We start from the raw sequence: 56,426 nt of genomic DNA, 5'->3' as shown, positions 1-56,426 counted from the left end.
GACCTGCTGGCGGGCGCCAGCTGGGGTTTCGAGATCGAACGCATCGAGAACGCGGTGCCCCTGGGCTTCGGCGCCAACCACAACCAGGCGTTCGATCGCTGCACTACGCCCTGGTTCCTGGTGCTCAATCCCGACATCCGCTTCGACCGCGACGTGCTGGCGCCGCTGATCGCGCAGGCGGCGCCCGACAGCGGCCTGCTCACCCCGCGCATCCTGGAGCCCGGCAAGAGCGAGCCGGAGCAGCACCGCGCGATCATCACGCCGCTGGAAATCCTGCGGCGCAAGCGGCCGGACTATGTGCGCCCGCTGGTGCCGGACTGGATTCCCGGCCTCTTCATGCTGTTTCGCAGCGAGGCCTACCGGCAGGTCGGCGGCTTCGACGAGCGTTTTTTCATGTACGGCGAAGACTTCGACATCTGCGCGCGCACGCGGCTTGCCGGCTGGAAGCTGCAGGTGGCCGAGGACCTGATGGCGCTGCACGATGCCCAGCGCGCCAGCCGAACGAGCCTGCGGCATCTGTACTGGCATGTGACGAGCCTGCTCAAGGTCTGGCTGTCGCGGCCCTTCTGGCGCTATCGGCGGATGCATCCGCCTCGTCCCTGAGCGGATGCCGGCTAGCGAGCCAGGCGCCGCAGGCTTCGCAGCCCGGGCAGCCGCGTCACGGCGGCGATGAGCCTCACCAGGGCGGGCGAATCGTGCTCGAGCAGGAAGGCGATCACGCGCATCTTGAGCTTGACCCGGCGGCTCACATAGGGATTGGAAAGCACGATCCCCACGTATTCCGTGAAACGGGCGCGCATCTCCTCCTGATGCTCGTGCCGCAGCTTGATGGCCTGGATCGCTTCGTCCACGAACACCTGGCCGAACCTCGGCACCAGATAGTCGCGCAGGTAGAAGCGGTTTCGCCGCGGCTCGTCGGGGAACATGGCCAGCAGCTTCTTGAAATATCTGAAACGGCTTCTGACCATGCGGATGCTGAAGGAGGTGCTCTCCGTGTGGATGCACCACACCGTCACGGCCCGATCGACAAAATGGTTGCTGTAGCCCTGGCGAAAGATCCGCAGGAACAGATCGTCGTCTTCATAGCCCATGAACTGCGGATCGAAGCCGCCCACGGCCTCGAAGGCCTCGCGGCTCACCAGCGCCGCCGAGGGCAGCACGAACATGTCTTCGCGCAGCAGCTCGAAGATATCGCGCTTCGGATGCGTCGAATGCTCCTTGACCACGCCGGTGCGGATGGTCTTGCCGTCGGCGTGCGCCTCGTAGACGTCGGCATAGACGAAGCCGAACAGCCGATCGCCGGCCGGGATGGCCGACACCAGCGTCTCGATGTGGTTGGGCAGGTAGAAATCGTCCTGATCCAGGAAGCAGAGATAGTCCGAAGTGGAAGCCGCGACGCCGGCATTGCGCGCCGAGCCCTGCCCGCCGTTTTCCTTGTCGACGATACGGAAGGGATAGCGCAGCGCCAGCGCATCCAGCGCGGCGCGCTCTTCGGGGCGCGAGCCGTCGTTGACGACGATCACCTCGGCGGCCGACACGGTCTGCTCGAACACGCTCTTCACCGAACGCTCGATGAAATCGGCGCCGTTGTAGAAGGGGATGACGACCGCGACGCTTGGCCATCGCGTGGGCTGATCGATCGGCGTGTCAGGCGAAGCATTCATGGGGTGCATTGTCTACACGGATTCAAACAGGTCGCGCACCACGCCGCGCACGCCGCGGCCGAACTTCTCGTAGCGGCCGGTCATGGCTTCGCGCAGCACCGGCAGGCAACGCGCGATGCGCGACGCCGGCAACGCCGCCCGAAAGCGCTGGTGGGTCACCTTGCCGCGCACCTTCTCGATGGTTTCGGGCGCCACGCGGTCGCCGAATTCGAGCAGCCTCGCCAGCAGGATCTCGGCCTTGATGGCGCGTTCGACGTGAATGCGCCCCCTGGAAGCCAGTGCCTTGCGGACCTTGCCGGCGAACGAATCGCGGCGCGCGCCGATCTGGTTGGCTTCGTGCTGGCGGTACTCGATCCAGGGCTGCTCGAGCATGTCGACCTGCCCGGTGGCCGCGGCGATGATGCCCAGCCATTCGTCGTGCACCCATTCGGACGGCAAGGGCATCGCCTGAGCGAGCAGGGAACGGCGGAAGACGGTGGTTGCGCCGGTCACCAGATTGCGGCGAAGGAAGACATCGAAGGCCCGCCCGCCATGGATGCGCTCGGCTTCGAAGGGCTGCACCTCCAGCGCGTGGAAGAGCGTCTGGCCCAGGTCTTCGCGGTTGGCGCCCACCAGGCGCGCATCCGTGTGCAGCAGGAGCAGCCCGGGCCGGGCCTCGAATTCCGACACCATGCGCGCGAGCCTTCCCGGCAGCCACACATCGTCCTGGTCGGAGAGCGCGATCAGTTCACCGGTGCAGGCTGCGATGGCCTGCTCGAAATTCTTCGTGACGCGCAAGGCTACGGCGTTCTGCAGCACGCGCATCGGCACCTCGAGCCCCGGGTGCTCGCGCTGGCACTCCTCGACGGCCGCGCGCACCACGGCGACGGAATCGTCACGAGATGCATCATCGGAGAGCACGATCTCGGCCGGCGGCGGGACCTGCAGGCAGATGCTGCGCACCTGCTCGCGCAGGAAACGTGCACCGTTGTGGGTGCACAGCGCGACGGAGACCCGGAGCGCGGGCGCGGCGATCTCGATCGCGTTCACGGCCGGGCCTCCGGGGTGTGGATGCGAAGCGGGGTGTCGAGCGGGGCAACGCGCGGCGGCCAGGCCAGGCCGAAGGTCTCGTTGTCGAGCGTGAGATTGGGGTTGTAGGCGGGGTCCGCCGCCAGCATGTCGCCCCAGCGCTGCCGCATGTAGGCCGCCTCTTTGTCCAGCCGCTCGCGCGCCTCGGCCTCGACGTCGGCGCCGCGCGTGGCCGACTCGTGGTGCAGCAGTTCGGCGTACGGCGTCCAGACGTTGCGATAGCCGGCCTGGCGCAGGCGCAGGCAAAAGTCGACGTCGTTGAAAGCCACGCCCAGGTTGACGTCGAGGCCGCCAAGCTGCTCGTAGAGGCTCTTGCGTACCACCAGGCAGGCGGCCGTCACGGCCGAGAAGGACTGGATCAGCCGGGCGCGGCCGCCGTGCCCGGGCTGCCAGTCCTCCAAGTGCTTGTGGGCATGGCCCGCGATGCCGCCGACCCCGAGCAACACGCCGGCATGCTGCACCGATTGATCAGGGAACAGCAGTTTCGCGCCTACCGCGCCGACACCGGGCTGCAGCGCCAGGGAAACCATCTCGCCCAGCCACTCGGGCGAGACGACCTCGATGTCGTTGTTGACCAGGGCCACGAGTTCGCCCCGCGCGCGGGCGACGGCGAGGTTGTTCAGCGCCGAATAGTTGAAAGGCCGATCGTCGCGGATCACGGTGAAGCCCGGTTGTGCGTCCAGGCTTGCGAAGTAGGCCAGCGCCTCGGGGTCATCCGACCCGTTGTCCACCAGCAGGATCTCGTAGTGCGGGTAGGCGGTCTTGTCGACGATGCTCTCGACGCATTGCCGCACCAGCGTCGCGGCATTGCGGGTCGGAATGATCAGCGACACCAGGGGCGGCGACTCAGGCAGCGCATAACGCACGCAGTAGCCCTCTGGGACTGCTTCCGCGGCGGCCCTCACGCCCACGCGCTGGAAATGCTCGTTCAACGCCCGCTCGGCAGCGAGCTTTGCATAGGGCTTGGCATCGGATGACTGCGCTGTGCTCTGTTCGTGCGCGCGCCAGTGGTAGAGCACGCGCGGCACGTGCCGTATCTGCGCGCTCTCCACGCGCTCCATGCATCGCAGCGCCAGGTCATAGTCCTGCGAGCCTTCGAAGCCTTCGCGAAATCCGCCTACCTCCTCGACCAGCCGTTTCTGGTAGGCACCGAGATGGGACAGCAGGTTGTGCGAACGGAAGAGGTCCAGGTTCCAGTCAGGCTTGAAATAGGGGCTACTGCGTCGCCCGGCAGCGTCGATCACGTCCTCATCCGAGTAGATCATGCGCGCATCGGGATGCTCGACGATCTCGCGCGCCATGCAATACAAGGCATGCGGCGACAGCAGGTCGTCGTGGTCGAGCAGGACGATCCATTCGCCCGAGCACAGCGCCAGCGCGGTGTTGGACGCGGCCGAGATGTGGCCGTTGCGCGTGCGGAATTCCACCTTGATCCTCGGATCGCTGCGTGCATACCGCTGGAGCAGGGAACGGACCTCTTCGCTGGTGGAGGCATCGTCGGCAATGCAGAGCTCCCAGGCCGGGTAGATCTGCGCGCGCACCGATTCGATCGCCTGGCGAAGCCAGGCCGGATGGCCGTTGTAGCTCGGCATGAGCACCGACACCAGTGGCCGCGAGGGCCAATCGGCGATCGCGCTCGACAGGGCCGCGCGCATGCCGCGCCCCGGCGTGTCGTAGGCCGCGATCCATTCGGTGTAGCTGCCACCCGGCCTGGGGCCCCGCAGGGCATGCAGGACGTGCACGGCGCGCCGCGCGCGCTCGACGAATCGCCGCAGGGGGGCGGTCACGCGCCAGCTGGTCGACTGCCGCATGGCATTCGCCTGCGCCAGGAGGGCCTTGTTCTGCGATTCGAGAGTGCTGATGCGGCGGCGGAACTGGGCGCCGTCCGGGCGGCCATCGGGCTGCGGCCGCACGTGCGGCGATGACGCTGCCGGCAGCGTCGGCTTACTGTGCATCGAGTGAGATCAAGAGAATTGCGGGCATGGGTGCCGGGGGTGGTGGCCGATCATCGGGTGTTCCCTGTAGCGGGACCGGTAAAATTATCCCCTTCTTCACATCCCGTCCAAAAAATGCGCTTGCTTTCTGTTGTGCTCTCGGGAGGCGCAGGCTCCCGTCTGTGGCCCGCATCGCGACAAGCCTTCCCGAAGCCCTTCATGAAGCTCGGCGACTCGACCCTGCTCCAGCAGGCCATCGAAAGAGGGCAGGCCTGCGGCACGGGCGATCTGATGGTGGTGACCAACAAGGACCACCAGTTCCTGACCAAGGATGTACTGCGCCAGATGAGCGATCCGCCCACGGCCACCTTCCTGCTCGAACCCAAGGGCCGCAATACGGCGCCCGCCATCGCTCTGGCGGCCTTGCAGTGCGAGCGCCAGTTCAGCGGCGACACCGTGATGCTGGTGCTCTCGGCCGATCATCTGGTGCCAGACGTTGAAGCTTTCGTCGCCAGCGCGAGCGAGGCGTTCCGGCTGGCCCAGGAAGGTGCGCTGGTGCTGTTCGGCATTTCGCCGACCGCGCCGGAGACCGGCTTCGGCTATGTGGAAGTCGAGCGCGTCTCGCGCGACAGCCAGCCGGTCAAGCGCTTCGTCGAGAAGCCGGACCTCGCCACCGCGCAGGAATACCTGGCGACCGCCCGCTACTACTGGAACAGCGGCATGTTCTGCTTCACCGCGGCCGCGATCGTCTCGGCGATGGAGCTGCATGCGCCGGAAGTGCTGAAGGCGGCGCGCCATGCGCTGGACACGGCGCAGACCAAGGGCGAGGCGATCAGCTTCGACCTGCACGCCTTCGGCCTGCAGCCCGACATCAGCATCGACTACGCGGTGATGGAACACGCCGACAACGTGCGCGTGGTGCCGGCCCGGTTCGCCTGGAGCGACGTGGGCTCCTGGCCCGCCGTCGCCAAGGCGCAGCCGGCGGATGCCAGCGGCAACACTTTTCCCGACGATCACGTGGTGGCCGTGGACACCACGGGCACCCACATCCAGGTCGAGAGCCATGGTCCCAAGATCGTGGCGGCCCTGGGCCTGCGCGACCTGGTGATCGTCGACACGCCCGATGCGCTGCTGGTGGCCCACAAGGACAGCGCGCAGCAGGTCAAGAAGGTGGTCGACATCCTCAAGGCGCGCAAGCACGAAACCGTGAATCTGCCCGCCGTCGTCCACCGCCCCTGGGGCACCTACGCCTCGCTCAAGGAAGAAGACGGCTACAAGGTCAAGCGCATCACGGTGAAACCGGGCGAGGCGCTTTCGCTGCAGTACCACCACCAGCGCGCGGAGCACTGGGTGGTCGTCCAGGGCACGGCGATCGTCCAGATCGGCGATGTGGAGCACAAGACCTTGCCCGGCGAGTACCGCTACATCCCGCTCAAGGAGAAGCATCGTTTGACGAATATCGGACAGGATGAACTGGTTCTCATCGAAGTCCAGTGCGGTAGCTACCTCGGCGAAGACGACATCGTGCGCCTGGTGGACACCTACGGACGCGTATGAGCCAGGCGCACTCCAACCTTCATCGCAACGCTTGGGCCGATTGGTGGGAAGGCACCCGCCGCACCGACATCTGGTGGACGCTGGCCTGGTTCGACATCGTGCTGCGCTACCGGCGCTCGATGCTGGGGCCCTTGTGGCTGACCCTCAGCATGGGCGCCATGATCGGCGGCATGGGCCCGCTGTACAGCTCGCTGTTCGGCACCGAGCTGTCGAAGTTCTTCCCGCATCTGGCGCTTGGCATCATCTTCTGGAGCTTTTTCTCCAGCATGGTGACCGATGCCTGCAATGCCTTCATCGGATCGAGCAACTATCTCAAACAGGGCTACTTCCCGATCAGCCTCTTCGTCTGGCGGAGCATGGCGCGCAACCTCATCCAGTTTTCCCACCATATCGTGCTCTACGTGCCGGTGGCCCTGTGGGCCGGTATCTCGCTGTCGTGGTCTGCGCTGCTCTTCGTGCCTGCCTTCTTCCTGACGCTGATCAACGCCCAGGCGCTCGGCATGGTGCTCGGCCTCGTCTGCACGCGCTTTCGCGACGTGACCCAGATCGTCACCAGCGTGATGCAGATGCTGATGTTCCTGACGCCCGTTTTCTGGCTGCCCGAAAGCCTGCCTGGTCGTGCCCAGTACATCCTGTGGAACCCGTTCGCGCAAATGCTCGACTTGCTGCGTGCGCCACTGATGGGCGGCATCTCGGGCGCCCACAACTGGTGGGGGATTCTCTTGTGGACGGCGCTGAGCTTGATCGCTTCGAGCCTGCTCTTCGCGAAGTACCGCCGCCGCGTCGTCTACTGGCTGTAAGGAACCATGGCTTTCATTTCCCTCAAGAACGTCTCGGTCAACTTCCCGATCTACGGGGCCGGAGCGGCCTCGCTGAAGAAGACGCTCGCGGCATCCGTGACCGGCGGCCGCTTCGGCAAGGAAACCGGCGTCAACGTGGTGCAGGCGCTGAGCAACATCAACCTCGAGTTGAAGAGCGGCGACCGCCTCGGCCTCGTCGGCCACAACGGTGCGGGCAAGTCGACACTGCTGCGCGCGCTCGCCGGCGTCTACGAGCCGTCTTCGGGCGAGTTCATCCGCCAGGGCACCGTCTCCAGCCTGATCGACCCGGCATTGGGCATCGAGCACGATGCGACGGGCATCGAGAACATCATGCTGCGTGGGCTCGTGATGGGCATGAGCAAGAAACAGATCGATGCGCTCACGCCCGAGATCTGCGAATTCAGCGGACTGGGCGAATACGTCAACATGCCGGTGCGCACCTATTCCACCGGGATGCTGATGCGGCTGGCCTTCTCGATCTCGACCAGCGTCCAGGCCGACATCCTGCTGATGGACGAGTGGCTGTCCGTCGGCGACGCGGAGTTCACCGAGAAGGCCGAGCAGCGGATGAAGGACGTGGTGTCCAAGTCCGGCATCCTGGTGCTGGCCTCGCATTCGCCCGACCTGATCGCCAAGGAATGCAACCGGGTGATCCACCTGGAGCACGGGCGGATCGTGGAGGTCGCGAAGACCGAAGAGATCAGCGCGCAGCGCGCCGCAGCGCTTTGATCTCCTCGAGGCGGGCGGCGATTCTTCGGCCTGCAGCATCCAGCGACAGGTTGGCTTCGGCGCTTGCCTTGCCTCGCGCGCCGACCTCGCGCGCCCATTGCTGGTTTTCGTAGACGCGGCGCATGAGCTGCGCCGCATGCTCGACGGAGGGTTCGGCCCATTCGAGCTTGGCGTCGTAGGGCGGAATCGGCTTGCCGAGCTTCACCAGCTTGTAGGGCACGAGCAGGCTGTTGCTCTCGTCCATGAAATCCACATTGCCGGAGAAGTTGGTGGCGATCACCGGCTTGCCCATGAGCATCGCCTCGGCCATCGTCAGGCCCAGGCCTTCGCTGCGGTGGAGCGACACGTAGGCATCGCAGGCGTCCATGAGGGAAAGCACCTCGTCGGGGCTGTAGACTTGGTCGATGACCGTGATGTTGGCGCCGGCGGCGGCGTCGCGCAGTTCCTGCAGCTGCACCGGATGGCGCTCGCCGAAGGAGGTCTTCAGGACCAGGCGCACGTTCTCGTCGGCGCCGAACGCCGTGCTGAAGGCGCGGATCAGGCCGAGCGGGTTCTTGCGCTCCATCACGCTCATCATGTGGAAGGTGAACAGGAAGGTGAACGGCTCCTTGCTCAGCCCGAAGTAGGACTTGCTCCGCCGCTCATAGGGCGCCAGCTTGACGCCCGGGAACAGCGTGCGGACCGGAATGGCGAGGCGATCTCGCAGCCCGCGGGCCACGAACTCAGTGGCGGCCCAGACCTCGTCGACCTTCTCGGCATGCCCCACCCATGAATCGGGGATGGAATCGAACTCCCAATACCAGTAGCCGATGCGGTAGCTGCGGGGGCTGCGTTCGAACAGGTGCGTGCGCTGGTAGGCCTCGTCGAAGAAGGGCTCGGGCTGGGTGTGGACGATAGTGACGTCGTAGTACTCCATGCCGCGGAAGTCGACATGGTGAGGGTCGTCCTTGGCATCGGTCCACACATCGCGCAACGATGCAGACACCCCGACGCGCCCCATGGCCTCGACCATGGACTCGGCCGAGACGCGCAGACCCGACGCATAGCAGAAGTGGCCGATCATGTTGACGCCCGGCTGCGCGAGCTCGCGAGCGACCGATGCCGCATCGAGCCGCCCGCACCAGGCGCGGGCCGCATCGGACAAGCCTGCAGCCGGAGACGACAGCCAGGCCAGCAACGCGCGCGCATGCTCTTCATCGGCCAGCGCGTCGGGATGCGCGGCGCGCCACGTGCTGCGCGCCCAGTAGCCGTTTCGAATCTGCAAGGCCGGCCTTTCCCAGTCCGGCCAGGTCGACGGATCCACCCAGCGGCCCGAGGCGCCGTACTCGGCGGCGAACCAGGCGCAGAAAGCTTCGCGGCCGAAGACGGTGAGACCGTCGGGATGCAGTTCCTGCCATGCTGGCGTGAACGCGTAGGCCAGCATGAGCTCACGCGCGGGGTTCTGGGCCGCCTGCAGGAAGAGCCACCAGAGCGCCTCCTGCGGCAAGCCGGATTCGCTCCCACCGTATTGCATGAGCCATCGAAAGAGGTCGGGCATGCCGGCCGGCGTCAAGCCATGCGGCGACAAGGGCCACAGCACCTTGTTCGAGAGAAGCGCCTGCCGTGCGGGATCGGCGACGCCGGCAGCCAGCGCGTCGAGCACCAGCTGCAAGGCCGAATCGCCCAGGCGCAACTCGGCAGCGCCTTCGTTCTGCAACCATTGCGCGAACCCGCCGTGGTGCCCGCTTTCGAGCGCCAGTGGAAAGCGGGTCCGAAGATCGGCGCGCTTGCGCCACAGGTCGATCAGGAACCGCGTGGCCGACCCGCGGTCCGCCACGCCTTGAGGCGAAACGGCGGACCACAGAATGCCGCTTGGCGGCAGGCCGGCGGCCTCGCTCACGGCGGCATCGTCGAACAGGTCGAGCGGCGCAACGGCCGGCACCGGCATTCCGCGCTCGCGCAGCACGAGCCGATTTCGCTCGGCTTCGACCAAGGCCGTGAACAGGGTCGCACGCGCCTGCGCCGCCGCGCGCTGGCGCAGGAACTCCAGCCGCTCGCGCATGAGCCAGGGCGTGGCAAGCCACCAGGCGCCTTTGGCGACTCGCCTCGCATAACCTCTCAGCAGGTATTCAGACATGGCGCTGGAGAAAATCCTGATACGCATTCTTGAGGCCGAGGCCGAGCGGGGTGCGGGCTTTCCACCCAAGCGCGGAGAGCCGGCCCACATCCAGCAGCTTGCGCGGCGTGCCGTCGGGCTTGCTGGCATCGAGTTGGAGTTCGCCCTCGTAGCCCACGGTCGCCTTCATGAGTTCGGCGACCTCGCGGATGGTCACGTCTTCGCCCACGCCGATGTTGATCAAGGGCGTCACTTCCGGGGAAGTGAGCGCTGCGAAGCGTTCGTCGGGAAGGTCAAGTAGAAACAGGATGGCCTCGCCGAGGTCGGACGAGTACATGAACTCCCTGCGCGGCGTGCCGGAGCCCCAGACGACCACCGCGGGATCGGCTTTGATCTTGGCTTCGTGAAACCGGCGAATCAGTGCCGGCAGCACATGCGAATGCTCGGGGTGGTAGTTGTCGCCGGGGCCGTACATGTTGGTCGGCATGGCGGCGAGATAGCGCGTGCCGTACTGCCGATTGAAGGCCCAGCACGATTCCACACCCGCGATCTTGGCCAGCGCATAGGAGCGGTTGGTGGCCTCCAGCGGACCGGTCAGCAGGTACTCCTCCTTGATCGGCTGAGGGCATTCCCGCGGATAGATGCACGAGGAGCCAAGGAAGAGCATGCGATCGATGCCGGCCTCGTGGGCCGCATCGAAAACGTTGAGCTGGATGCGCAGGTTGTTGTGCAGGAAGTCGACCGGGAAATTGGAGTTCGCGAGGATTCCGCCCACCTTGGCCGCGCACATGACGACGTGGTCTGGACGGTGCTGCAGAAAAAACTCACGCGTGGCATCGCGATCCTCGAGGTCTAGCTCGTCGTGGGTGCGCGTGAGAACCTGATAGCCCGGCTGCCCCTTCAATGCCTGCAGCGTTGCCGAACCGACGAGGCCGCGATGGCCTGCGACGAATACTTTCTTTGTTTTCATCTGGAACCTCAATTGCTTCGCAGTCAATACGATAAAAAGTTGTGCGACACACGCTCAGCGCCCCATGATCTGGCGGGCGAGCCTGATCATCGGATGCCAGATAAACCGAGTCGCCTTGAAAACTGCGTAGCGCTGGGCGAGGCGACGCAACCCGGTAGGGGCAAGGGCCTGGGGCTGGACTGGCGCCGCAACGGGCGCAAGAGTCGGATGAGGCTGTGTCGAAGTCTCTGCGCCCCAAGAAGCATGCTGGTACTTGCCAACGTAAAGTGCCTCGCTGGGCGTAAGGATGAAGCGCACGAGGTCTTCCTCAGCCTTCTCCCAAGAAGCACGACCCGCCAAGGCGCCTGCTCTGGCCTGAGCCCCCAACTTCGCCACATCGGAAAAATCGAGCGGCTGCGGATTGTGGTTGTCATAGAGCAATCCATTGACGCCGGGCACGATGTACTCGTTCATGGTTCCTTGATTGGGCGCAACAACGCACTGCCCGCGGCACATTGCCTCAAGAAAAGACTGCCCAATCCCTTCCTCCAATCGAGGTGCAAAGTAGACGTTCGCGCGTTCCATCAGCGCGTTCAGGTCGGCCTTGTTCTCGAACCATGTAGAGGTCGTGATGTTGTGTCTGGCGATGTCATCAGCCGAAGGCAGTTCAGGTGGTTGCGTACCCGGGTCAGTTGCGAGATGGATATGGAAGCTGTCGAATTTCGTGTTTTCGATGAGCTTTCGGATCACTCGCCAAGGGAGTTGCAGTTCACGACGCAGCCAGAAGAAGCCATGCAGACCCTGCGGGGGCGGCGGCAACAGTCTCGTGGCCGGCTGATAGTAGCGAGCGAAGTGGCTCACGATGCCGAAGCCTGTCGTCATGCAGTGCACGGCGCTCGAGAAATTCAATACCTTGGATCCCTGGAACGGCTCCCAGAACGCAGACAAATTGAAGATGGGGCCTTGCCAGATGCCGAATTGATCAAGCATCGGGACATACACGACATTCGGATGCGATTCCCGAAAGTGCTGACGGTCTGGCAAACAGAAGGACTGAAACATAATCACAACGTCATGTGACCGGACGTCCGTCCATGCGACCGGCGTGCCGCCCCGCCACGCATCATCCCAGAAGAAGTCGACACTGTGACCGTGTCGGCTCAGGATCTCAGGCAAGAAAGCCGTTGATTTGGTTGTTCGATGAAACGAATGATCCAGGTATGCAATTCTTGCCACAGCGTTATCTTTTCAGCATCGATGAGTACAGGCGTTGAACGACCGTGTATGCGCCCGGATATTTTCCCAACGCCGCCTTCACGGCCTCTTTGGCGGACGCGCTGACCGGCGGAATGCGCGCTTCAACCAGGGGAAGTGTGATGGGCTGGTTGTCGGCGGGATGCTGAAGCTTCTCGATGGAAGCCCAACCGAGCGCATGAAGGAAATCGGGGTTCGCCGAGTGCCTTGCAAATACATCTCGCAAGAACTCGGTGCGGTTCGCCGGATGATCGGGCAGGTTTGCCACACCGGCAAACAGGAAGAAGCAATGATAGAGCCCGGAGATGTCGGTTGGCGTCAGAAATGGAAAGCGTTCGCCGACCACCCTCATGCACTCCATGCTGTGCTGGCGTACGTCACCGGAGGTGCCGCCGAGCGAATAGTTGACCGACACTTCCCTCGTGTAAGTAAAGGTCACGCCAGCCTCGAGGCACGTCATGATCCATTTGAAGTCAGCGACGATCTTGTACGAATCATCGTAGGCGCCTGAGCTTTTGTAGGCGGCCCGAGTCGCATAGATGCCATTGTGACAGTCGTTGGCACACATGAAGTAGCAGCCTGGGTGCACGAATGCTGGATACCACTCCTGAACCACCTCGCCTCCTTGCACCACATTTGCAGCCGTCAACAAGATCGCTGATCCATCGCAATCTCCCATCCGGTGGACAGCGATTTCAGCGGCGTCCGGTTGGAGCCAATCGTCCGAATTGAGAACGCAGATCAGTTGACCTCTTGCGAGCGGTATGGCCTTGTTCACTGCGTCATAAAGGCCCTTGTCAGGTTCCGAAGCGTAGTAGTCGATCCTGTCCGCGTACTGTCGAATCAGGTCGAGGGTCCCATCCGTAGAGGCACCGTCGAGCACCACATGCTCTACATTCGGATAGGTCTGGTTCTGGACGCTTTCGATCGTGCGTGACAAGGTCGCCGTGTTGTTGCGGACCACGGTGACATATGTCACCAGAGGCATGGAGGCGGTGCCCGTCTTGAAGCGTCCTTCCGTTCGCAAACCGCCTTCTTCCAGTCTCGAACTCTTGGCAGGCAGAGCGTCGATCCAGTAAGGCCAGTCGGCGCCATATGCTTGAGGACGTTGGCTCTCGTGCAGCGGGAAGCGTGGACCATGGCTGCCGTTCTGATAGTCGAGGACGTTGGCTTCGACAATGCCATCGGGGCGACCGTACTTCGCAGCCAGAGTGCCCGGAGCCAGCTTGCGTGGTCGGCGATTTGCAGGCCGCTCGGAATGGCGAGCATAGGCAGAGCAAAGCGTCTCACCAACGATCTCTGCACAACGTTCCCAGCTGAACAGCCGGGCCCTCTCGACGCCTGCATGCGAAAGGTCCCTCCGAAATTCCTCCGACGCGGAGATCTTCCGTATCGCGTCCACCACGCCCTGCACGTCATCGGCATCCAGCAGCAGCCCCGCTTCGCCGACGACTTCGGGAAGCGACGAGTTGTCAGCGCACACAACGGGCGTACCGCAAGCCATCGCTTCCAGAGGCGGCAGGCCGAAGCCTTCGTACCGCGACAAATAGACGAAGCACAATGCATCGCTGTAGAGCGCCGACAGATCCTCGTCCTCGACGAAGCCGGTGAGAACGATGCGATGTCGCCACCGCCCAGCCGCCGCCAGAGCACTCTGCAACTGCTCCAGCTTCCAGCCGGACATACCAGAGAGCACGAGGTGCATCGGGCTCGATTCAGTCTGCTCCAGGTACAACACGAAGGCGTTGACTACCTGGTCGAGGTTCTTGCGTATCTCAAGAGTGGCCAGGCTTAGAACGAATGGAACCTGCGGAGGAATTCCATACTTTGCGCGCACCCTGCTCTTCATGCTTGCGTCGTCGCAGGGCCCGAAGGAAGGACCGGCTGCAAGAGGAATGACCGTGATCTGCCTCGGGCTCAGATCCGGCCTGCTGGCCAGCAGATCCTTTTTCGTGAATTCCGAGATAGAGAAGATGACGGTGTGCTCATCCAGACTGTCAACAATGTTGCGAACCTCCGCCGCAGCCTCGGGCGAGAAGAAGTCGGGTCGATTGATGCCGATGAGGTCGTAGACGATATGGGCGTGCAGCAGTCGCGGATCGAGCAGCCACTTCCGGGGCGCAACGCCGAATGGCGACAACAGAATGTCGGCATCCTGGGAGGGCTCCGCGTCGGACGAAGCGTGCTGCTGCGCAGGCAAGCGCTTTTCGAGAACGTATTCGGCCGCGCGCGCTTCATCCCCCGGGCGGTAGAAAAGCCTGGGCCTGAATCTGTGTGAACGAGCAAGCAAGGGAAACAACTCGTCACAGACGCGATACACGCCGGTTTTGACACCCTGCGCCAGCACATACATATCCAGCGCTAAGCGCGGGTTCAGCTCACTCATCATCAAATTCAAGTTGGTTTCAACGACAACAGTAGCAGGACAAGGACGTACGCCTACGTCAGCAAAGATCGGAGTCGCTGGCTGAGAGGCACGCCTCCTGTCAGGCCTGGATCACGGTGACCCTTTGCGCCTTGATTTCCGCCAGCCGTTGTGCAACTTTCCTGCCAGCGACATGCACGGACAGGCTCGCTTCCGCACTGGCCTTGGCTCGTGCGCCGAGTTCGCGAGCCCAAGCGGGTTCGTCGAAGACGCGGCGCATCAGAGCTGCTGCATGCTCGATCGAGGGCTCCGCCCACATCAGATCGGCATCGTAGGGAGGTAATGCTCGGCCCAATTTGACCAGCTCATAGGGGACCAGCAAGCTGTTGGAATCGTTCATGAAATCGACGTTGCCGGAGTAATTCGTCGCTATCACCGGCTTGCCCATCAGCATCGCCTCCGCCATCGTGAGGCCGAGGCCTTCGCTCCGATGAAGCGAGACGTAAGCATCGCAAACATCAGTGAGCGATAGCACCTCGTCCGCGTCATACGTCTGATCGATAACTTGCACGTTGCAATCAGCTGCCGCCTTGAGCAACGCATCCATCTGAGCCGGATGATGGTGGCCGAACATCGTCTTCACCACCAGTGATACCGACTCGTCCGGCCGAAAAGCCTGCTTGAAGGCCCGAATCAGGCCGAGCGGATTTTTTCGCTCCATGACGCTGTTCATATGAAAGTTGAACAGGAACGTGAAGGTGTTGTCCGGGATCCCGAAGTATTTTCGATCCCGCCGCGTGTAGGTGCCGAGCTGCACCCCCGGAAACAAGGTCTTGACCGGAACAGAGAGCCGCTCGCGCAAACCTTTTGCGACGAACTCTGTGGCGGCCCAGACTTCATCGACGCCCGATGCATGCCCGATCCAGCTCTCCGGCACGGAGTCAAACTCCCAATACCAGAACGCAATCCGATAGGTTCTGGGCGACCGCTCTTGAAGATCACTGCGCGCGTACGCCTCGCTGAAAAAGGGCTCGGGCTGGGTATGGATGATGGTTGCATCGAAATCCTCGAGCCCCTGGAAGCGAACGTGATTCGGCTCGTCCTTGACGTCCGTTCTCAAATCGCGCAACGAAGTTTGTATACCCAGTTCTTTCATGCCCTCGGCTAGCGCCTCCGCCGACACACGCACACCCGATGGGCAGCAAAAATGGCCGATCATGTTGACGCCCAACGAGGCCAGTTCCTCGGCGACCTTCCGGACGTCGAGCGCGGCGCACCAGGCCTGTGCCTCTTCCGTCAACGCAACTTCGCCGGATTGCAGCCAGACGAGCAAGGACATGGCCGTTGAGACGCTGTCAAATGCACCCGGCTGCCGTCTCTGCCAGTCTTCACGCGCGTAGTACGCCTCGCGCAGCTGGCGCGATACCGAAATGTCTACTGGCCAGGTGGATGGCTCTAGCCAATTCGCAGGCGCCGCTTGGTAGCTTGCAGCGAACCACTCTGAAAAAGCTCTGCGCCCGAACACCGTTAGGCCGTCCGGGTAGAGCTTTTGCCATTCGGGCGTGAACAGGAATGCGCGCACGAGCTCAAGTGCAGGATTCTCAGCGGCTTGCATGAACAACCACAGAATCTCCTCGCTCCTCAAGCCACGCTCGCTTCTTCCCTCGCGCATGAACCAGCGAAACAACTCGGCCTGGCCGGGCGGCGTGAGCCCATGCGGCAAGCCGGCCCTGACGTCTGCACGAAACAGAAACATCTGTCGAGCGGGTGCCGCGACGTCCTGATGCAGCAATTCCCGCAGCTCTTTTTTCGCGCGCTCCGACAGATCCAGTGGATTGCCGTGATCGTCGGTCAGCCACTGCGCAAAGCCACTTCTTTCGGGCTCGGACAGCGCCCTGGGAAACCGTGTGCGCACATCGGCCCGCGCCCGCAACATGTCGATGCAGAACCGCGCTGCCGACCACGTATCGACAATGGCTTGCCCAGACTGCACGGGCCACAGCACCTCGTCGCGTGAGAGTCCGCATGCCTGCAGCAAGCCTTGATCCGTCGTCAGGTCGAGCATCGGTGGATTGCCCGACCTCTTGACGCTTTCGGCCTGCAGGGTCACTCCGTTTCGCTCGCGAAGAAAGCGCAGGCGCGCCGGAAGGCGCCAAGGGGTGGCGATCCACCACGCGGCCTTTGCTGCGCGACGCGCATGGCGCCAAACTGAACGCGGAACCGCTGAGGCGACCTTGCGCAAAGGCGCCGTGATGCGCCAGGAGCTCGATGACAGCACCTCGCGGTAGTGCCGAGCCACTTCCTCCGCTCGATGATTCGCCTCGACAATCAATGCGCGAAGTTCGCTCGCTTCGGCATTGCCCTGGAGCCGCGCTTGCCGTTCGCGCGTTCTCGCCTCGATCGCGCTCGCCTCTGCCAATTCGATGCGTCGTTGGGATTCGATCAACGTCGTCTCGGTGAAGGCGATGCGCGCTCGGATCTCTGACAATTCCGCCTCGACCATACTCAGTCGATGCCGGGAAGCCTCCAAATCTGCTGTGACGAAGCCATCAAAAACGTTCGGCGGATACTTGAATGCGTTGCCGAGCTCCGCATGCTCCTGGGCGACGTAGAAGCGATTCAGGCCGTCTGAATAGACGTGCTCGTAGCCGCCATTCAAGAGTGTGCCCTCCCATTCGGCATGGCTCTCTGTTCGAGAGTTTGGAAGCGTGGCTTCTACAACCACGATCCAGGGACGATGGCAGGCCCAGTCGTTGCCCGCCAGTACAGCCGCTTCAAATCCTTCGACATCCACTTTGAGGAAATGAACCGCTTGCTGGGGCGGGACATGCTCCTTCCACAGAGCAGCCAACGTGGTAAGGCTTACCTCCGCGCGGTTCAACACATAGCCAGCGGCCGCATGACCGGCCGCGATCCCATCGTCGGCAGTGGACAGTCCAGTGACCTCGACAAAGTTCATGGTCAGAGCGCCAGTACGGTCGCCAACCGCGGTGCAGAGATTGATGTCGAGCGGACGACGTTCCGACAACTGGGCAAAATAAAGAGGATGCGGCTCGATGTTGATGCCGCGCCAACCTCTTTCACTGAACGCGCGCGTGACCGAATCCAAATCCGCAGACTGCGCCCCCACATCGATGTAGAAGCCTCGTTCGACGTGGCTAAGCGCGCGCCAGAGCATCACGTCTTCAAAGTTCTGGGCGTAGGACACAAAGAGCATGGCTGGATCAGAAGGCTGCGTGTGAGTGGAGGTTTTGACCACGCCACGCGCAAGAATATTGTTGTACAGCGGCGGAGCGAATGTGTTGTCGATCGATCGGCAACGCGAGAAGGGGCGCTGACCATTTTATGGGCATCGCACGGCTGGGCTTGAGTTCGAAGTGCCGCGTTAGCTCGAAAGGCGTGCTAGAGGACAAGGCAGTGCGTCCTTGAGTAACACACGGACACGCCTTCGCTTTCGGGCAAAATTGACAGCTTTGCGCAGAGTGCGGCCTTGAAGCGGTCTGCTCTGAGCCATCGACCAGATCTACAAGGAGTTCCGATGAAAAAACGTGCTGTGGTTACAGGCATCACCGGCCAGGACGGCGCCTACTTGGCGGAGCTGCTGCTCAGCAAGGGCTACGTCGTCTATGGCACCTACCGCCGGACCAGTTCCGTCAACTTCTGGCGTATCGAGGAACTGGGCATCCAGGACAACCCCGACCTGCACCTGATCGAGTACGACCTCACGGATCTCGGCAGTTCGATGACGCTCATGAAGGAAGCAGCCCCCGACGAGGTCTACAACCTGGCCGCGCAGAGCTTCGTGGGCGTGAGCTTCAACCAGCCCGACGCCACGGCCCAGATCACGGGCATGGGCGCATTGCATCTGCTCGAAGCGATTCGCCTGACCAATCCGAAGATCCGCTTCTACCAGGCGTCGACCTCCGAGATGTTCGGCAAGGTGCAAGCCATTCCTCAAGTGGAAGAGACCCCCTTCTACCCCCGCAGCCCCTACGGCGTGGCGAAGCTGTTTGCGCACTGGATGACCATCAACTACCGCGAGAGCTACGACATCTTCGGCTGCAGCGGCATCCTCTTCAACCATGAAAGCCCGCTGCGCGGCCGCGAGTTCGTCACGCGCAAGATCACCGACGGGGTGGCCAAGATCAAGCTCGGCAAGGCCGACGTGCTGGAACTGGGCAACCTAGGCGCCAAGCGCGACTGGGGCTTTGCCAAGGAGTATGTCGAAGGCATGTGGATGATGCTGCAGGCCAAGGAACCCGACAGCTTCGTGCTTGCCACCAACCGGACCGAGACGGTCCGCGAGTTCGTCGACATGGCCTTCAAGGCGGCGGGCTATGAGCTGCGCTTCGAGGGCGAGGAGCAGAACGAAGTCGGCGTCGACGTGAAGACCGGCAAGACGCTGGTGCGCGTGAATCCAAAGTTCTACAGGCCGGCAGAAGTGGATCTGTTGATCGGCAATCCCGCTCGGGCCAAGGAAAAGCTGGGATGGGAGCCCAAAACCACACTTGAACAACTCTGCAAGATGATGGTTGAAGCAGATCTTCGCCGCAACGCTGAGGGGCGTTCGTTCTAGGACGAGGCGAGGCGGCAGCGCCGACGGGCGCGAGAAGGTGCTGCGGAAGTGAGCGCGTGAGTTGCCGGCTCACCCCGGGGCAGGACTCCCTGGCCCGCCCCCCTCGCCAGTGCAGGGAAGGGGGCGAGGCTGCGGCGAATCACTACTCAGCCCTGAGCCTCAAGTTCCTTTGCGCTTGAGAACAATCACCCTGCCCGGAAAGAGGCCACCATCCACGGTTGCAACGGGTTCGAACGAGTTGGATGCAGCCACCGCCGCGCCAATCTCCTTGCGAATGACTGAGCTGGCGGGCCAAGGCATGGGCAACGTGCTTTCGTCTGAGAACAGCACCACCAAATCGGACTTGGCAAGGAGAGCCTCGTGATAAGAGATGTCTCCGTTCAGGTACACGCGCGGCGTCCCCGGCACGGGGAGTGCACGGCGCCGCAACGCGAACTCGATATTGTCGGGGTTGAGATACTGCGAGATGACCGGGAAGTAGAGCTGGCGTCGCTCTAGATCTGGTATTGATGCAATCGCGCCGGCCGTCTGTGCGTAGATCCTCGAGTGGTGCTGGGCCTGTGCTGCGTTGGCGGGCGTGGCAGCGTTGCGCAGCGCCAGGGCGACTGGGCGCCACATCAGGATTGAAAATGCGAGAAGAGCGATGGCGGCCACAAGCGAGAGCTGTCGCGGCAAGCGATCCAGCAACGTCACGATCAAGACCGCAAGAATGCAAAGCACGAAAGCAGAGACGATCACGCCAAGAAACGGACTCTTCATTGCTGGCATGGTCACGCTGGCATACCCGGCCAAGGCAACGAGGAAAATGGCCAAGGCGGTTCGGCGAGTTCGGATCAGTATCGGCAACGCCAAAATCAATGTCGCACAGCCCAGCGCAAGCCAGCCGAGGCTGATGGCGACCTCGCCGCCGGAGCCGCTGAGGTAGTAGAGAACGTGTTCCGACCAGGGGATGTTCGCGCGCCATAGGTTGGCGTTGGCTCCAAATGCGTTGGACGAGATGTAGCCAATGAGCCGCGGCAGAACCGCAACATAGTAGGGAAGAACGATCAACGCCCCGAGACCGCCGCACATGACAGCGATCCAGGCGATCCGTTTGGTGTCATCCCGCGAACTTGAATGGAGGGCAATGACGGCAAGGACGGCTACGCCAAACACCGCCACCGTCACGGGAGCCAAGGTTGGTTTCGCCAGGAGTGCGCCGACGAACAAAGCGATCGTCGCCCCCAAAGCGGCTCGCTGGCCCTTTCTCCAACGTGAATCTGCAACCACGATGAGTGCACCGATGGCCGTGAGCAGTGCGCACAACATGTCGGGACGAAACTCGAGAACGAGCATGCCCAGAAGCGGAAATCCGAGCAATGCGACTGCCAACACCGCCGCGACCGCCAAAGGCAAAGAGCGGCGAGCAAAGCCGAGAAATAAAAACAGAACGACAGATACAGGAAGCGCATTCATGGCATCCGCCGCCCAGGGTCTGGGGCCGAAAAGGCCAAAGCCCGCTAGCGCCAAGACCGTCTGCAGCGGAGCGTGAGGAGGATTGATCCAGAAGCTCCTCAGAAAGGTCCAGCCGTCGTTGCGGTACAAGAGATCGAGCCTGCCCAGGGCGTCATTGAAATAACCGACGTCGTCGTACGTCACGGGCAGCGACAAGGAGCCGCTGTGCAGCGATGACTGGATCTGAAACGCGGCAAAAAGGGCTGCGAGGACGATTGAGAGCAGCCAGAGGACCGCCGGGCGCGTCGATTTTTCGATCATGCGGCGATGCAAGCGCTCGATTTGAAGGCACTCGCGGGCGCTGCAAAAGCTTGATATGTCCTTGTCGTCGCATCGCACGTGAATGTCTTTGGCATGGCGTTCTTGATCTTCATTGAACTGGCAACCGCTTCGCTGATCAACTCGGAAGTCAATCTATCCTGTCCGCTTGAGGTAGCCATGGGGGGCCACGCTAATCAAAAGCTTGTGATCGATCGTGTGGTCGATCACGAAGTTGGAAGTAGTAGCCATGAACTCGCGTACGGCCGTCTTCGGGTTGTCTCCCGGCCCCCATGGGCGATCCGGGAAAAGCTCGGCTGGCAGGTCTTCGACGACGGTGTCGAAGACCACGCAGTAGCTGCCGATCGTCACCAACGGTGCGTATGCCTGGAGCTCGCCGAGTACGTGAGCGTGCGTGTGATTGCTGTCGAGGCAGACCAGCACGCTGCGTTTGCCAAGCGCTTGTTGGCGGACTTTCTCAATCACCTCGGGGGCGACGCTGGATCCCTCGATCATCGAGATCCGCTTGAACATCGGATGCGCTTCGATCGCTGCGCGGTTGTGGGCGCGAATGTCGATGTCGATGCCGAGCACCTCCGAATCGGCAGGCCCTCCGCAGGCCGCATTCAGTTCCAGCATCGCGGCTGAAAATATCAACGAGCCGCCGTGCGCGATGCCGGTCTCGATGATCAGGTCAGGCTGCACGCGCCAGATGATCTCCTGCATCGCGACGATGTCCTGCGGGTACTGGATGATTGGCCGGCCAAGCCACGAAAAGTTGTACGAATAGCCCGCCCGGATGGACGAGTCCATCAGAGCCTGCGCATCGGTCTTCAACTTCGCGTTGGTGTCGTTGGCTGCGATGCGTGCTGCGACTTCAGCTTCAAAGTTCATTCTGGTCTACCTTCACGAGACGAAACCGGCCGCGGGACTGCGCCGCGATCTCGTCGAAATAATTGGAATTCATTACGAACACGAGCGAGCCGGCGGGCAGCATCTGCAGCGCGTTTTCCGGCGAAACGATTTTCAGCGCGGTGCCGGCCATGTACCTGTCCTGCTTGACGGGATTGATGTCGATGCCGAGATCGAAGTCGATGCCCGCATGCTGCAGATGATGGGAAAAGATCACCCCCTTGGAAGAGCAGCCCCAGATCGCCTTTGAGCCCGGTGTGCTGCGCGCAAGGGCCTTGCTTCGCTCGATACCTGCCAGGAAATCCGAGGGCAGTTCGGCGCGGTCGGCCCGAACTGCAGCGGGATCTCGCAGCGAGCCAAGGTCGGCAACGACATAGAGGTACTGGCCGCCGAAGACATGGCCTTGTTCGTGAACGCGCCCGAATATGCGTTGAAAATCCGATGCCCGGAAGTAGTTGACGTGCTCATAGAAGATGTCGAACCAGGCACGCCGCGCGCAGATCCACTCGAAGCACGGGACCTCGATGTAGATGCTTCCCCGGCCTCCATTGGCATGCGCAATGGCATTGAGGAACTGCACCGGATCCTGGATGTGCTCGAGCACGTGTCTGAGCACGAGCGCGTCGGCGGAAAGGCCCAGGGCGGGCGAGAACGGCGCCTTGACGACGTGCGGGCTGTCGCCTTCGTAGGCGGGATCGATGCCAGTCGCCTCGAAGCCAGCACTGCGCAGGTGATTGAGGAAGTAGCCCTTGCCGCAACCGACCTCGATCAAGGATGGCGTGCGGAAATGGCGTCGGATGATGGACAGCACATCATCCAAGTGCTGCCGGAAGACCGGCGAGCACGCCTGCTCGTTCTGGTAATCGGCGTCGTAGCTCAGCAGGCCGGCATCGAAGGCGGCGTTGAAGACCAGGCCCGTAGCCTCGTCCTGGATCAGAACCATGTCTCCCTTCGGCGAAGCCTTCGCCGACGACATGCTCGCATACACCCTGTTCTGCAAAACCGGCAGGCCGGCGATGCGCAGAAGCTCGTTCTGCATCATGTCGGCTCCAGGAGTCGGGTCAGCTTGGCGCTGGAGCCCCAGAAAGCCATGGGCTCGTAAGCTGGATACGGGTAGTGTCCCAGCGCGAGCTTCATCGGCCAGCGATGGACTTCCAGCCAGCCTTCGACCAAGGCCCGCACGGATGTGGGCCGGCCGGAGCAGACATTCACGATTCCGGCGCCCGGCGCATCGCACGCCAGGCGGACGAGGCGCTGTGCCACGTCGGTCACGTGAAGGAAGTCACGCAGCTGTTCTCCGCCGGACATCGGAAACTCGGCCGCGCCGGAGATGCCAGCGGCGATGAACTGACTGTACAGCGAGCCCGGGGCTTGCCCCTCTCCGTACATGTAGAACAGCCGCGCCCAGCTCAGCTTGAAGCCGAGGTCGGCGGCAAGGAACTCCAGCTCGCGGCGCAGCGCGTCCTTGGCGAAGCCGTAGGGGTTACGGGGGTCGGGTGGGAGCGACTCATGCAGTTCGCCCGACCGCATGCCGTATTCGAAGCAGGTGCCGGCGCACAGCAGGGACGGAAGCCCCGCGGCTGCGAGCAGCTGGAGGAACCGGTACTGCTCGGCGAGGTGCGTCTCGTAGTGATGGCGCGACTGGTAGTTCGGGAGTCCGCTCCAGGCCAGATGGATGAGCACATCGGGCTGTCCCAGCACGGCAAAGACATCAGGCGGCGGCGCGGCCAGATCGAGCGCGACATGCCGCATGCCAGACGGCAACCAGGCGCCTGGCGCGTGGCGAGACACGGCGACCACCTCGACATCCTTGCGTTGTGCGGCCGCGTGCAGGACATGACGCCCCACGAAGCCGCTGGCGCCTGTGATTGCGATCTTCATCGGACTTCGATCTCCGGCACCGCGCACACGAACTTCCCGCCCCAGTCCCGGATGTAAGCAAGCTGGTCCAGCACCTCGGCCTTGAGATTCCACGGCAGGATGAGCACGTAGTCGGGGCGCTCGCGCTTCAGGTGCTCTTCGTCAACGATCGGGATCCGGCTGCCGGGCATGTACTGCCCCTGCTTGGCGGGATTGCGATCGACAACCCACGGCAACAGGCCCGTTCGCACGCCGGCATAGTTCAGCAGCGTGTTGCCCTTGGCTGCTGCGCCGTAGGCACCGACGCGCTTGCCGGCACGGCGCGCCTCGATCAGGAACGCCATGAGGCCGTCGCGGATGTCGTCCGCGCGCTTCTGAAAGCCTGCATAGTAGGCGACCGAGCTCACACCGGCCTCCATTTCAGCCTCCAGCAGTCGCGCCACTGCGTCTTCGACGGGGCGTTCGCCCGTTGCGCGCCGCTGCGCATAGACCCGCAAGCTTCCACCGTGCGTGTCGACCTCCTCCACGTCAAAGAGGCCGAGGCCATTGGCTTCGAAGATCCGGCGAACCGCTGTCAACGACAGGTAGGAGAAATGCTCGTGATAGATGGTATCGAACAGGCACTTGGCCACCAGTTGCGTCAGGTGTGGGAACTCAAACGTGGCGATGCCATGCGGTTTCAGCAGCCTGGCGAAACCGGCTACGAAGTCGTTGATGTCCGGCACATGTGCCAGCACGTTATTGGCCACGATCAGGTCCGCGGCCTTTCCGTCGGCGACGAGTTGCTCAGCCAGGGCCACGCCGAAAAAGGCCTCAACGATGTCGAGGCCCTTGGCGCGCGCCGCGCGCGCCGTGCTGGACGTCGGTTCGACACCGGTGCACGGAATTCCTGCTTGCTGCACGTACTGCAGCAAATATCCGTCGTTGGCAGCCACCTCCACGACGCGCGACGCCGAGGAAAGCGCAAAGCGCTGCGTCGCTGCCTCGACATAACGCCGACTGTGCTCGAGCCAACTCGTCGAATAAGAACTGAAATAGGCATAGTCGTCTGAGAAGAGCTCGGCGTAGTGCGCACAGTCCTCGGTCTGCACGAGCCAGCATTGCGTGCAGGTGAGCACCCGCAAGGGATACCACTTCTCCGGCGCCGGGAGCTGCGCCGCGCTCAGGTAAGCGTTGGAAGGCGGAGAGGAGCCTAGGTCCATGAACTGCAGTTTCAGCCCTGCATGGCAATGGCGACATTTCATCTAGATACCGCCGAAATCAGGTGTGAGATATGGGTGCCTGGCATCACGGTCGGAGAGGTCGGCGAACGGGAGCGGCCAAGCGATGGCGAGCACTGGGTCAAGGGCATTCAATCCGCCCTCGGCACCCGGGGCGTAGGGCTCAGAATGCAAGTAGATCAACTCCGCATCTTCGCTGAGCGCCTGGAACCCGTGAGCGAAGCCCTTGGGAATCAGCAGGCTGCGCATGTTGTCGGCGTTGAGAAGCTCTGCATGCCACTGGAGAAAAGTCCTGGAGCCCTTTCGCAGATCGACCGCCACGTCGAATACTTCGCCTCGGATGCAACTGACCAGCTTGTCTTCGGCATGGGGCGGATGCTGAAAATGGAGTCCGCGAACGGAGCCGCGCCGGCGCGTCAATGTGTGGTTGATCTGGGAGATAGGCTGGCGAAAGCCGGCAGCGCCCAGTTCGTCGGCACAGAAGAAGCGGCTGAAGAAGCCGCGTGCGTCCTCATGCCTTTGGCGCTGGATGTACACGAGGCCATCCAGCGCCGTCGCAGCGACCGTGAACCTGGACATTGGCGACAGCACGCTCACGCCGCTTTCGAATATCGAAGAAGCCGAAGCTTCTTCATGGCTTTCAGCAATGGATGGGCGCCGAGCGATTCCAGCTCGGTTTCGGCATCCATCCGCTTGCGATCATTCTGCTCTGCGAGCGTCCTGGCGCGTTCCTCCCTTTCGATGGCACTGGACAGAGCAATCTGAAGCTCGGCCTTTTCGGCCTGCAGGCGAACGTTGTCCTGCTCCAACCGACCGATGGCCTGCGTCGCCTGTTTGATCCAGCGCAGAACTGAAGCAACCAGATCGGTGCTGCTGTCCGCGGATGCCGCTTGATGGGCAACTCCCTTGCGCCCGATCTGCGGCAACCGGAAGACGGTCCCCTCGACCGCCAGAGGCATCGCGCCCGCCCCATCCTGAACGCCTTGGATCAGCGAGAAAGCCGTTTCCCAGTCGCCCAGCCTGAAACCCGCCAGACATGCAGCGGCAACTCGATGTGCCGCAGACAGGTCGGACCTTGCCGGGGCGATCCAGGCGGCTCGTAACCGTTGTTTCATGATTTCCCGGAGGGGCAAATACTCGTCGCGAGAAAGGATTTTCTGACGTTCGATCTCTCGATCCAGGCGCTTGAACAATCGCGCCCAGGAGCGAATATGCGAGACATCGAAGCCGCCGCTCGCCTGGTTGTCGTGAAGGGAGTACACCGCGCCCGGTCGATTGCACAGGTAAACCGGATAGCGGCAAAAGATCTGGACTTGAAAGTCCACATCGCTCGGAAGTCCGGTATGCAGATATGGCGCCCCGAGGCATTCGAGCGTTTGAGTGCGCCAGAGAATGGAGCTCCATCCATAGTGACCGAAGCGCAACCAGTCATCCAGATGCTCGCGCGGCTGAAGCACGCCAAACCGGATCTGATCAAGAGCGGCTGGATAGGTAGTCGCGAGAACTCCCTGCGCGTTGCGCGCCTCGGTCACAAATACCGCCGCGCCGAGTTTAGGCTGCTGCTCCAGAACTTGATGGGCGTCGTGCAAGAACCCTGGCAGCAACCAGTCATCATCGGCCAGCGGCACAAAATACTCGGTCGAAACACTGGCAAGCGCTTGCGAGTAGTTTCCGGTGGCACCGATGTTTTCGGGCCTGCGCGTGTACGAAACACGAGGGTCCATCGCAGCAAGTGCTCGGGCGTATGTTTCAGTCTCGTCTGTCGACGCGTTGTCGAAAATGTGCAGGACAATCGGCACGCGACGCTCCTGAAGCACGCTCTCGACCGCCGTTTGCAGCTGCACTCTCCGGTTGAAGGTCGGAATGACAACCATAATGGTGTGATCGGCTTGGCTAGTCATGCGAGGTATCTATATCAATGGTCGGCCACGCTCGTCTGCGGGCCTGCAAAAACGTAGTACTTGTTCAACACAAAAGACAGTGCGAAATACACGACGCCTGCTATCACCTGCGCCACGCCTTCGTGCACACCGGCATGGCGGATCAGCAGGACGAGCGCCGCAAGATTGGCCAGGTACGCCAGCAGAAAGATCGCGACGAAGCGGATGATCTCCCACCGCGGCGGCGCAGCACTGCGAAACGTGAAACTGCGATTCAGCAGGTACGAAACGATCAGGCCGACGGCGTAGCCGATCACGTTGCTGATCACTGCACCCAGGCCGGCCAGGTACATGCACGCAAAGATCACTGCGTAGCCGAGCGCGGTATTGATGACGCCTACCGCGGCGAACCTGAGCAGCTGCTTCATCGGGAGTGGCCTGCACTGACCCAGTACTGGCCGCCAAGCGGAAGCCAGCCGAGGAACCTTTCGAGCGGAAGGAACCACGAAAGCCGCGGCGGTACGAACAGGCAGTAGGTCTGACGCTGCAGTTGGAGACCGGCGTGGCGGAACAGCGAGCGCAGCTCGTTCGGCTTGAGCAAGATCGCGTCAGCATCAAAGGGGCAGGTGCTCACGATGCGCCGCGTCACGGGGTTGAAGGGGTTGTGTTCGAAGATGTCGATCGAGCCGCCCGGTGCAAGTCGACGCGCGAGCGTCTCCATCACGGCGGCCCGCTGGATGGGTGGAATGTGATGAAACACGCTCGCCACGAAAATCAAATCGAAACAGCCAAGTTCCAGGTCTTCGCTTTCTACTTCGAAACGTGCCTGCGGATTGCTGGCAGCCGCAACCTGCAAGCTCGCCGCAGAGACGTCGGTACCGACGATCTTGGCGTCCGGAAATGCAGCCTGGAGATAGCCGATATTGCGGCCGGTTCCGCAACCGTACTCAAGCACGCGGGCGACCGGGCGGCGCACGGCGCCGCGGATCAGGTCGACCTTGTAGTGCGCGAAGTACTCCGAATCCTCCGCGTAGAGCTTGGTGCTTTCGCGCAGCAGCTCGTCGTAGTCGGCCGAATAGTCGTCGAAGTCGATCTTGCCGGTCGCAGCCGTCTCGCCCTCGCCTGAGGGCGCTCCGATGCGGGATGGCGCCTTTGCGCCGCGCTCAGTCCCAGACACGCCAGGGAGCCTTTCCACTGTTCCAGAGATCTTCGAGCTCGCGCTTGTCTCGCAGCGTGTCGCAGGGCTGCCAGAAGCCCGTGTGCTGGTGAGCGGCGAGCTGGCCGTCGTGCGCGATATTCATGAGCGGTGCACGCTCCCAGGAGGTTGAATCGTCTGCGATGTAGTCGATCGCCTTCGGCTCGAGAATGAAGAAGCCGCCGTTGATCCAGCCGATTTCGTCGCTGGGCTTCTCCTCGAAGCTCGTGACGTGATGGTCTGCATCGAGGTTCAGCACCCCGAAGCGCCCGGGCGGCTGCACCGCGAGCACGGTCGCCAGCTTGCCGTGATGGCGATGGAAGGCGAGCTCTGCGCCGATGTCGGCGTCGGAAAGTCCGTCGCCATAGGTCAGGCAGAAGGTCTCGTCGTCCAGGTATTTCGCAGCGCGCTTGAGGCGCCCGCCGGTCAAGGTGTCGGCGCCGGTATCGACCAGCGTGATGCGCCAGTCTTCGGCATGGCTGTCGAGGATCTGATGATCGCCGGTGCTGAGGTCGATGCGCATATCCGACATGTGCCGGTAATAGTTGAAGAAAAATTCCTTGATCACATAGCCCTTGTAGCCGAGGCAGATCACGAAGTCATTGATCCCGTGGTGGGCGTAGATCTTCATGATGTGCCACAGCAGTGGCCGGCCGCCGATCTCGACCATCGGCTTGGGCTTGGTATCGGACTCTTCGGCGATGCGCGTGCCGAGGCCACCGGCAAGAATGACTGCTTTCATGTGCTCTCTTTGTTGGCTAAAGCTTGAGTTCGTCGGGCTGGATATTGAGGCTGCGCTCGACGATGGCGATGGGGTCGGATCGCAGAACGCGATAGATCCGCAGGATGTACTCGCCGATGATTCCCAACAGGAAGGCGTTGAGCCCGATGCCGAAAAGAACCAGCAACTGAATGCTCACGAAACCCCGCGGAAGATCGGGCTGCAGCAGGCGCAATATCACGTAGTACAGGGACGCCGCAAGGCTGCCTAGCAGGATCACGATGCCCAGGAAGGACGCCATGCGCAGCGGCACCGTCGAGTGGTTGAACACCGCGGTCAGCCCGAGCCGCATCAGCCGCTTGACGTCGAACTTGCTCTCGCCTGCGGTCCGTGCATCGCGGTCGTAGGGAATGCCGGTTTGGTTGAAACCGAGGCCGGCGATCATGCCGCGCAGGTAGGGGTTCGCCGTACGGAATCTGGCGATAGCCTCGATCACCGCCCGATCGACGAGGCGGAAGTCGCCGACGTCGCGCGGGATGGGATGCTCGCTGACCTTGTCGATCACCCAATAGCCGCATTTGCGGATCAGGTTCAGCAGCCAGCCTTCCGGGCGCTTGCGCCGGATGCCGTAGACCACATGGAAGCCTTCTTGCCACAATGCGAAGAACTGCTCCAGCATCTCCGGGGGATCCTGCAGGTCGGCATCGATCTGCATGACCGCATCGCCTCGGGCATGCATGTAGTTGGCGAGGATCGAACTCTGAAATCCGAAGTTGCGCGAGAAGCGCATGGCGCGCACGCGCGGATCGGCGGCAGCAAGTCGAACCAGCATCGACCAGGTCTCGTCGTCCGAATGGTTGTCGGTGAAGACGAACTCGAGGTCGCAGCGATCGGCCATGCGATCAGCCACGGCAACGAGCCGTGCGTACAGGGTGTCCAGATTGCCGGCCTCGTTGAGAACCGGAATGGCGATCGAGATCAACGGCCGGCGCGCCGGCGCAAGCGTGGGGGCATCGTTCATGCTTGCCTCGCTGCGCCGGCCAGCACGGAGCGCACATAGGCCGTCACGCCCTGTAGCGCCGACCGAAAGTGGATGTGTTCGAGCTCGCGCGGCCGCTGCAGCACGGTTGCGTAGTTGTCGTCGGGCGGCTCGGGTCGCGCGCCGATGCGCAGCAGCTCAAGCCGCTCGACCGAAGTGAAGACATGGGTTGCCAAGTCGCGCAGCGTACAGGGTGCACCGTGGCTCAGCGCCGTCACGCCGTTCGCACCGGCTGCAAGCACGGCATGCATCGCGGCCACGTCGTCATTCACATGGTGATACTCACGCAGCTGGCGGCCTGGAGACATCTCGAAGGGGCGCCCCTCGCGCAGTGCCCTGCAAAGCTGCCCCAGGAACATGAAGGGGGCGGGCTCGCCACCGCCGTAGAGCGTATGCAGTTGCAAGTGCGTGACAGGGTCGCCCGCCGCCGCCCGCTCCGTCGCAAGGCGACCGAGGTCGGCCTTGGTGGCGATGTAGGCGTTCGGATGCTCGAGCAGCCGCTCCATCACCGTGCCGAAGGTGACCACACGCAGTCCAGCGGCGCACGCGCCATCGATGATGCGAGCGGGCAAATCGACGTTGACGCGCTGGTGCTCGGCGCGCGGCAGTGCCGGGTCGAGCACGCCCGAGACGACCAGAACCACCGATCCGGGCTCCGCGCAATCGAAGTAGCGCGCGATCGAGGCGCCGGCATTGCTTTGCCACCAGCGCTCGTAGACCTCGCGCTCTAGCGCGACGATTTCCCCCGCAGGACGCGACGCGCAGATGGCACGCCCGAGCCGCCCGCGTCCACCAATCACGTAGATCATGGGGCGATGTCCTTGCGCCAGGCGTCGATTTGCCCCAACGTAAACGCCTTCGCGGTGCCGGGCGCCCCGTAGTAGTTGCGATACCAGGCCGCCGTCTCGCTGATCACGCGCGGCGTGTCCCAGGCCGGCCGCCAGTCCAGCAGGTTGCGCGCCAGCGAACTGTCCAGCGCCAGCGCGCCGGCTTCCGGCAACGGGTTGTTCATGAACTCGAGTACCGGACGCCGCCATGCGCTGCTCATGAGTTCGAGCACCTCGCGCACCGGGTAGTGCTTGAGCTCCTGCGGACCGAGGTTCCATGCACGCGCGAAGTCCTGCGGACGCGGGCCCACCAGCTTCGCCAGCAGCAGCAAATAGCCATGCACCAGCGCAAGAACATGCTGCCAGGGTCGCGTGGCGTCGGGATAGCGCAGCGTCAGCTGAGTCCCGTTGACCACGCTGCGTACGAAATCGGGGATGAGCCTGTCCTCCGACCAGTCCCCGCCACCCACGATGTTGCCGCCGCGCGCGGTCGCGATAGCCGGCCCCTTGCCGTCGACGAAAGGATAGGACGCGGCATAGCTCTGGATCACCATCTCGGCCGCCGCCTTCGAGGCACTGTACGGGTCCTTGCCGCCCAGCGGATCGTTCTCGCGATAGGGCCACGGCCATTCGTTGTTGCGGTAGACCTTGTCGGTGGTCACGCAGACCACGCCGCGCACGCTGCCGATGCTGCGCGCCGCTTCGAGCACATGGGCTGTGCCCTGGGCGTTGACCTGGAAGGTCAGGAGCGGCTCGCGGTACGAGCGGCGCACGAGCGGCTGTGCGGCCAGGTGCAGCACGAGCTCCGGCTCGAACTTGCGCATCGCATCGAGCAGAGGCGCGTACTCGCAGATGTCGCCGAGCGTGCTCGAGTGCATCTCGGCCTCGATGCCCGCCGCGGCGAAGAGCGATGGGGTGGTGTCGGCCGGCAGCGAGTAGCCCGCGACGATAGCGCCGAGCGATCGCAGCCAGAGGCACGCCCATCCGCCCGTGAAACCGGTGTGGCCGGTGACGAATACCTTGCGGCCCTTGAGAGTCGCTTCGAAGTCGGTCGCCACCGTCATGCGAACAACTCCGCGTCGTCCAGCATCGAAGCCTGCTGGTCCTTCGCCGACAGCTGGGGCGCAACGCCGGTATCCGGCCACCGGATGCCGAGGCGCGCATCGTCCCATCGGATCGCCCGCTCATGCGCCGGCGCATAGTAGTCGGTCGTCTTGTACAGAAAATCCGCCGACTCGCTCACCACCAGAAACCCGTGCGCAAAGCCCTCGGGCACCCACAACTGCTTGTGATTCTCTTCAGTGAGCTCCACGCCCACCCATTGCCCGAAAGTCGGCGACGACTTGCGAATGTCCGCCGCCACGTCGAACACCGCGCCGCGCACCACGCGCACCAGCTTCCCCTGCGGCTGCTGGATCTGGTAGTGCAGCCCGCGCAGCACGCCTTTCGCCGAGCGCGAATGGTTGTCCTGAACGAACTCCACATGGCGCCCGACGGCTTCGTCGAAAGCCTTGCCGTTGAAGCTCTCATAGAAAAATCCCCGCGCGTCACCAAACACCTTAGGTTCAATGATGAGCACCTCGGGAATGGCAGTAGGCGTGACCTTCACGAGCGCACCTCGTCCGTCAGCAGGTGGTTCAGATACTTGCCGTACCCACTCTTCTCCAGCGGCTTCGCAAGCGCTGCAAGCTGCTCGGTGCTGATGTATCCGTTTCGCCATGCCACTTCTTCGGGGCAGGCGATCTTGAGTCCCTGCCGGTGCTCAAGCGTGGCGATGAACTGACCGGCCTCCAGCAGGCTGTCGTGCGTGCCGGTGTCGAGCCATGCATAGCCGCGCTGCATGATCTGCACGCTGAGCTTGCCGAGGTCCAGGTAGGCCTGATTGACGGCGGTGATCTCCAGTTCGCCGCGCGCGCTCGGCTTCACGGCCTTGGCGATGTCGACGACTTGGTTGTCGTAGAAGTACAGCCCGGTCACGGCATAGCTGCTCTTGGGCTTGACGGGCTTTTCTTCGATGCTGCTGGCCTTGCCCTGGGCATCGAAGGCCACCACGCCGTAGCGTTCCGGGTCATGCACGTGATAGGCGAACACGGTCGCGCCGGCTTGCTTGGCATCCGCATCGGAAAGAAGATGCACGAAGTCGTGGCCGTAAAAGATGTTGTCGCCCAGCACCAGCGCGCTCGGTGCGTTGCCCACGAACTTGTCGCCGATGATGAAGGCCTGCGCCAGCCCGTCCGGGCTCGGCTGCACCGCGTACTGCAGGTTGATGCCCCACTGGCTGCCGTCGCCCAGCAGCTGCTGGAAGCGCGGCGTGTCCTGCGGCGTGCTGATGACCAGGATGTCACGCATGCCGCCGAGCATCAGCGTGCTCAGCGGGTAGTAAATCATCGGCTTGTCGTACACCGGCAGCAGTTGCTTGCTCAGCGCAAGCGTGGCCGGATGCAAGCGTGTGCCGGAACCGCCGGCGAGGATGATGCCTTTGCGTTGCGTCATGGATTTCTTTTCGGGTCGTGAGTCAGAGCGTCTCGTGCAGCATGCGCGCGACGCCGGCCTGCCAGGGCGGCAGCTTCAAGCCGAAGCTCGACTGGAGCTTGATGGTACTCAGGCGGGAGTTGTGCGGCCGCTTGGCGGGCGTAGGAAAGGCGCTGGTGGGAACGGCATCGATCATCGCAGGCCCAGCCTTCAGTTCAACACCCGCCGCTTCGGCCTGTTCCAGCACGAAGCGCGCATAGCCATGCCAGGTGGTCTCGCCGCCGGCCGCCAGGTGATAGAGCCCGGCCTTGGCGGGATCGCGCAGCGTGTCGCGGATCGCATGGGCCGTCACGTCCGCGAGCAGCTCCGCGCCGGTCGGCGCGCCGAACTGGTCGTTGATCACGGTGAGACGCTCGCGTTCCTTGGCCAGCCGCAGCATGGTCTTCGCGAAGTTGCCGCCGCGCGCGGCATAGACCCAGCTGGTGCGGAAGACCAGGTGCTTCGGGCAATGCGCGGCGATCAGCTGCTCGCCCTCGAGCTTGGTGCGGCCGTACACGCTGAGCGGCCCGGTCGCATCGTCTTCCTGCCAGGGCCGCTCGCCGCTGCCGTCGAACACGTAGTCGGTGGAGTAGTGCACCATCAGCGCGCCGACTTCCTGGGCGGCCTGCGCGATCGCGCCGGGCGCGATCGCGTTCAGCGTGCGCGCGAGCTCGGGCTCGCTCTCGGCCTTGTCGACCGCGGTGTGGGCGGCGGCATTGACGATCACGTCGGGCCGCAGCGCGAGCACCGTCTGCGCCACGCGCTCGGGATCGCGAAAGTCGGCATGGCCCTCGGTGCTTTTGGAATCCAGCGCGACCAGTTCGCCGAGCGGCGCCAGGCTGCGCTGCAGCTCCCAGCCCACCTGTCCCGTCTTGCCGAGCAGCAATAGCTTCATGCCGCCTCGTACTGTTTCTGCACCCACTCGCGGTACGCGCCACTTTGCACGTTGCGCACCCAATCGGCATGGTCCAGGTACCACTCGACCGTCTTGCGGATGCCGGTGTCGAAGGTCTCGGCCGGCTTCCAGCCCAGTTCGCGCTCCAGCTTGCGCGCATCGATGGCGTAGCGCCGGTCGTGCCCGGGGCGGTCGGTCACGTAGGTGATCTGCTCGCGGTAGCTCCTGCCGTCGGCGCGCGGGCGCAGTTCGTCGAGCAGCGCGCACACGGTGTTGACGATCTCGATGTTGGGCTTCTCGTTCCAGCCGCCGACGTTGTAGGTTTCGCCGAGCCTGCCGGCCTCGAGCACGCGGCGGATGGCGCTGCAGTGGTCCTTGACGTAGAGCCAGTCGCGCACCTGCATGCCGTCGCCGTACACCGGCAGCGGCTTGCCGGCGAGCGCGTTGACGATCATCAGCGGGATCAGCTTCTCGGGGAAATGGAAAGGGCCGTAGTTGTTCGAGCAGTTGGTGGTGAGCACCGGCAGCCCGTAGGTGTGGTGCCATGCGCGCACCAGATGGTCGCTGGCGGCCTTGCTGGCCGAGTAGGGGCTGTTGGGCTCGTACTTGTTTTCTTCGGTGAACGCGGGGTCGGCGGCCGAGAGCGAGCCGTAGACCTCGTCGGTCGAGACGTGCAGAAAGCGGAAAGCGGCCTTCTGGTCGGCCGGCAACGCGCTCCAGTAGCCACGCACGGATTCGAGCAGGCGGAAGGTGCCCAGCACGTTGGTCTGCACGAAGTCCTCGGGGCCATGGATCGAGCGGTCCACATGCGACTCGGCCGCGAAGTTGAGCACGGCGCGCGGCTTGTGCTCGGCCAGCAGGCGGTCGACCAGGGCGCTGTCGCCGATGTCGCCCTGCACGAACACGTGCTTGGGGTTGCCGTTGAGCGAGGCCAGCGTCTCGAGGTTGCCGGCGTAGGTCAGCTTGTCGAGATTGACGACCGCTTCGTCGCTTTGCGCCACCCAATCGAGGACGAAATTGGCGCCGATGAAGCCGGCGCCGCCGGTAACCAGGATCATGGAGTCTCCCGCTAGTGGAAAAAAACCGCCGGGTGGCGGTCGAGCCGCGATTATCCCATTGGGGAATGTTTCAAGAGATGGCTAGAGACCAGTCCCTACCGGGCAACCCGAAGCGCGGATAGAGTGCTTCCGACGTACTTCAAGGAATGCCCATGGCCAGCAAAGACGACGACAAACCCGACCGCATCAAGGACTCCGCCCAGCAGATCTGGCTAGCCGGCCTGGGCGCCTTCGCCAAGATGCAGCAGGAAGGCAGCAAGGCCTTCGAGGCGCTGGTGAAAGATGGCATCGGGGTGCAGAAGAAGACCCAGCAGGCCGCCGAGGAAACGCTGGCGCAGGCCCAGGCCCGGATGGCGGGCTTCGCGAGCGAGTTCGGCACCAAGGCCGCCGGCGGCTGGGGCAAGCTGGAGACCATCTTCGAAGACCGCGTGGCGCGCGCCCTCGAAAAGCTCGGCATGCCCTCGGCCCAGGAAGTGGCCGCGCTGCAGGTGCGGGTAGAGGCGCTCGAGGCTCAGTTGAAGCGGAAGAACGCGACCGGCACCACGCGCAAGACCGCCGCGCGCACGCCGCCCGAGGCTGCGAAGCCGTCGCGGCGGCACAAGCCGGGCAGCGGGGCCTGAGGGCAGGAAGAACACCGACCCCCGCCGGCGTGTACTTGCGCTAGAGTGGCCCCAGGAGACAAAAACCAGGGCTACGAATTGGCCAAGAAAGCGCCACGCCGCACTGCACAACGCATCCTCGAAGCCGCGCTTGACCTGTTCAACCGCTTCGGGGAGCCGAACGTCTCGACCACGCTGGTGGCGGGCGAGCTCAACATCAGCCCCGGCAATCTCTACTACCACTACCCCGCCAAGGACGAGCTGATCAACCGGCTCTACGAGGGCTACGAGACCGAGCTCAACGAACTGCTGCATGCCAGCGAAGGCGTGCACGACGTCGAAGACGCCTGGTTCTTCATGCACAGCCTGTTCGAGCTCATCTGGCGCTACCGCTTTCTCTATCGCGACCTCAACGATCTGCTGAGCAAGAACCGGCACCTGGAAACGCAGTTCCAGCTGGTCCTGAAGAACAAGGCGCGCGCCATCCGCACCCTGCTCGCCGGCATGAGCCGCGCCGGCCATCTCGACATCGACACGCGCGAGGTCGACCCGCTGGCGCAGAGCATGGTGGTGGTGCTGACCTACTGGCTCAGCTACGAGTACGTGCGCAACCCGCGCGAAGCGCTGGAGCCGGCGCACGCCCAGGGCGCCCTGCTGCGCGGCGCCCACCACACGTTGCATCTGCTGGCACCCTACTTGGCGACGGAACAACGGCGGCATTTGCTGACACTGAGCAGCGCTTACACAGGCGAAGATCACAGAGCAACGGTCTGAAAATTCCATCCTTCCATCGCATGCCCCACCACGACATCCAACCCCTTTCGCTGTTGTCGACCGGCACGGTGCCTGCCACGGAGCCATGGACACTTTTGCCCTACAGAGACGCGCCGTACTTCGACACGGCCAACCTGCTCAGCCACTGGCCGCAGCTGCATGCCGGCCAGGGCCTGCAGCCGCCGGTGCCCGGACCGCTGGCCGAGGGTTGGGCGCTGTACCACAGCGGCGAGTTCGAGCGTGCTGCCGCCATGGGCCTGCGGCACGGCCGCGAGGGGCTGGCGCTCGCGAACCAGGCCACGGCCATCTATGCCAACTATCTGGAACCGCGCGAGGCCGTGCGGCAAGCCCTGTTCAGGCAGGTGGTCGAGCGCGCCACCGCGCAGGTCGCCGCGGAGCCCGACAACTGCCAGGCGCTGTACTGGCAAGCCTATGCGCTGGGGCGCTACAGCCAGGGCATCAGCGTGGCACGCGCGCTGGCGCAGGGCCTGGGCACCAAGGTCAAGGGCGCGCTCGAGCGCGTGATCGAGCTGCAGCCGCATCATGCCGATGCGCACATCGCGCTCGCGGCCTTCCACGCCGAAGTCATCGACAAGGTCGGGATGCTGGTGGGCCGCATGACCTACGGCGTGCGCGCCGAAACCGCGATCGAGCTGTTCGGGCGCGGCCTGCAGCTCAATCCCCATTCGGCCAGCGCGCTGATGGAATACGCCCGCGGTCTTTTGATGCTGGAGGGCGATTCGCGCATGGCCGAAGCCACGCGCCTCTACGAGAAAGCGGCCGCCCTGGAGCCGGCCGATGCGCGAGAACGGCTTGACGTGGAACTGGCGCGCGCGGGGCTCTCCGACTGATCTTTATCAACGACAGCGTCACTTAAGATGCGCGTCCTTGTTCCAACCCGCCTGCCGCCATGTCCGATCTGAACGCCCTGTTCGAAGCCGCCCAAGCCAACTCCAAACTGCTCGCCGAACGGCCGGACAACCCGACGCTGCTCAAGATCTACGGCCTCTTCAAGCAGGCCACCCAGGGCGACAACACCGAGAAGAAGCCCAGCTTCAGCGACATCGTCGCGCGCGCCAAGTGGGACGCCTGGACGGCTCAGAAAGGCCTGGGCGCCGACGAGGCCAAGCAGAAGTACATCGACCTCATCAAATCGCTGCGCTGAACGCGCCCGCGCCTACAACCAATCTTTATCGTTGTAGGCGTCGTCGTCCGCCTCGCTCGTGCCCAGCAGCTCATCGAGGTTGCGCTGCAGGCGCTGCTCGATCTGATCGCTGAAGCTGGCGTACAAAAGACCGAGCGTCGCGCGCAACCTGAAGCTGTCGGCGGTGACTTCGACGCTGCCGTCGATGCCGGGGCGCGTGAACTGGGCGACATCGCGGCGCTCGCCTTCGTCGTAGCTGCAGGCAAGGCCGTAGTCGCGCTCGACCTTCTGCATCCACTGGCGCGCCACCGCGCGCGCGGCCTCGATGCCCAGCGTGTGGCTGCGTTCGATATGGATGTCAGGCACCGCGGCCTCCCTTGTCGTGGTTGTGGGGTTGTGGGGTGAGCGTGTCCGCCGTGGCGGGGACGGCAGCGGCTTTCAGCGCCTGCGCACGCCCGGCCTTGGGCAGCGCGGCGAAGCGCTTGACCGCGGCGTAGAAGCGCGGCCAGTCCCGGCCCTCGCGTTCGAACAGCGCCTCGAAGGCAGGCACCAGTTCGTCGTAGGCGGCCTGCGCGCCGAACATCGCATTGTTGGCGCGCGCCACCCAGGCGTCGTAGGCGCCCTGGCGCGGGCCGGTCCAGCCCGCGCGCAGCACGGCGTAGCGCTGGCGGAAATCGTCCATGGCCGCCTTCTTCATCGCATCGACCGCCGGCCAATCGCCGGCCTGCGCCTCCTTCGAGGCATAGATGCCCGCGAGCGCGCGGCGCGTCTCCGCCGCAAGGGCGCGGAACTGCTGGCGCCGCCCATCGAACTGCGCATATTCGAGCCGCGCCGCGTCGCCGGCCTGGGTCTGCAGCCAGCGCGCACCGCCGATGCGCTCCACCGCGGTCGCAAAAGACTCGTTGAACATGGTGTCGTCCGGCACATAGAGCACCTGGTGCGCGAGCTCGTGGAACACGATGCGCGCCAGCTCGCCTTCCGGGTAGCCGATGAAGGTGGAAAGCAAGGGATCGCCGCCGGCCCAGTTCATCCAGCCGAGCGTGGAATAGGCCGGCACCGGATAAACCGCCGCCTCCAGGCCCAGCGCGCGCTGGGCCTCCGCCTCGGCCCTGGCATCGGCGTCGTTGTAGTAGCCGCGATAGCCGACGCAGCCCGCGACCGGGAAGCACCAGGTCTTGAGCGTGAGCGAATAGGGCGGCGCGGCCACCACGTTCCAGACCGCGGCCGGGCGATGCAGGTTGGCATAGGCCTTGTAGCTCGGGTTGTCGGGCAGGCCGAGCTCGGAGGAGGCGAAGCGGCGGATGCGCTGCGCGAGTTCCAGCTTGGCCTTGAGCGCGTCGGGCGCGCCGGGATCCTGCAACCATTCGGGCACCGGCCGCGCCGCGCGCATGAGCCCGAGATGGCCGCTGGCCGACTGCCAGTAATAGCCGAGGTCGGCGCAGCCGGCCAGGCACAGCATGGCAGCCGCAGCGAAGACCGCGCGCCTCCTGTTCACGCGTACCTCTCAGGCATCTGGAGCTACCTCGACCAGGCAGTCGTAGAAGGTCGGCCCACGCCCGATGTCGGTCAAGCGCTGGCTCGTGAGCTGGTTGACGTTGGTGCCGTCGAGCCCGAGCTTGCGCCACCAGATGCCGAGGCCGTGCACCACGCCGGGCCGGGCCCGGCGCGAGACTTCAGCGCGGCAGCGGTGCTCGCCGCGCTCGTTGAACACGCGCACCGTGGCGCCGTCGACGATGCCGCGCGCTGCCGCATCGGCTTCATGGATCTCGAGAAGCGGCTCGCCCTCGATGGCACGCAGGCTTTTCACGTTGACGAAGCTCGAATTGAGGAAGTTGCGCGCCGGCGGCGAGATCATCGCGAGCGGAAACGCCTTGGAGCTGCCCGCGGGTTCGTAGTTCGGCACATGGTCGGGCAGGCCGTCCTGGCCCAGCGCAGCGAGCCGGGCGCTGAAGAACTCGCAGCGGCCCGAGGGCGTGGGGAATGCGCCTTCGGCAAAGGGTGCATCGGGCAGCTTCAGGCTGGTGAAGCCCTGCGCCTGCAGCTCGTCGAAGTCGATCGCGCCGGGCGCGAAGGCGCTGCGGCACAGCGTCTCGTCGTCGTCCGAGAAGCAGGGCTCGTCGAAGCCCATGCGCCGCGCGAGTTCGCGAAACACCCAGGTGTTGCTGCGGGCCTCGCCACGCGGCGCCACGGCCGGGCGGTTCAAGAGCACGTCGGTGTGGCCGTAGCTGGTATGGATGTCCCAGTGCTCGAGCTGCGTGGTGGCCGGCAACACGTAGTCGGCATGGTCGGCGGTGTCGGTCTGGAACTGCTCGAGCACCACGGTGAACAGGTCCTCGCGCGCAAAGCCGGCCACCACCTTGCCCGACTCCGGCGCGACCGCGACCGGGTTGCTGTTGTAGACCACCAGCGCGTGGATCGGGTTCGCAGTATCGAGCAGCGCATCGCCGATCGCGCTCATGTTGATGGTGCGCGGGCGCCGGCCGGCCAGCAGGTCGGGCCGCTGCAAGGCGGCGCGGTCCACCGGGAACAGGCCCGAGCTGCTCAGGAGCAGGCCGCCGGCCCGATCCCGCCAGGCGCCGACCAGCGCGGGCAGGCAGGCGATGGCGCGTGCCGCATTGCCGCCGCCGCGCACGCGCTGCATGCCGTAGTTGAGACGGATCGCGGCCGGCTTGGTGGTTCCATAGGCGCGTGCGAGCGCCACGATCTGCGCCTCGGGCACGCCGCAGACTTCAGCCGCGCGCGCCGGCGGCCATTGCAGGGCGCGCTCGCGAAGCTGCTCCCAGCCCAGGGTGTGCTGCGCGATGTAGTCGCGGTCCAGCCAGTCGTTGACGATCAGCTCGTGCATCAACGCCAGGGCCAGCGCCGCGTCGGTGCCCGGCAGCAAGGCGACGTGCTCGTCGCACTTGTCGGCGGTCTCGGTCTTGCGCGGATCGATGCACACCAGCCGCGCGCCGGCGCGCTTGGCGGCTTGCGCGTGGCGCCAGAAATGCAGGTTGCTCGCGATCGAGTTGCTGCCCCAGATCAGGATCAGCTTCGCTTCGGCGAAAAACTCGACCCGCATGCCGACCTTGCCGCCCAAAGTAAAACTTAAAGCTTCACCGCCAGCGGTCGAGCAGATCGTGCGGTCCAGCAGCGACGCGCCAAGCTTGTGAAAAAAACGACGGTCCATCGATTCGCCCTGCACCAAACCCATGGTTCCGGCGTAGCTGTAAGGCACAATCGTTTCCGGATTGTTACTTTTGCACTCGCTCAAGCGCGCGGCGATGTCATCAAGGGCAGCTTCCCATGTCACCGCTTCGAAGCGGCCGCTGCCCTTGGGGCCGATGCGCTTCAAGGGCTGGACAAGACGCTCGGCATGGTCGTTGCGTTCGATGTAGCGCGAGACCTTGGTGCAGAGCACGCCGGCCGTGTGCGGATGCGCCGGGTTGCCTTGCAGCTTGACGGCGACGCCGTCCTGCACGGTGGTCACGAGTGCGCAGGTGTCGGGGCAATCGTGCGGGCAGGCGCCGAGCACCTGGATCGAAGAAGTCATGGTGGGGCGGGGACAACGAGTATTCAGTCGAGTCTAAGTTGTGCGCCGAGGATGCGCTGAGGGGTTTTCACGATGATCAATCGCAGGCACTTTTCGGTCGCAGCGGGCGCTGCAGCGCTCGGCGGCTTTCATATCGCGCGGGCACAGAGCGAAACGCCGATCGTGCTCGGGCAGTCGGCGCCCTTCTCGGGGCCGGCCGCGCAGCTGGGCATCCAGTTCTACCAGGGTGCCAAGCTGTTCCTGGACCAGTACAACGCGACGCCGGGCCATCGCGACGTGCAGATCAAGTTCCTCGACGACGGCTACGAGCCCGACCGCTGCGTCGCCAACACCAGGAAGCTGATCGACGAGGAAGCCTTCGCGCTCTTCGGCTACATCGGCACACCCACCAGCCTGGCGGCCCTGCCGCTGGCCGTGGGCGCGAAGATCCCGTTCATTGCGCCCTTCACCGGTGCGATGGCGCTGCGCGAGCCCTTCCACAGGAACGTGTTCCACCTGCGCGCCTCGTACAACGACGAGACCGCGCTGATCGTGAAGCAGCTCACCCACCTGGGCCTGAAGAAGATCGCGGTCTTCTACCAGAACGACGCCTACGGCAAGGCCGGTCTCGACGGCACGACGCTCGCGCTGTCGCAGCTGGACCTGAAGCCGGCAGCGCTCGCGACGGTCGAGCGTAACTCGGTCGACGTTGCGGCGGCGGTCAAGACCATCGTGGCCGCGAAGCCGGATGCCGTGGTCCAGGTCAGCGCCTACAAGTCCTGCGCCGCCTTCATCCGTGAGGCGCGCAAGGCCGGCTATGGCGGCACCTTCTACAACGTGTCTTTCGTCGGCACGCAGGCGCTGGCCGACGAACTCGGCAAGGACGGCGCCGGCGTCGTCGTCACCCAGGTCGTGCCCTCGCCCTACTACGCCGCGAACGGCATCACGCGCGAGTTCAACGACGCGGTGAAGAAAAGCGGCGGCGCCACCAAGGCCAACTTCTCCAGCATGGAAGGCTATCTGGCCGCCAAGGTGCTGACCGAAGGCTTGCGCCGCGCACCGGGCAAGCTCACGCGCGACGGGCTGATCGCGGGACTGGAATCCATCGACCGGCAGCAGTTCGGCGGCTTCGAAGTGTCCTTCTCGCCGCGCAACCATGTGGCGTCGAAGTTCGTCGAGCTGTCGATGATCACGGGGGATGGGCGGATCCGGACTTGATGACTCCCTCTCCCAGAGGGAGAGGGAGCAAGAGAGACTAAGCCCTCGTCACCTGCGTCAGCGCGTGAATGGTCAATCCCACCAATCCCCCCACCAGCGTGCCGTTCACCCGGATGAACTGCAGGTCCCGCCCGATGTGGCGCTCGAGCTCGAGCGTCATCTCGTCCGCGTTCCACGCTTCGACGCGTTCGACGATGTAGCGCCGGATGTCCTCGCGGTAGCGCTCGATCGTGCGCGGCGCCGCGTCCACGATCTGCTCGTTGATCCAGCGCCGCATCGCCGCGTCGGCCGCAAGGCGCGCGCCCAGCGCACCTGCCATCGCGACGATGCGCTGGCGAATGCCCGAATCGGTCTTCGTCAGGTCGTCGTGCAGCCAGGCCAGCAGCTCGCCCCACAGGCCATGCAGGTAGTCGCCCAGCGCAGGATGCGCCTGCAGCTCGGCGCGGATCGCTTCGCCCCGGCGATGGAATTCGGGGTCGGTCTTGAGCTTCGCGATGAAGACGTGCATGAAGACATCGAAGCGCAGCCGCAGCGGATGCCCGGGCTCGGCCGCCATCTCCGCGATGGTGCGCGCCACCGCGGCCACGATCTTGCGCGTGGCGAGCTTGGCGGCGACCTGGTCCAGGCCCACGTAGCGCAGCGCCCTGATCTCGCGCGCGATCGCCTCGGTGATCTGCTCCTGCACCTCGTCGCCTTCGACCACGCCGGCGACCTGCGCAAGCACGTCGTCGAGCAAGGCCTGGTGCCGCCCGTCTGCGGTTAGCGCATCGAGCGCCTGGCCCGCCAGCCGCGAGATGTCGACCTGCGCCAGGCCCGCGGTCGCGATGCGGCCGAGGAAGGCGCGCACGCGCGCGTCGTCGAAAGCGCTGAGCCCGTAGCGCGCAGCAGCCACCAGGTGCTCGCCGAGCTTGGCCGCATGCTCGGGCGCCGAAAGCCAGTGGGCCAGCCGCGCGGCCGGGTCGAGCTGCTCCAGCTTGGCCAGCACCTGCGGCGTGCTCAGGAAGTTGTTGCAGATGAAGCCGGCAAGCTTGGCGCCGATGCGGTCCTTGTTGGCCGGGATGATCGCGGTGTGCGGGATCGGCAGCCCCAGCGGATGCCGGAACAGCGCGACCACCGCGAACCAGTCCGCGATCGCGCCGATCATCGCGGCTTCGGCGAAGGCGGCGACATAGCCCCAGGCGGGGTGTTGCGCCTCGAGCGCAGTCGCCGCCGCGTACAGCAGCGCGGCGGCGCAGAGCAGGCCGAAGGCGATGCGCTTCAGCGGATTTCCTTCGTCGCCGCGAGCCCCCGCAGGAACTGTTCGCAGCGCGCCAGCTGCTCCAGCGTCACGTACTCATCGGGCTGGTGCGCCTGATTGATGCTGCCGGGGCCGCAGACCACGGTCGGGATGCCAGCGTTCTTGAAGATGCCGGCCTCGGTGCCGAAGGCGACCAGCGTGGTGCGCGACTCGTTCGCCAGACGCTGCGCGAGGCGGGTGACGGGATCCTCGGCCGTGGTCAGGAAGCTCGGGATCTCGCAGATGGTCTCGAAGCTGAAGCCGGCGTCGGGTGCGACCTTCTTCATGCCGGCCTCGATGCGGCTCGCGTAGCCGCGCAGCTCCTTCTGCATCTGCTGCGCATCGGCGGTGGGAAGGTCGCGGAATTCGTAGCGGAATTCGGCGTCGCGCGGCACCACGTTGTCGGCGATGCCGCCGTGGAACTGGCCCACGCTGGCAGTGCTGAAGGGCACGTCGAAGCCGGCGTAGCGCGGTTCGTCGCGTTCGAAGCCCTCGGCCATGTCGCGCAGCTTGCCGACCACCCGCGCCGCCATCTCGATCGCGTTGACCGACTGCGGCGTGAGCGAGGAATGCGCCTCCTTGCCGCGCACGCAGCAGCGGTAGCGGTAGACGCCCTTGTGCGCGATGGCCGGCACCATCAGGGTCGGCTCGCCGACGATGCAAGCCAGCGGCTTGATGCCCTGGTCCTTCATGTCGGCGATCATTTCCTTGACGCCGAAGCAGCCAACCTCCTCGTCGTAGCTGAAGGCGAAGTGCACCGCGAACGGCGACTCGCTTTCGAGGAAGCGCTCGGCATTGGCCAGCGCGATCGCGATGAAGCTCTTCATGTCGGCCGACCCGCGGCCATAGAGGCGCGGCTCGGCATGCACCGCCTCGCCGTCATGGCCGCCCTGCGGCCAGTCCTGCACGGTGGCGGAGAGCGGGTCGACGCTCCAGTCCTGGCCGTCCCAGGGCACGGTGTCCGTATGGCCCGAAACGATGACGCCGGCCTTCTTGCCGGCGCCCAGCGTGGCGAACAGGTTGGCCTTGGTCTTGTCGGCGTTGTAGGTGAGCCGGCTGCGCACGCCCAGGCCGGCGAGGTGGTCGCGCGCGAAGTCGATCAGCTCCAGGTTGCTGTTGGCGCTCACGGTGTTCATGCGCACCAGCGTTTGCGCGAGTTCGAGGCTGCGGGTGGAAAGCACATAGGACATGCGGACGATTGTCCCGGAAGTCCGGCCAGCCCGCCGCTGCCGCCGGGAAACTGTCACCGCATGGGAGTAGGCTGCGCCTTTTTCAAACCGGATGGAGAAGAAGCTCATGACGCTATCGAAGATCGCGGCGACCGCAATGGCCGCCGGCGCCGCCCTCGGCCTGGCCGCCTGCAGCCTGCCGGGCACCGGCCCATCGGGCAAGCTGCCCACGCTCGACGGCCAGCCGCCGCTGGTGGTGGCGCACCGCGGCGCCTCGGGCTTGCTGCCGGAGGAAACGCTGGAAGCCTACGCGCGCGCGATCGAACTCGGCGCCGACATGATCGAGATGGACCTGGTGTCGACCAAGGACGGCGTGCTGATCACGCGCCACGACCCCAACCTCGCGATCAGCACCGACGTCGCCAAGCGCCCCGAATTCGCGGCGCGCAAGAAGACCATCCAGGTCGATGGCGAAACCCAGACCGGCTGGTTCAGCAACGACTTCACGCTGGCCGAGATCAAGCGCCTCGGCGCGATCTCGACCGATGCCGAGCGGCCGCAGCAGTTCAACGGCCAGTACAAGGTGCCGACCTTCCAGGAAGTGATCGACCTGGCCAAGGCCAAGTCGCGCGAGACCGGCCGCACCATCGGCATCTATCCCGAGACCAAGAACCCGACCTACTTCCGCGACCTGGGCATGCCCATGGAAGACAAGCTGATCGCCATGCTCGAGGCCGCGGGCTGGAACAGCCGCACGGCGCCGGTGCTGGTGCAGTCCTTCGAGCCCGGCAGCCTCAAGTACATGAAGAGCAAGGGCCTGAAGACCCGGCTGATCCAGCTGATCGACGGCGACGGCATCGACATGAAGACCGGCGCCATGACCTATGCGGTGCCGGTGGACCGCCCCTACGAGTGGACCAAGGCCGGCGACAAGCGCAACTTCGACGTCATGGTCACGCCCGCGGGCCTGGCCGAGATCAAGACCTATGCCGACGGCATCGGCCCGTGGAAGCGCTACATCGTGAGCATCAAGGGCACCGTCGGCGCCGACGGCAAGCCGGTCGACGTCAACCGCGACGGCAAGGTCAACGATGCCGACGCCACCTCCACCGCGCCGACCAGCCTGGTGGCCGACGCGCACAAGGCCGGCTTGTTCGTGCACCCCTTCACCTTCCGCAACGAGTCGCGCCGGCTGGCGGCGGACTACAAGGGGGACGCGGCCAACGAGTACCTGGCCTACTACCGGCTCGGCGTCGACGGCGTCTTCACCGACTTCACCGACACCGCGCTGGCAGCCCGCCGCAGCTGGCTGAAGGAAACCGGCCGCTGAGTCGGATGAGGGGGCACGGTCTTTGCGAGCCGCTTGCGCAAAGCCTAGACTCGTGCCCATGAAACTCATCGATTCCCTCGTCACCGAGGCGGCCGGCATCGCCGCGGTTCGACGTGACTTGCATGCCCATCCCGAACTCTGCTTCCAGGAAGTGCGCACCGCCGACGTGGTGGCGGCCAAGCTCACCGAATGGGGCATCCCGATCCACCGCGGCCTCGGCACCACCGGCGTGGTCGGCATCGTCAAGAACGGCACCAGCGCACGCGCCGTCGGCCTGCGCGCCGACATGGATGCGCTGCCGGTCACCGAGCTCAACACCTTCGCGCATGCGAGCAAGCACCCCGGCAAGATGCACGCCTGCGGCCACGACGGCCACACGTCGATGCTGCTGGCAGCGGCGCAGCACCTGGCGAAGCACCGCAACTTCGACGGCACGGTCTACCTGATCTTCCAGCCCGCCGAAGAAGGCGGCGGCGGCGCGCGCGAGATGGTCAAGGAAGGTCTCTTCGAGCAGTTCCCGATGGAAGCCGTGTTCGGCATGCACAACTGGCCGGGCATGAAGGCCGGCCAGTTCGCGGTGAGCCCGGGGCCGGCCATGGCCTCGAGCAACGAGTTCACCATCACCATCCGCGGCAAGGGCGGCCATGCGGCGCTGCCGCACACCGGCATCGACCCGGTGCCGGTGGCCTGCGAGATGGTGCAGGCCTTCCAGACCATCATCACGCGCAACAAGAAGCCCACCGACGCCGGCGTGATCTCGGTCACAATGATCCATGCGGGCGAGGCCAACAACGTGATTCCCGACAGCTGCGAGCTCAAGGGCACGGTGCGCACCTTCACGCTGGAGGTGCTCGACCTGATCGAGGCCCGCATGCAGAAGATCGCCGAGCATGTCTGCGCGGCGCACGACGCCGAGTGCGAGTTCCGCTTCCACCGCAACTACCCGCCCACCATCAACACGGCCGACGAGGCGAACTTCGCGCGCCGCGTGATGGCCGGCATCGTCGGCGCGGACAACGTGCTGGTGCAGGAGCCCGCCATGACGGCCGAAGACTTCGCCTTCATGCTGCTGGCCAAGCCGGGCGCCTATGCCTTCATCGGCAACGGCGACGGCAGCCACCGCGACATGCACCACGGCGGCGGGCCCTGCATGCTGCACAACGCGAGCTACGACTTCAACGACGATCTGATTCCGCTGGGCGCGACCTGCTGGGTCCGGCTGGCCGAAGAGTTCCTCCAGGGGCCGAAGGCGCCTGAAGGGACGGCCGCATGATCGGCGTCGGCGAGGCCTTCTCCCCTCGCTACGCGCAGGCACGCCAGAAGTTCCTGCAGGGTTGCGCGAGCGCCGGGCTGGCCGTGCGCTCCCATGTCCATCCGCTCAAGGGGCGCGACGGCGAAGCGCTCGCGATGGATGTGGCGCTCGATGGCGAAGCGAAGGCCGAGAACCTGTTGATCGTGAGCAGTGCCTGCCACGGCGTCGAAGGCCATTGCGGCAGCGGCGTGCAGGTCTTCGCGCTGCACGATGCCGAATGGCGCGAGAAGGTGCGCGACCAGGGAGTGGGCGTGCTGTACGTGCATGCGCTCAATCCGTACGGCTTCTCGTACAGCCGGCGCGTGACGCACGAGAACGTGGACCTGAACCGCAACTTCCTCGACTTCTCGCAGCCGCGGCCCGTCAACGAGGCGTACGCCCGCTTGCATCCGTTGCTCCTGCCCGATGAGTGGCCGCCGACGCCGGCCAACCAGGCCGAGATCGGCAGTCTCATCGAACGCGAGGGCCTGGGCTTCTACCAGGCCGCCGTGACGCGCGGGCAGTACCAGTTTGCCGACGGCCTGTTCTACGGCGGCGACGCGCCGACCTGGAGCAACAGGACCCTGCGCGAGGTGTTGCGCACACACGCCGCCGGCGCCCGGCGCATCGGCTGGATCGATTTCCACACCGGCCTCGGACCCAGCGGCATCGGCGAGCGCATCTTCGCCGGCAGGGACGACAAGGCCGCCTATGCGCGCGCCAATGCCTGGTGGGGCACGGCGGCGGCGCCGGTGACCTCGATGTACGACGGCTCGTCCACCTCCGCCTTTCTGACCGGCTTGATGTGCTATGCGCTCGACGACGAATGCCCGCAGGCCGAGCACACGTCGATCGCGCTCGAGTACGGCACCTTGTCCATGCTCGAAGTGACGCAGGCCCTGCGGGCCGATCACTGGCTCCACAAGCATCCGGAGGCGCCGGCCGAACTGGCCGCGGCCATCCGATCGCAGATGCTGGAGACCTTCTACACGGACACGGATGCCTGGCGAGGGCAGGTCATCAGCCAGGCGCGGCAGGCGATGTTCCAGGCGGTGGACGGGCTGGCTTCTTAGGACGCCAACAGGCGCTCCTGCGCAATCACCAGCAATCCGTCCATGATCAACCCATCCACGAGCTCGAACTCCCCGTTCATGCTCGGCGCCATCTTCCAGGCCGCCCCGCCCGTCATGTAGCAGGCCGGCTCCACGCCGCAGTGCGAGCGCACGTGCTGCACCATGCGCTCCACCGCACCCGCGATCGCATAGGTGCCGCCGCTGGTCAACGCATCGCTGGTGTTGGTGGGGAATTCGCGCACCTCACCGGTCGGCACGTGCAGGCCCGCGGTGCCCGATTCGAGTGCGCGCAGCATGATGCCGTGGCCCGGCAGGATCAAGCCGCCGAGGAACTTGCCGTTCGCATCCACGCCCTCGACCGTCACCGCGGTGCCGATCATCACCACCACCATCGGACGCGTCGGCCCCTGCGAGAGCATGCGGTGGCGCGCGCCGATCATCGCGACCCAGCGATCGGAGCCCAGGCGCGTCGGATGGTCATAGCCGTTCACGATGCCGGCTTCGGCGGCGCTCGAAACCACCCAGCGCGGGGAGCAATCGAAGCGCTCCACCACCTGCTCCTCAGCCCGCCGCCGCACCGTGTCGCCAGCCACCACGCAACCGAGCATCGACGCCGGCGCGGGCAGGTCCGCCCAAGGGCCGTCGGCCAGCCGCTCGATGTGATCGAGAAACTCGGCACCGTGCGCCAGCAACGACGCGCCCGGCCGCGCCGCGTCGTAGAGGGACCACTTGAGGCGGGTGTTGCCGATGTCGATCGCGAGGAATGCCATGCGCGGCATTATTGCTAGTTGTTCTTACGGGCGCTTGCACATGCGGTCGCAGCCTACGCGCCGCGGTCACTTTCCGACGGTACAGTGCCCTTCCGATCAACCAAGGCGCAAGGAGAACACCATGGGTTTGCTGAGTTTCATCAAAGAGGCGGGGGAAAAACTGTTCGGAGGCTCCTCGGCCCAGGCGGCGGAACCGGATGCCAACCAGAAGGCAGCCGCCGCGATCAAGACCTACATCGAGACCCAGAACCTGGGCCTGACCGGTTTGGAAGTGACTTACGTCGCCGCCTCGGGCGTGGTCACGCTCGCGGGCAACGCACCCTCGCAGGAGGCCAGCGAAAAAGCATCGCTCGCGGCGGGCAACGTGGCCAACGTGAGCCAGGTCGACAACAAGCTGGTGGCACCCGCGGCCGATCCGGCGCAGTACCACGACGTGGTCAAGGGCGACACGCTGTCGGCCATCTCGAAGAAGTACTACGGCGATGCCAACAAGTACAACGCGATCTTCGAAGCCAACAAGCCGATGCTGAGCCACCCGGACAAGATCTACCCCGGCCAAAAACTCCGCATCCCTCCCCTCAAGTAAACGGTCAGTTCTGCTTCCAGGGCAAGCCGCGCAGGCGCCAGCCGCCCTTGCGCCCGCGATGGCCCTCGGCGTCGGCGTCGCCCTCGAAACCTTCGAGGATGTTGTAGGCCTCGAGGCCCAGTTCGGTGGCGCGCCGCGCGGTCGAGATGGAACGCACGCCGCTGCGGCACAGCATCACAACCTTCTTGCCCGCCGGCACGGCGGCCTTGAGACCCTCGTCGAATCCCGCGTTGAGCGCCATCCCCGGCCACTGCTTCCAGGCCAGACCCACCCCGCCGGGCACAAAACCCACCCATTCGCGCTCGGCATCGCTGCGCACGTCGACCAGCACGGCTTCGCCGCTGGCGACCCACGCGTAGGCCTGTTCGGGCGTCACGTCGCCGGCATAGCCCTCGGCCGGCCGCACGCCCGCTCGTTCACCGGCTGGTGCGTTGCCTGCGCTGGTTGGGTTCGGGTCCGGCTGGGTCATGGCACTGTCATCCTTCAGTTCGATAGGGTTATTGCTTAGAAGCGGGCGGTCTTTGCGTCAGAAGTCCGTTCCGCATCCCACGATTTTTCACCAGTTCGTGAAAACCCTCTTTGTCGCGAATGTTCACGTGTCAAAGATGGCAGTCTGGGGTTTTCCAGACATATCAACGGAGAAATACGCAATGACCGAGAACAAACCGAACCGCCGCCGCAGCCTGCTCAAAGGTGCAGCCGTGGCGGCCGGCGCCATGTCCGCGCCCATGGTCAGCATGGCGCAGACCGCGTCCTTCCGCTTCCAGAGCACCTGGCCTGCGAAGGACATCTTCCACGAGTACGCCAACGACTTTGCCAAGAAGGTCAATGACATGGCAGGCGGGCGCCTGAAGATCGAGGTGCTGCCCTCGGGCGCGGTGGTGCCGGCCTTCCAGCTGCTGGAGGCAGTGAACAAGGGCACGCTCGATGGCGGCCATGGCGTGGTCGCCTACCACTACGGCAAGAACTCGGCCCTGGCGCTCTGGGGCTCGGGCCCCGGCTTCGGCATGGACGCCAACACGGTGCTGGCCTGGCACAACTACGGCGGCGGCAAGGCGCTGCTCGACGAGATCTACAAGAGCCTGAACATGGAGGTGGTGTCCTACCTGTACGGCCCGATGCCGACGCAGCCGCTGGGCTGGTTCAAGAAGCCGGTGGCCAAGGTGGAGGACATGAAGGGCCTCAAGTTCCGCACCGTCGGCCTGGCGGTCGACGTGTTCACCGAGATGGGTACGGCCGTGAACCCCTTGCCGGGCGGCGAGATCGTGCCGGCGCTCGACCGGGGCCTGATCGACGCGGCCGAGTTCAACAACGCCTCCAGCGACCGCGTGCTCGGTTTCCCCGACGTGGTGAAGAACTGCATGCTGCAGAGCTTCCACCAGTCGAGCGAGCAGTTCGAGATCCTGTTCAACAAGGCGAAGTACGGTGCGTTGCCGCAGGAGCTCCGCTCGATCATCGACTACGCCGTGCAGGCGGCCAGCGCCGACATGAGCTGGAAGGCCGTGCAGCGCAATTCGCAGGACTACGCGGACATGAAGAAGGCGGGCATCAAGTTCTACAAGACGCCCGACGCCGTGCTGCGCGCCCAGCTCGCGGCCTGGGACAAGACCATCGCCAGGAAGGCCGAGGAGAACCCGCTCTTCAAGAAGGTGCTCGAGTCGCAAAAAACCTTTGCCGAGCGTGCCCTGCAGTGGCAAAACGACTACAACGTCGACTTCAAGATGGCCTACAACCACTACTTCAGCAAGAAGAAGGCCTGAGCTTCAGGGGCCGCCGCTGCCATCAGCCATCCGGGCGTGTCCGGGTGGCTGATTTTTTTGATATGTGAATCTTCCGCGTTCCATGACCATTCAACGATTCCTCCACACCGTCGACCGCTTCAGCATGGTGGTGGGCAAGACCTTCTCCTGGCTCATCGTGGCCCTGATGCTGCTGGTGTGCGGCGAGGTCTTCAAGCGCTATGCGCTCAACGCGCCGACGGCGTGGATCTTCGACGCCAACAACATGCTCTACGGCACGCTCTTCATGATGGGCGGCGCCTACACCCTCGCGCAGGCGGGCCATGTGCGCGGCGACTTCTTCTACGGCAGCATGAAACCGCGCACCCAGGCGGCGCTCGACCTGGCGCTGTTCGCGCTGTTCTTCCTGCCCGGCGTGGTGGCGCTCACCTGGTCGGGCTGGACCTATTTCAATGAATCGCTCGCGATGCGCGAGCAGACCTTCAATGCCGACCCGATACCGGTCTACCCCTTCAAGTTCGTGATCCCGGTCGCCGGCGTCGTGCTGCTGCTGCAGGGCTTCGCCGAGATGGTGCGCTGCGTCGTCTGCCTCAAGACCGGCGAGTGGACGCCGCGCCTGAAGGATGCCGAGGAGATGGACGTGGTCGGCGACCAGCTTGCCAGCAGCAGCTACGTCGACGAGGCGGCCAAGCGCGAGGTGATGGAGCGCGCGAAGGACATCGAACACGCGGCCCAGCAGCGCAGCACCGGAGGCCAGTCATGAGCGAGGCGGTACTCGGCCTGACGATGCTGGGCCTGATCGTGGTGGTGATCATGCTCGGCTTCCCGACGGCGTTCACGCTGATGGGGCTGGGCATGTTCTTCGGCTTCATCGCGTTCTACGACCCGTCCGTGCCCTGGCTCGACAACAAGGTGTTCGACCTCATGGTGCAGCGCGCCTTCGGCGCGATGACCAACGAAACCCTGCTGTCGATACCGCTCTTCGTGCTGATGGGCTACGTGATGGAGCGCGGCGCGCTGGTGGACAAGATGTTCCACAGCGTGCAGCTCGCCTTCCGCCGCGTGCCGGGCTCGCTGGCGGTCACGACGCTGATCGTGTGCACCTTCTGGGGCATCGCGAGCGGCCTGGTCGGCGCGGTGGTCGTGCTGATGGGCGTGATCGCGATGCGGCCGATGCTGAACGCCGGCTACGACACGCGCCTCGCTGCCGGCGTCATCACGGCTGGCGGCACGCTGGGCATCCTGATCCCGCCTTCGGTGATGATCATCGTGTACGCGGCCGTCGCCGGGCAGTCGGTGGTCAAGCTCTATGCGGCCGCGATGTTCCCGGGCTTCTTCCTGGCCTTTCTGTACCTGATCTACGTGATCGGCTGGGCCATGCTGCAGCCCAAGGTCGCGCCCAAGCTGCCGATCGACCAGCAGCGCGCGCCGGTCTCGCCCTGGGTCGCCCACCTCGCGGCCAGCTATTCGCCGCGCATGCTGCCGGCCCTGTTCGCAGCCGTGCTGGCGCCGGCGCGCGCGCTGCGCGGCAGCGTCGAGGGCATGAAGATCACCTGGGCGTTGCTGCTGCGCAACCTGCTCACCGCGCTGGTGCCGCTGGCGCTGACCGCGGTCATGCTGGGCGCCGTGTGGTGGTACGTGACGATCTATTCGCAGAAGGACAGCAACCCGGCCAGCCCGCCCGTCGCCACCCAGTCGGCGGAGGCCGCGAAGGCTGGCGCGGGCGCATCGCTGCCCGAGCCGTCCGGCGGCGGACTGGCTGAGCCGCCCACGACCGAAGGCGCGCAGGAGCCGGAATCGTCCGGCGGCGTCGAGGAGCCGCCCGGCAGCGAAAGCGCCGCGCCGCAAACCCAGGAGGGCGGCCTGCAGCAACTTGGCGAAGCCGTCGACGCGCCGAAGACGGCGGCCGTGCCGGAGGCCTTCTACATCGGCTTCGCGGTGGCCTGCGCCTTCGCGCTCGTGCTTCTGGGCTGGTACTACTGGCGAATGGACGCCGAGCAGTTCGAGATCCTGCGCATGCTGGCCTCCTCGGTCATGCCGCTCGCGACGCTGACGCTGGTGGTGCTGGGCGTGATCCTGTTCGGCATCACGACCGCGACCGAGTCGGCCGCCGTAGGCGCAGCAGGCGCCTTCCTGATGGCGTGGCAGGCCAGGACGCTGAACTTCAAGAAGATCAAGGAGGCGGTGTTCCTGACGCTCAAGACCACCTCCATGGTCTGCTGGCTGTTCGTCGGCTCGGCGCTGTTCTCGGCGGTCTTCGCGCTGCTCGGCGGGCAGCGGATCATCGAGGAATGGGTGCTCGGGATGAACCTGAGCCCGCTGCAGTTCCTGCTGCTGTCGCAGGCGATCATCTTCATCCTGGGTTGGCCGCTCGAGTGGACCGAGATCATCGTGATCTTCGTGCCCATCTTCCTGCCCCTGCTGGCGCACTTCCAGATCGATCCGCTGCTGTTCGGCGTGCTGGTCTTCGTGAACCTGCAGGCCGCCTTCCTGTCGCCGCCGGTGGCGATGTCGGCCTTCTATCTGAAGGGCGTATCTCCGCCGCATGTCACGATCAACCAGATCTTCGCGGGCATGATGCCGTACATGCTGATCGTGATCCTGTGCATGGTGTTCATGTACGTCTGGCCGGGCCTGACGCTGTGGCTGCCGCAATACCTCTACGGGGGTTAGCCGACGCCTGATGGCTTCCCTGTTCGAAGGATTCAAGCGCCGCCTCGCACAATGGGCCGGCGCCGTCCCGCGCGCGCTGCGGCGCGCCGGGCTGCTGGTGCCTGCGCGCGAAGTCGAGGCCGACCAGTGGCTCGACGGCAGTTTCACGCACCAGCACCGCAGCATCGCCTACAAGCTCTTCGTCCCGGCCCGCAACACCGGCCAGCGGCGCCCGCTGCTGCTGATGCTGCACGGCTGCACGCAGGATCCGGATGACTTCGCCGCCGGCACGCAGATGAACCGGCTCGCCGCCGAGCGCGGTTTCCTGGTGCTCTATCCGACGCAGACGAAGCAGCACAACGCCGCGAGGTGCTGGAACTGGTTTCTGCCGCAGCACCAGCAGCGCGAGCGCGGCGAGCCGGCGCTCCTGGCTGACCTCACGCGATCGGTGATGGCCGATCACGCGGTCGATCCGGCGCGCGTCTACGTGGCGGGCCTTTCGGCCGGCGGCGCGATGGCCCACATCCTCGCGCGCACCCACCCTGAGCTCTTCGCCGCGGTCGGCGTGCACTCGGGCCTGCCGATCGGCGCGGCGAAAGACCTCATGTCGGCAATGGCGGCGATGAAGAACGGCGCGGCGGCCGCGACGGCGGGCCCGGTGCGGCCGACCATCGTCTTCCACGGCGACGCCGACGAGACGGTGCATCCGCGCAACGGGGAAGAGGTGGCGGCGGCCGCGCTCGCCGCCGGGGCCAGCGGCAGGCCGCAAGCGCACGAGACGCAAGGCCGGTCTAAGCAAGGCCGCGCCTATGCCCGCCGCACCTATGCCGATACCCATGGCCGCATCACGGTCGAGCATTGGCTGCTGCACGGCGCCGGCCACGCCTGGGCCGGGGGCAGCGCCGAGGGTTCGTTCACCGATCCCACCGGGCCGGACGCGAGCGACGAAATGCTTCGCTTCTTTCTCTCGCATCCGCAGACGCCCTAGCCCGCCACCCGGCTCGCGCTTACATCAGGTTGCGCACCGGGCGCGATATTTCCAAAGCTTTGCAAAGCGGATGCCAGCGCCGGGCCCGCTCGCGCGTTAATAGGGACATCACGAAGGGAACGACCCATGAAACACCGCACCACCTCGACGTCCGGCCGCCGCGCGGCCGGCTGGCTGCTGGGTCTGGCGCTGCTCTTCACCGGGCTTGCAGCCTTTGCCCAGCCGGATCCGCCGGGCCGCGTGGCCCGCCTCAATTTCCATCAAGGCACCATCAGCTTCTCGCCGGCGGGCGACGACAGCTGGTACGACGTGGTCCCGAACCGGCCGATCACCACCGGCGACCGCCTCTGGACCGACCGCAACGCCCGCGCCGAGCTGCACGTGGGCTCCGCCACGCTGCGCCTGGACGACCAGACCAGCATCGCGGTGTCCGAACTCGACGACGACACTGCGCGCATCACCGCTCAGCAGGGCCGCCTGCAAGTGCGCGTGCGTGACGAGCTGGCAGGCCAGCGTTTCGAGATCGACACCGGCAATCTTGCCGTGGTGATCGACGCACCCGGCGACTATCGCATCGAGGCCGACCCGGCTGCCGGCACCACGCGCGTGGCCATTGCCGCCGGCAGCGCCACGCTCTATGGCGAGGGCGGCGAGTCGATGCGGCTCGGCGCGCGCCAGCAGCTCACGGTATCGGGACGCAATCTGGCGACGGTGAGCGGTGGCCCAGTGCGCGCCGGCAACGACGCCTTCGAGCGCTGGGTGGCCGAGCGCGACCGCATCGAAGAGCAGTCGATCTCGGCGCGCTACGTCTCGCGCGAAGTGGTCGGCTACCAGCAGCTCGACAACTACGGCGACTGGCAGAACGTTCCCGAATACGGCAACGTCTGGTACCCGCGCAATGTGGACGCCGACTGGGCGCCCTATCGCGACGGCCAGTGGGTCAATGTGGCGCCCTGGGGCTGGACCTGGGTCGATGCCCAACCGTGGGGCTTTGCGCCTTCCCATTACGGCCGCTGGGCCCGCATCGGCTCGCGCTGGTGTTGGGTGCCGGGGCGGCCGAATGTGCGGCCGATCTATGCGCCGGCGCTGGTCGGCTTCGTGGGCGGTGCCAACATCGGCGGCGGCCGCAACGGCGTGGGCTGGTTCCCGCTCGCGCCGGGCGAGCCCTGGCGGCCGGGCTACCGCGCCAGCCAGCGCTACATCGACGAGGTCAATCGCGCGATCGCCTACCAGCAGCAACTGGCGCGCGCCGAGTACCTGCACCGCAACACGCCCGGTGCGCTCTCGCTGGTGCCGGTGGACATCTTCGGCCGCGGCCCCATCGCCCGGCGCGACTTCCTGCGCATGCCCGAGGACCGGATCGCGCAGATGCAGGTCGCACCGGCGGCACCGATCCCGCCGCGCGGCGATCGCCACTTCGGCGG

At 64.8% G+C, this 56,426-nt stretch carries 51 protein-coding genes (2 of these 51 cut by a window edge); 19 read left to right on the top strand and 32 right to left on the bottom strand.

Features of this window, described 5'->3' with window-relative positions; translation table 11 throughout:
• Positions 1 to 603: the 3' portion of a glycosyltransferase gene (locus BLS74_RS17920; protein WP_093108483.1), read on the top strand. 153 nt of this gene lie to the left of the window's left edge; only the last 603 of its 756 coding nucleotides appear in the window; its start codon lies off the left edge, out of view; it ends in the stop codon at positions 601 to 603.
• 11 nt (positions 604 to 614) lie between these two features.
• Here the strand turns inward: BLS74_RS17920 and BLS74_RS17915 are convergent, their stop codons facing one another.
• The 3 genes from BLS74_RS17915 to BLS74_RS17905 are packed head-to-tail and all read right to left on the bottom strand — an operon-like array spanning position 615 to position 4,387.
• Positions 615 to 1,664: a glycosyltransferase family 2 protein gene (locus BLS74_RS17915; RefSeq protein WP_093108482.1), complete on the bottom strand. Its 1,050-nt coding sequence runs from the start codon at positions 1,662 to 1,664 to the stop codon at positions 615 to 617.
• A gap of 12 nt (positions 1,665 to 1,676) precedes the next feature.
• Entirely contained in the window at positions 1,677 to 2,693 is a 1,017-nt protein-coding gene (locus BLS74_RS17910; RefSeq protein WP_244503914.1) for a glycosyltransferase family 2 protein, read from the bottom strand.
• The gene (locus tag BLS74_RS17905; RefSeq protein WP_244503921.1) at positions 2,690 to 4,387 is read right to left on the bottom strand and encodes a glycosyltransferase family 2 protein; all 1,698 of its coding nucleotides are present in this window, start codon (positions 4,385 to 4,387) and stop codon (positions 2,690 to 2,692) included. Before BLS74_RS17905 ends, BLS74_RS17910 begins: the two co-directional genes overlap by 4 nt.
• A 414-nt stretch (positions 4,388 to 4,801) precedes the next feature.
• Between BLS74_RS17905 and BLS74_RS17900 the strand changes: the two genes are divergently transcribed.
• Genes BLS74_RS17900 through BLS74_RS17890 form a run of 3 tightly spaced genes read left to right on the top strand, consistent with a single transcriptional unit; the run spans position 4,802 to position 7,773 of the window.
• A complete protein-coding gene (locus BLS74_RS17900) occupies positions 4,802 to 6,223 on the top strand; it encodes a mannose-1-phosphate guanylyltransferase/mannose-6-phosphate isomerase (protein ID WP_093108481.1) in 1,422 nt (473 codons plus the stop codon).
• On the top strand, positions 6,220 to 7,023 hold the full coding sequence (locus tag BLS74_RS17895; RefSeq protein ID WP_093108480.1) for an ABC transporter permease: 804 nt from the start codon (positions 6,220 to 6,222) through the stop codon (positions 7,021 to 7,023). Before BLS74_RS17900 ends, BLS74_RS17895 begins: the two co-directional genes overlap by 4 nt.
• A 6-nt stretch (positions 7,024 to 7,029) precedes the next feature.
• Positions 7,030 to 7,773: an ABC transporter ATP-binding protein gene (locus tag BLS74_RS17890; protein WP_093108479.1), complete on the top strand. Its 744-nt coding sequence runs from the start codon at positions 7,030 to 7,032 to the stop codon at positions 7,771 to 7,773.
• Here the strand turns inward: BLS74_RS17890 and BLS74_RS17885 are convergent.
• From BLS74_RS17885 to BLS74_RS17865, 5 genes are all read right to left on the bottom strand, one after another.
• Entirely contained in the window at positions 7,745 to 9,889 is a 2,145-nt protein-coding gene (locus BLS74_RS17885) for a glycosyltransferase family 4 protein (protein ID WP_244503913.1), read from the bottom strand. The genes BLS74_RS17890 and BLS74_RS17885 overlap by 29 nt on opposite strands.
• Positions 9,882 to 10,838 (bottom strand): GDP-L-fucose synthase family protein, encoded by a 957-nt coding sequence (locus BLS74_RS17880; RefSeq protein ID WP_093108477.1) that lies wholly within the window; start codon positions 10,836 to 10,838, stop codon positions 9,882 to 9,884. Before BLS74_RS17880 ends, BLS74_RS17885 begins: the two co-directional genes overlap by 8 nt.
• Before the next feature lie 54 nt (positions 10,839 to 10,892).
• Positions 10,893 to 11,993, bottom strand: a complete 1,101-nt coding sequence (locus BLS74_RS17875) for a glycosyltransferase (RefSeq protein WP_093108476.1) — start codon at positions 11,991 to 11,993, stop codon at positions 10,893 to 10,895.
• 64 nt (positions 11,994 to 12,057) lie between these two features.
• On the bottom strand, positions 12,058 to 14,457 hold the full coding sequence (locus BLS74_RS17870) for a glycosyltransferase (RefSeq protein ID WP_170855634.1): 2,400 nt from the start codon (positions 14,455 to 14,457) through the stop codon (positions 12,058 to 12,060).
• 100 nt (positions 14,458 to 14,557) lie between these two features.
• Positions 14,558 to 17,653 carry an FkbM family methyltransferase gene (locus tag BLS74_RS17865; RefSeq protein ID WP_093108474.1) on the bottom strand — a complete coding sequence of 1,032 codons (3,096 nt, stop codon included), beginning with the start codon at positions 17,651 to 17,653 and terminating at the stop codon, positions 14,558 to 14,560.
• A 321-nt stretch (positions 17,654 to 17,974) separates the two neighbouring features.
• Here BLS74_RS17865 and gmd point away from each other — a divergent pair, with 321 nt between their 5' ends.
• Complete coding sequence (gene gmd / locus BLS74_RS17860) at positions 17,975 to 19,012, top strand: GDP-mannose 4,6-dehydratase (RefSeq protein WP_093108473.1); 1,038 nt, start codon at positions 17,975 to 17,977, stop codon at positions 19,010 to 19,012.
• A gap of 159 nt (positions 19,013 to 19,171) precedes the next feature.
• Here gmd and BLS74_RS17855 read toward each other — a convergent pair whose 3' ends face one another.
• From BLS74_RS17855 to rfbB, 17 genes are all read right to left on the bottom strand, one after another.
• Positions 19,172 to 20,767, bottom strand: coding sequence for a glycosyltransferase family 39 protein (locus tag BLS74_RS17855; RefSeq protein WP_139191708.1), 1,596 nt, complete (start codon positions 20,765 to 20,767; stop codon positions 19,172 to 19,174).
• Between the two features lie 153 nt (positions 20,768 to 20,920).
• Positions 20,921 to 21,658 (bottom strand): cephalosporin hydroxylase family protein, encoded by a 738-nt coding sequence (locus BLS74_RS17850; protein ID WP_093108471.1) that lies wholly within the window; start codon positions 21,656 to 21,658, stop codon positions 20,921 to 20,923.
• Positions 21,648 to 22,718 (bottom strand): class I SAM-dependent methyltransferase, encoded by a 1,071-nt coding sequence (locus tag BLS74_RS17845; RefSeq protein WP_212733677.1) that lies wholly within the window; start codon positions 22,716 to 22,718, stop codon positions 21,648 to 21,650. Before BLS74_RS17845 ends, BLS74_RS17850 begins: the two co-directional genes overlap by 11 nt.
• A complete protein-coding gene (locus BLS74_RS17840) occupies positions 22,715 to 23,557 on the bottom strand; it encodes an NAD-dependent epimerase/dehydratase family protein (RefSeq protein WP_093108470.1) in 843 nt (280 codons plus the stop codon). Before BLS74_RS17840 ends, BLS74_RS17845 begins: the two co-directional genes overlap by 4 nt.
• Complete coding sequence (locus BLS74_RS17835) at positions 23,554 to 24,780, bottom strand: class I SAM-dependent methyltransferase (RefSeq protein WP_093108469.1); 1,227 nt, start codon at positions 24,778 to 24,780, stop codon at positions 23,554 to 23,556. Before BLS74_RS17835 ends, BLS74_RS17840 begins: the two co-directional genes overlap by 4 nt.
• Positions 24,781 to 25,335, bottom strand: a complete 555-nt coding sequence (rfbC, locus tag BLS74_RS17830) for a dTDP-4-dehydrorhamnose 3,5-epimerase (protein WP_093108504.1) — start codon at positions 25,333 to 25,335, stop codon at positions 24,781 to 24,783.
• 14 nt (positions 25,336 to 25,349) lie between these two features.
• Positions 25,350 to 26,657: a glycosyltransferase family 2 protein gene (locus tag BLS74_RS17825; RefSeq protein ID WP_093108468.1), complete on the bottom strand. Its 1,308-nt coding sequence runs from the start codon at positions 26,655 to 26,657 to the stop codon at positions 25,350 to 25,352.
• Between the two features lie 14 nt (positions 26,658 to 26,671).
• Positions 26,672 to 27,064 (bottom strand): GtrA family protein, encoded by a 393-nt coding sequence (locus BLS74_RS17820; protein WP_093108467.1) that lies wholly within the window; start codon positions 27,062 to 27,064, stop codon positions 26,672 to 26,674.
• The gene (locus BLS74_RS17815) at positions 27,061 to 27,831 is read right to left on the bottom strand and encodes a class I SAM-dependent methyltransferase (RefSeq protein WP_170855633.1); all 771 of its coding nucleotides are present in this window, start codon (positions 27,829 to 27,831) and stop codon (positions 27,061 to 27,063) included. The genes BLS74_RS17820 and BLS74_RS17815 overlap by 4 nt, the downstream gene beginning before the upstream one ends.
• The gene (rfbF, locus tag BLS74_RS17810; RefSeq protein WP_093108465.1) at positions 27,800 to 28,573 is read right to left on the bottom strand and encodes a glucose-1-phosphate cytidylyltransferase; all 774 of its coding nucleotides are present in this window, start codon (positions 28,571 to 28,573) and stop codon (positions 27,800 to 27,802) included. The genes BLS74_RS17815 and rfbF overlap by 32 nt, the downstream gene beginning before the upstream one ends.
• A 16-nt stretch (positions 28,574 to 28,589) precedes the next feature.
• Positions 28,590 to 29,573: a glycosyltransferase family 2 protein gene (locus tag BLS74_RS17805; RefSeq protein WP_093108464.1), complete on the bottom strand. Its 984-nt coding sequence runs from the start codon at positions 29,571 to 29,573 to the stop codon at positions 28,590 to 28,592.
• Positions 29,570 to 30,400: an NAD-dependent epimerase/dehydratase family protein gene (locus BLS74_RS17800; RefSeq protein WP_093108463.1), complete on the bottom strand. Its 831-nt coding sequence runs from the start codon at positions 30,398 to 30,400 to the stop codon at positions 29,570 to 29,572. Before BLS74_RS17800 ends, BLS74_RS17805 begins: the two co-directional genes overlap by 4 nt.
• Entirely contained in the window at positions 30,397 to 31,482 is a 1,086-nt protein-coding gene (gene rfbG, locus BLS74_RS17795) for a CDP-glucose 4,6-dehydratase (protein WP_093108462.1), read from the bottom strand. Before rfbG ends, BLS74_RS17800 begins: the two co-directional genes overlap by 4 nt.
• The gene (gene rfbC / locus BLS74_RS17790; protein ID WP_093108461.1) at positions 31,479 to 32,027 is read right to left on the bottom strand and encodes a dTDP-4-dehydrorhamnose 3,5-epimerase; all 549 of its coding nucleotides are present in this window, start codon (positions 32,025 to 32,027) and stop codon (positions 31,479 to 31,481) included. Before rfbC (BLS74_RS17790) ends, rfbG begins: the two co-directional genes overlap by 4 nt.
• Entirely contained in the window at positions 32,024 to 32,911 is an 888-nt protein-coding gene (rfbA, locus tag BLS74_RS17785) for a glucose-1-phosphate thymidylyltransferase RfbA (RefSeq protein WP_093108460.1), read from the bottom strand. Before rfbA ends, rfbC (BLS74_RS17790) begins: the two co-directional genes overlap by 4 nt.
• Before the next feature lie 22 nt (positions 32,912 to 32,933).
• Positions 32,934 to 33,824: a dTDP-4-dehydrorhamnose reductase gene (gene rfbD, locus BLS74_RS17780; RefSeq protein ID WP_093108459.1), complete on the bottom strand. Its 891-nt coding sequence runs from the start codon at positions 33,822 to 33,824 to the stop codon at positions 32,934 to 32,936.
• Positions 33,821 to 34,882, bottom strand: a complete 1,062-nt coding sequence (gene rfbB, locus BLS74_RS17775; protein WP_093108458.1) for a dTDP-glucose 4,6-dehydratase — start codon at positions 34,880 to 34,882, stop codon at positions 33,821 to 33,823. Before rfbB ends, rfbD begins: the two co-directional genes overlap by 4 nt.
• A gap of 152 nt (positions 34,883 to 35,034) precedes the next feature.
• On the opposite strand from rfbB, the gene BLS74_RS17770 reads away from it, so the two are divergent.
• From BLS74_RS17770 to BLS74_RS17755, 4 genes are all read left to right on the top strand, one after another.
• Positions 35,035 to 35,502 (top strand): phasin family protein, encoded by a 468-nt coding sequence (locus BLS74_RS17770; RefSeq protein WP_093108457.1) that lies wholly within the window; start codon positions 35,035 to 35,037, stop codon positions 35,500 to 35,502.
• 78 nt (positions 35,503 to 35,580) lie between these two features.
• Positions 35,581 to 36,255, top strand: a complete 675-nt coding sequence (locus BLS74_RS17765; protein ID WP_093108456.1) for a TetR/AcrR family transcriptional regulator — start codon at positions 35,581 to 35,583, stop codon at positions 36,253 to 36,255.
• 20 nt (positions 36,256 to 36,275) lie between these two features.
• Positions 36,276 to 37,106, top strand: a complete 831-nt coding sequence (locus BLS74_RS17760; protein WP_170855632.1) for a tetratricopeptide repeat protein — start codon at positions 36,276 to 36,278, stop codon at positions 37,104 to 37,106.
• 59 nt (positions 37,107 to 37,165) lie between these two features.
• Positions 37,166 to 37,420 (top strand): acyl-CoA-binding protein, encoded by a 255-nt coding sequence (locus BLS74_RS17755; RefSeq protein WP_093108454.1) that lies wholly within the window; start codon positions 37,166 to 37,168, stop codon positions 37,418 to 37,420.
• A 12-nt stretch (positions 37,421 to 37,432) separates the two neighbouring features.
• On the opposite strand, the gene BLS74_RS17750 is transcribed toward BLS74_RS17755, so the two are convergent.
• Genes BLS74_RS17750 through BLS74_RS17740 form a run of 3 tightly spaced genes read right to left on the bottom strand, consistent with a single transcriptional unit; the run spans position 37,433 to position 40,931 of the window.
• Positions 37,433 to 37,765, bottom strand: a complete 333-nt coding sequence (locus BLS74_RS17750; protein WP_093108453.1) for a polyhydroxyalkanoic acid system family protein — start codon at positions 37,763 to 37,765, stop codon at positions 37,433 to 37,435.
• Positions 37,758 to 38,858 carry an aminopeptidase gene (locus BLS74_RS17745; RefSeq protein WP_093108452.1) on the bottom strand — a complete coding sequence of 367 codons (1,101 nt, stop codon included), beginning with the start codon at positions 38,856 to 38,858 and terminating at the stop codon, positions 37,758 to 37,760. Before BLS74_RS17745 ends, BLS74_RS17750 begins: the two co-directional genes overlap by 8 nt.
• A gap of 45 nt (positions 38,859 to 38,903) precedes the next feature.
• Complete coding sequence (locus BLS74_RS17740; protein ID WP_093108451.1) at positions 38,904 to 40,931, bottom strand: molybdopterin-containing oxidoreductase family protein; 2,028 nt, start codon at positions 40,929 to 40,931, stop codon at positions 38,904 to 38,906.
• 72 nt (positions 40,932 to 41,003) lie between these two features.
• Here BLS74_RS17740 and BLS74_RS17735 point away from each other — a divergent pair, with 72 nt between their 5' ends.
• Positions 41,004 to 42,128, top strand: a complete 1,125-nt coding sequence (locus tag BLS74_RS17735; RefSeq protein WP_093108450.1) for an ABC transporter substrate-binding protein — start codon at positions 41,004 to 41,006, stop codon at positions 42,126 to 42,128.
• A 37-nt stretch (positions 42,129 to 42,165) separates the two neighbouring features.
• Here the strand turns inward: BLS74_RS17735 and BLS74_RS17730 are convergent, their stop codons facing one another.
• Positions 42,166 to 43,272 (bottom strand): DUF445 domain-containing protein, encoded by a 1,107-nt coding sequence (locus BLS74_RS17730; RefSeq protein WP_244503912.1) that lies wholly within the window; start codon positions 43,270 to 43,272, stop codon positions 42,166 to 42,168.
• 113 nt (positions 43,273 to 43,385) lie between these two features.
• Positions 43,386 to 44,594: an acetylornithine deacetylase gene (gene argE / locus BLS74_RS17725; RefSeq protein WP_170855631.1), complete on the bottom strand. Its 1,209-nt coding sequence runs from the start codon at positions 44,592 to 44,594 to the stop codon at positions 43,386 to 43,388.
• 106 nt (positions 44,595 to 44,700) lie between these two features.
• Here argE and BLS74_RS17720 point away from each other — a divergent pair, with 106 nt between their 5' ends.
• Genes BLS74_RS17720 through BLS74_RS17710 form a run of 3 tightly spaced genes read left to right on the top strand, consistent with a single transcriptional unit; the run spans position 44,701 to position 48,267 of the window.
• Positions 44,701 to 45,903, top strand: a complete 1,203-nt coding sequence (locus BLS74_RS17720; protein WP_244503911.1) for a glycerophosphodiester phosphodiesterase — start codon at positions 44,701 to 44,703, stop codon at positions 45,901 to 45,903.
• A 58-nt stretch (positions 45,904 to 45,961) separates the two neighbouring features.
• A complete protein-coding gene (locus BLS74_RS17715; protein ID WP_093108447.1) occupies positions 45,962 to 47,176 on the top strand; it encodes a M20 aminoacylase family protein in 1,215 nt (404 codons plus the stop codon).
• Positions 47,173 to 48,267, top strand: a complete 1,095-nt coding sequence (locus BLS74_RS17710) for a M14 family metallopeptidase (RefSeq protein ID WP_093108446.1) — start codon at positions 47,173 to 47,175, stop codon at positions 48,265 to 48,267. Before BLS74_RS17715 ends, BLS74_RS17710 begins: the two co-directional genes overlap by 4 nt.
• Here the strand turns inward: BLS74_RS17710 and BLS74_RS17705 are convergent.
• Positions 48,264 to 49,037: a type III pantothenate kinase gene (locus BLS74_RS17705; protein ID WP_093108502.1), complete on the bottom strand. Its 774-nt coding sequence runs from the start codon at positions 49,035 to 49,037 to the stop codon at positions 48,264 to 48,266. The two genes, BLS74_RS17710 and BLS74_RS17705, sit on opposite strands and share 4 nt — an antisense overlap.
• Positions 49,038 to 49,158: 121 nt before the next feature.
• Here BLS74_RS17705 and lysM point away from each other — a divergent pair, with 121 nt between their 5' ends.
• Positions 49,159 to 49,623, top strand: a complete 465-nt coding sequence (gene lysM / locus BLS74_RS17700; protein WP_093108445.1) for a peptidoglycan-binding protein LysM — start codon at positions 49,159 to 49,161, stop codon at positions 49,621 to 49,623.
• Positions 49,624 to 49,627: 4 nt separating this feature from the next.
• Here the strand turns inward: lysM and BLS74_RS17695 are convergent, their stop codons facing one another.
• Entirely contained in the window at positions 49,628 to 50,092 is a 465-nt protein-coding gene (locus BLS74_RS17695) for a rhodanese-like domain-containing protein (RefSeq protein ID WP_139191707.1), read from the bottom strand.
• A gap of 181 nt (positions 50,093 to 50,273) precedes the next feature.
• Here BLS74_RS17695 and BLS74_RS17690 point away from each other — a divergent pair, with 181 nt between their 5' ends.
• The 5 genes from BLS74_RS17690 to BLS74_RS17670 form a co-directional block, all read left to right on the top strand.
• The gene (locus tag BLS74_RS17690) at positions 50,274 to 51,383 is read left to right on the top strand and encodes a TRAP transporter substrate-binding protein (RefSeq protein WP_093108443.1); all 1,110 of its coding nucleotides are present in this window, start codon (positions 50,274 to 50,276) and stop codon (positions 51,381 to 51,383) included.
• An 82-nt stretch (positions 51,384 to 51,465) separates the two neighbouring features.
• Positions 51,466 to 52,125: a TRAP transporter small permease subunit gene (locus BLS74_RS17685; protein WP_093108442.1), complete on the top strand. Its 660-nt coding sequence runs from the start codon at positions 51,466 to 51,468 to the stop codon at positions 52,123 to 52,125.
• On the top strand, positions 52,122 to 54,035 hold the full coding sequence (locus BLS74_RS17680; RefSeq protein WP_093108441.1) for a TRAP transporter large permease: 1,914 nt from the start codon (positions 52,122 to 52,124) through the stop codon (positions 54,033 to 54,035). Before BLS74_RS17685 ends, BLS74_RS17680 begins: the two co-directional genes overlap by 4 nt.
• Positions 54,036 to 54,045: 10 nt before the next feature.
• On the top strand, positions 54,046 to 55,002 hold the full coding sequence (locus BLS74_RS17675) for an extracellular catalytic domain type 1 short-chain-length polyhydroxyalkanoate depolymerase (protein WP_093108440.1): 957 nt from the start codon (positions 54,046 to 54,048) through the stop codon (positions 55,000 to 55,002).
• Positions 55,003 to 55,128: 126 nt separating this feature from the next.
• Positions 55,129 to 56,426 carry the 5' portion of a DUF6600 domain-containing protein gene (locus BLS74_RS17670; RefSeq protein ID WP_093108439.1) on the top strand. 769 nt of this gene lie beyond the right edge of the window, so only the first 1,298 of its 2,067 coding nucleotides appear in the window; its start codon is at positions 55,129 to 55,131; its stop codon lies off the right edge, out of view.

This window comes from Variovorax sp. CF079 (genome assembly GCF_900101545.1).
Classification (GTDB): Bacteria; Pseudomonadota; Gammaproteobacteria; order Burkholderiales; family Burkholderiaceae_C; genus Variovorax.
The sequence above is the reverse complement of the archived record's forward strand: the minus strand, read 5'-3'. Positions and strand labels throughout refer to the sequence as shown.

Bases quoted from the DNA above. Each gene is read 5' to 3' on its own strand.
- BLS74_RS17870 (WP_170855634.1), bottom strand. From the start codon at position 14,457: ATGAGTGAGCTGAACCCGCGCTTAGCGCTGGATATGTATGTGCTGGCG.
- BLS74_RS17885 (WP_244503913.1), bottom strand. From the start codon at position 9,889: ATGTCTGAATACCTGCTGAGAGGTTATGCGAGGCGAGTCGCCAAAGGC.
- BLS74_RS17735 (WP_093108450.1), top strand. From the start codon at position 41,004: ATGATCAATCGCAGGCACTTTTCGGTCGCAGCGGGCGCTGCAGCGCTC.
- BLS74_RS17705 (WP_093108502.1), bottom strand. From the start codon at position 49,037: ATGGCATTCCTCGCGATCGACATCGGCAACACCCGCCTCAAGTGGTCC.
- BLS74_RS17715 (WP_093108447.1), top strand. From the start codon at position 45,962: ATGAAACTCATCGATTCCCTCGTCACCGAGGCGGCCGGCATCGCCGCG.
- BLS74_RS17820 (WP_093108467.1), bottom strand. From the start codon at position 27,064: ATGAAGCAGCTGCTCAGGTTCGCCGCGGTAGGCGTCATCAATACCGCG.
- rfbA (WP_093108460.1), bottom strand. From the start codon at position 32,911: ATGACGCAACGCAAAGGCATCATCCTCGCCGGCGGTTCCGGCACACGC.
- lysM (WP_093108445.1), top strand. From the start codon at position 49,159: ATGGGTTTGCTGAGTTTCATCAAAGAGGCGGGGGAAAAACTGTTCGGA.
- gmd (WP_093108473.1), top strand. From the start codon at position 17,975: ATGAAAAAACGTGCTGTGGTTACAGGCATCACCGGCCAGGACGGCGCC.
- BLS74_RS17770 (WP_093108457.1), top strand. From the start codon at position 35,035: ATGGCCAGCAAAGACGACGACAAACCCGACCGCATCAAGGACTCCGCC.
- rfbC (WP_093108504.1), bottom strand. From the start codon at position 25,335: ATGTCCAGGTTCACGGTCGCTGCGACGGCGCTGGATGGCCTCGTGTAC.
- BLS74_RS17730 (WP_244503912.1), bottom strand. From the start codon at position 43,272: ATGATCGGCGCGATCGCGGACTGGTTCGCGGTGGTCGCGCTGTTCCGG.
- BLS74_RS17745 (WP_093108452.1), bottom strand. From the start codon at position 38,858: ATGCTGTGCCTGGCCGGCTGCGCCGACCTCGGCTATTACTGGCAGTCG.
- BLS74_RS17675 (WP_093108440.1), top strand. From the start codon at position 54,046: ATGGCTTCCCTGTTCGAAGGATTCAAGCGCCGCCTCGCACAATGGGCC.
- BLS74_RS17850 (WP_093108471.1), bottom strand. From the start codon at position 21,658: ATGAACTTTGAAGCTGAAGTCGCAGCACGCATCGCAGCCAACGACACC.
- BLS74_RS17900 (WP_093108481.1), top strand. From the start codon at position 4,802: ATGCGCTTGCTTTCTGTTGTGCTCTCGGGAGGCGCAGGCTCCCGTCTG.
- BLS74_RS17840 (WP_093108470.1), bottom strand. From the start codon at position 23,557: ATGAAGATCGCAATCACAGGCGCCAGCGGCTTCGTGGGGCGTCATGTC.
- BLS74_RS17740 (WP_093108451.1), bottom strand. From the start codon at position 40,931: ATGACTTCTTCGATCCAGGTGCTCGGCGCCTGCCCGCACGATTGCCCC.
- BLS74_RS17835 (WP_093108469.1), bottom strand. From the start codon at position 24,780: ATGAAATGTCGCCATTGCCATGCAGGGCTGAAACTGCAGTTCATGGAC.
- BLS74_RS17710 (WP_093108446.1), top strand. From the start codon at position 47,173: ATGATCGGCGTCGGCGAGGCCTTCTCCCCTCGCTACGCGCAGGCACGC.
- rfbD (WP_093108459.1), bottom strand. From the start codon at position 33,824: ATGAAGCTATTGCTGCTCGGCAAGACGGGACAGGTGGGCTGGGAGCTG.
- BLS74_RS17685 (WP_093108442.1), top strand. From the start codon at position 51,466: ATGACCATTCAACGATTCCTCCACACCGTCGACCGCTTCAGCATGGTG.
- BLS74_RS17905 (WP_244503921.1), bottom strand. From the start codon at position 4,387: ATGCGCGCGGCCCTGTCGAGCGCGATCGCCGATTGGCCCTCGCGGCCA.
- BLS74_RS17800 (WP_093108463.1), bottom strand. From the start codon at position 30,400: ATGATCTACGTGATTGGTGGACGCGGGCGGCTCGGGCGTGCCATCTGC.
- BLS74_RS17755 (WP_093108454.1), top strand. From the start codon at position 37,166: ATGTCCGATCTGAACGCCCTGTTCGAAGCCGCCCAAGCCAACTCCAAA.
- BLS74_RS17680 (WP_093108441.1), top strand. From the start codon at position 52,122: ATGAGCGAGGCGGTACTCGGCCTGACGATGCTGGGCCTGATCGTGGTG.
- BLS74_RS17845 (WP_212733677.1), bottom strand. From the start codon at position 22,718: ATGATGCAGAACGAGCTTCTGCGCATCGCCGGCCTGCCGGTTTTGCAG.
- BLS74_RS17805 (WP_093108464.1), bottom strand. From the start codon at position 29,573: ATGAACGATGCCCCCACGCTTGCGCCGGCGCGCCGGCCGTTGATCTCG.
- rfbF (WP_093108465.1), bottom strand. From the start codon at position 28,573: ATGAAAGCAGTCATTCTTGCCGGTGGCCTCGGCACGCGCATCGCCGAA.
- rfbG (WP_093108462.1), bottom strand. From the start codon at position 31,482: ATGACGGTGGCGACCGACTTCGAAGCGACTCTCAAGGGCCGCAAGGTA.
- BLS74_RS17690 (WP_093108443.1), top strand. From the start codon at position 50,274: ATGACCGAGAACAAACCGAACCGCCGCCGCAGCCTGCTCAAAGGTGCA.
- BLS74_RS17855 (WP_139191708.1), bottom strand. From the start codon at position 20,767: ATGATCGAAAAATCGACGCGCCCGGCGGTCCTCTGGCTGCTCTCAATC.
- rfbB (WP_093108458.1), bottom strand. From the start codon at position 34,882: ATGATCCTGGTTACCGGCGGCGCCGGCTTCATCGGCGCCAATTTCGTC.
- BLS74_RS17895 (WP_093108480.1), top strand. From the start codon at position 6,220: ATGAGCCAGGCGCACTCCAACCTTCATCGCAACGCTTGGGCCGATTGG.
- argE (WP_170855631.1), bottom strand. From the start codon at position 44,594: ATGTCCTATGTGCTTTCCACCCGCAGCCTCGAACTCGCGCAAACGCTG.
- BLS74_RS17720 (WP_244503911.1), top strand. From the start codon at position 44,701: ATGACGCTATCGAAGATCGCGGCGACCGCAATGGCCGCCGGCGCCGCC.
- BLS74_RS17880 (WP_093108477.1), bottom strand. From the start codon at position 10,838: ATGAAAACAAAGAAAGTATTCGTCGCAGGCCATCGCGGCCTCGTCGGT.
- BLS74_RS17890 (WP_093108479.1), top strand. From the start codon at position 7,030: ATGGCTTTCATTTCCCTCAAGAACGTCTCGGTCAACTTCCCGATCTAC.
- BLS74_RS17825 (WP_093108468.1), bottom strand. From the start codon at position 26,657: ATGACTAGCCAAGCCGATCACACCATTATGGTTGTCATTCCGACCTTC.
- BLS74_RS17695 (WP_139191707.1), bottom strand. From the start codon at position 50,092: ATGACCCAGCCGGACCCGAACCCAACCAGCGCAGGCAACGCACCAGCC.
- BLS74_RS17865 (WP_093108474.1), bottom strand. From the start codon at position 17,653: ATGCTCTTTGTGTCCTACGCCCAGAACTTTGAAGACGTGATGCTCTGG.
- BLS74_RS17760 (WP_170855632.1), top strand. From the start codon at position 36,276: ATGCCCCACCACGACATCCAACCCCTTTCGCTGTTGTCGACCGGCACG.
- BLS74_RS17915 (WP_093108482.1), bottom strand. From the start codon at position 1,664: ATGAATGCTTCGCCTGACACGCCGATCGATCAGCCCACGCGATGGCCA.